We start from the raw sequence: 57,671 nt of genomic DNA, 5'->3' as shown, positions 1-57,671 counted from the left end.
GTTGCCCAAGAAATTAAGTTTTTCTCGATCGCTTTTTGTTTAACTGTTTCAGGATCGATACCCGCACCATCATCTTTAACGGTAATTACTGTCTGATTCCCCTGAATGAAAGCGCGAATATGAATATTTCCCACTTCGGACTTGCCTTTTTGCCGTCTTTCTTCTGGTTTTTCAATCCCGTGAGAAATAGCATTATTAACTAAGTGTGTCATCGGGTTGTACAGATGCTCGACAATCATTTTGTCAATTAAGACATCTTTACCTTCGATGTGCAGCTTAGTCTGTTTTTTCTGCTTGCGCGAAATATCGCGAATGGCTCTGGGTAAGCGGTCTGCTGTTTGCCCAAATGCTACCATCCGCGAAGAGTTCATTCCATCTTGCAGTTGGCTGGTCACCTGACGGAAAGTTTGAGCAACTTTATCAGTTTCGTCAACTACGAACTGAATATCCGATGCTGCTTCTCTAACCCGAACAATTAACTCGATAATTTCTTGAGATAGTAAATGGAAGCCGTTGAAACGATCCATTTCTAGTGCATCGAGACTTTCTTCTGGAAGTTGATTACCATTAGCCAAACTAGACCTCCCCGCAGCTACTGCTGAATTAATGCGGGATTGGCGACTAGCCATTAAAGCTCCTTCCAAAAGTGATCGCTCATACATATCGTGCATTTTCGCTCCTGCTTCTCCTAGAGACTGGACATGACCCAGCAGGTTATCTAAAAAGCGACGCAATCTTTCTTGGTCATCTTCTAATCGATTTCGCTTGACTACTAATTCTCCAATTAGGTTATTCAAGTCATCTAACTTACGTACCGAAACCCTCATGGTCTGGTCAAAAGCCTGGACTTTGCCAACTGGTGCTGAAGAGGCAGCATTAAAGGTTGGTTGTGGCGCCAAAATACTGGAGGTACTGATTTGAGTAGATGCAGCCTGAGGTTGATAATCAAATAATAAATCTAGCGAATCTATTTTAGAATCTAATGAGTCTTCCAAATCATCGAGTTCACTAAGTCCCAAGCCATCAAGTTCCAGATCCGATGAACTACCAAGAGTCAAAGCAGATTCATCTAGATCGTCTAAATTAAAATAATCTAATACTGCTTCACCAAAAGCATCTACCGCCTCCAAATTATCGAGTTCACTAAGTCCCAAGCCATCAAGCTCTAGGTCGGATGGACTATCAAGAGTTAAAGCAGGTTCATCTAGAGCGTCTAAAGCGATCTCAGCGACCAATTCATCATTTAAAGATTCTAATCTAACTAAATCATCGACTTCCAAGTCGGATGAACTATCTAAACTAATCTCTATTGCTGGTTCATCAGCTAATAATTCTAATTCTTGAGACTGCTTTGACTCTAACTCTGCTGCTGAAGCTATTGATTCGTATACAGAGTCTAATTCTAATTCTACATCTGACTCAAATGACTCAAATTCAGTTGAGTCTACTGCTGGCGGATTGCGAAAATCCCAATTATCTAAATCTAACTTAATGTTCTTCTGTTTCTTAGGCTTAGATTCGTGATTAGTAGAAGTAATTTCTGACAAAGCCTCAGCATCATTTTTGGTAGCAGTTTCTACTGAGATAAATTCTGTTAAAATCTCAGCATCTTCATCTTCTCCTGTCCATAAATCTACTAAGTTTTTATTTCCCTGCTTTGAGGCATTAGAAGTTTCCAATGATTCATCGAGATTATCATTTGCATCGATAGGCTTATCTTGACTGTTCATATTAGTTAGTAGTTTTAACCGAATATTGCTTTATTGCTTAACTTGAAAATAAAATTGAGGTAAATTTGATGCTTTCAATAAATAATTGCCAGGGAAGGTTCACTAAAAATGTTTGAGCTGAGGGTTGGTAAGTTTAAAAATATGAAATATATGGTTTAGACATAAGATGATTGTCAGTAAAACATATTGAAATATTGAATTAAATATATTTGTTTGAATTATTATAGTTGACGACACATTTTTAGTTTGCCCAAAATTGCCGTATCAAATTAAGTCTGGTACTAAAAAAATTTAGTTATCTCTTATAATCTGTTATCTTTTTCTCTACACCTAGATAAATATCATTTTAATAGTTGTTATAAAACGTTACTTATTAAGTATGTATGAATCAGTCTACTGCAACTTTATTAGTTTCTTGCCCCGATAGTCCTGGATTAGTTGCTAAGATAGCCAACTTTATCTATGCTAACGGCGGTAATATTATTCATGCCGATCAGCATACCGACTGCGCTACAAGTTTATTCCTGATTCGCATTGAATGGCAACTTGAAGGCTTTAACTTGCCCGGGAGGCGATCGCAACTGCCTTTGCTGCGATCGCCAAACCTGGAAAGGCAACCTGGCAGCTACACTTTTCCCACACTCTGTCCAAAATGGCGATCCAAATCGCCATTTTGGACCATTGTCTTGGGGATCTCTAGCAACATCAAGCTAGAGAATTACCAGGTACTATTGCTCTAATTATTAGCAATCATCCGCATTTGGAAGCGATCGCTAAGCAGTTTAAGCTTGATTTTTATCACTTGTCCATTACTAAAGAAGCTAAAGCAGAGCAAGAAGCAAAACAGCTAGAGCTTTTTCATCAATACGAGATAGATCTGCTGGTTTTGGCTAAATATATGCAAATTCTCAGCCTTGAGTTGTTTAACCAGTTTCCGAATATTATTAATATCCATCATTCATTTTTGCCTGCTTTCCCTGGAGCAAAACCTTATCATCGCGCACACGCTAGAGGAGTTAAAATTATTGGGGCGACGGCTCATTATGTTACTCAGGATCTAGATGAAGGTCCAATAATTGAGCAAGAAATGGTACGAGTTAATCATTAAGATACGGTAGCGGATCTAATTCGTAAGGGAAAAGATCTGGAAAAATTGGTACTATCACGTGCAGTAAGACTGCATCTGCAAAATCGCGTTTTAGTTTATGACAATAAAACCGTAGTTTTTAGTTAAAACTGTTGCTGAATTTTAATTTAGCAACGCCGAGAAAAAATAAACCGCCTAAGATATTAAGTCTTTAACTTACTGCTTTACTTCTTACTTTTTAAATGACATCTAGCAAAAAAACTAAAAAACCTGCCAGTTTTAGACCGCGTAAACAGTTTGGTCAACATTGGTTACGGGATGAAGATATTTTAGACCAAATTATTATTGCTGCGGAATTGACCCAAAGCGATCGCATTTTAGAAATTGGGCCAGGTACAGGAAATTTAACTGCTCGGTTACTAGCAAAAGTTTCGGCTTTAGTTTCCGTAGAAATCGATCGTGACTTATGCAAAAAACTGGTTCATAAATTTGGCGATCGCGAAAACTTTTTGTTAGCTCAAGATGATTTCTTAAAGTTAAATTTATCATCTCTGCTACAAAATTTTCCTAAGTTCGAAAATCCTAACAAAGTGGTTGCTAATATTCCATACAACATTACAGGACCAATTATCGAAAAGCTCTTAGGAAAAATTGCTACTCCTGCACCACAGCAGTATGAATCAATTGTATTGCTAGTGCAAAAAGAAGTAGGAGAACGTTTAGTAGCTATACCTGGTAGCAAAGCCTTTGGTGCTTTATCAATTCGAGTTCAATATTTAGCTGATTGTGAATTAATTTGTCATGTTCGGGCCAGATCTTTTTATCCACCACCAAAAGTAGATTCAGTTATTATCAGGCTGCGCCCTAGAGTAGTCAACCAACCTGCTAATAATTCCCGACAATTAGAAATATTAGTTAAACTAGGCTTTGCCAGTCGCCGTAAAATGCTCAAGAATAATTTAAAAAGTTTAATTGCTCCTGATGATTTGAATCAGCTATTAGAAAAACTAAACTTTAATTCTCAATGTAGAGCCGAAGATCTAAGCTTAGAAAACTGGATTCTATTAAGTAACAGTATTAATCTTTAAAGTTAAATTATTAACTAATCATCAATAATCAATAGTATTCACAATCAGTAAATCTTTTTCAGAGATAAAAATTGATAGATGTCTCAATACAATCGCATTTATGAGATTGTCCGTAAAATCCCCCCAGGTAAAGTAGCAACCTACGGACAAATTGCTGATTTGGCAGGATTATATGGTAAAGCTCGTTTAGTAGGATATGCTCTTTTTCGAGTAGATATTGAAGATGATATTCCTTGGCAAAGAGTAATTAATGCTAAGGGCGAAATTTCCTATTCTTTTCAGCGTCAAGGCGATGATTATTTACAGAAAGTTTTATTGGCAGAAGAAGGAATTAAATTTCAAAGTAACGGCAAGGTTAACCTGAATAAATATCGCTGGCAATCTATAAAATCTAGTTGCACTGTAAACGAACATTTCGCAAGTAAATCAGGAGATTAAATAATATTTTTGCCAAGGGTTGCCTAAAAAATGTAAAATTTTCCAATTTTTGCTACTATACCTAAGCGGTTTCAGTTTTTAAATTTGCTCTCCAAAATTGGCTATTTAAACTCTTCATATTAATGTTCCTACCTCGATCCATCAACCCGCCAAATGTCGGTTTAAATACTATTAACTGATGTTTGCTTTAATCGATTAACTGTAGAATAAGATTGTCTAGAGATTCTTGCCAATCGCCAATGAATAATGACAAATAACCGTCTCAAGTAATCAATCTCCTTTCTGCCGACACAGCAAAACAAAATGACGCTACAAACGAAGAAGCAATCAAGTACCGATGAAGTTCTTTTGGGTAAATCTCTTGAGGAATTAACCGACTGGATACAACAGCAGGGGCAACCAGCCTATCGGGGTAAGCAATTATATCAATGGTTATATCAAAAAGAAGCGCGATCGCTTTTGGATATTTCTGTCTTTCCTAAAAAATGGCGCGAGGAAAGAGCAAACTATCCGGTTGGACGCTCTAGTATTCATTATCGCAGCGTTGCCCCCGATCGCACTCGTAAGTATTTACTGCGTTTAGCTGATGGTTTGATTATTGAGGCGGTTGGTATTCCTACTGCCAAACGTTTAACCGTATGCGTTTCTTCCCAAGTCGGTTGTCCGATGGACTGTGATTTCTGTGCCACAGGCAAAGGCGGCTTTACGCGTAATCTTAAGGCTCACGAAATTGTCGATCAGGTACTTACAGTACAAGAAGACTTTGAGCAAAGAGTTAGCAACGTGGTGTTTATGGGTATGGGAGAGCCAATGGCAAACCTCGATCAGGTTGTTGCTGCGGTTAAATCTCTCAATCAGGATGTTGGAATCGGTGCGCGATCGCTCACTATCTCAACAGTAGGTATTCCTGGTAAAATTCAACAGCTAGCCCAACATCAATTACAAATTGTCTTGGCGGTAAGTCTTCACGCTTCTAATCAAGCTTTGCGAGAGCAGTTGATTCCTAGTGCCAAACAATATATTTTAAATAATCTTTTAGATGAGTGCCGAGATTATGTCCAGGTTACGGGTAGAAGAGTAACTTTTGAGTATGTTCTTCTGGCAGGAATCAACGATTTACCCGAAAATGCGCTGGAATTGACTCAACTTCTCAAAGGTTTTCAAACTCATGTCAATTTAATCCCTTATAATCCTATTTCTGAGGTTGATTATCAAAGACCAAATAATTACCGAATTAGAGAATTTGCCAACATTTTAGAATCAGCCAAAATAGCCGTTAGCGTGCGCTATTCTCGTGGCTTGGAAGCAAATGCAGCCTGTGGACAATTAAGAGCCTCAAAGGTTTAAACTGGTGTAGCATTAATCGCACAATAACTATTAATGCCTGGAGCATAAGCTTCAATTACTTTGCCAGTTTTAGCGCATTGTACCAGCAAATAGTCGCAACTTTCGCAGGAAGTGCGTTTGATTGAATTATCTATAATACTTCTGGTAGCGCGAGCGCCACAGTTAGGGCAGTATATTATCTGTGTTTTAATCATTTTGATTGATCCTAGAAAATATAGGGGCTTGTCTCGTCCCATAGATTCTGCTTAAGTTAAAGTGATTGATATTAAATATAACTTTCTCTAATCTTAATTTCTATTTATAAAAAAATAATCAATCTTTATATAGATTTCATCTACTTAAGGCTCGATCCCCAACCAGATAAGGTTGTTGTTTAGCATAATTGTAAACTGACAATAGTATTAATATATTTTTACATATAGTCTATAAAAAACAGCGATTTTTTTAGTTTATGGTTGATTTATAGGTAAATGTGCTACTACATTCCACTTAGCTGAGTAATTTAAAAATGGTTTGTATTAAGCTAAACAATTAGCATAATGTTTAAGCAATCAATTTTAATATTTGATACTAGGTAAAAACGGCATTATGGCAAAATGCAGTTCCAATATCTGTTTATAGTTAAGTGGAGATTCAATGATTTAATTTTATTAAACAATTACTTTGATTTTTGTAGCGATAAACTATGCAAGTTGAATGGCAAACGGCTAAAACTTACGAAGATATTCTTTACCAAAAATGGCATGGCATTGCCAAAATTACGATTAATCGTCCTCACAAACGTAACGCTTTTCGCCCCAAAACTGTATTTGAGATGTACGATGCTTTCGTTGACGCTCGTGAAGATAATACTGTTGGTGTAATTCTCTTAACTGGCGCGGGACCTCATACAGATGGTAAATACGCTTTTTGCGCTGGTGGAGATCAAAGCATTAGAGGGAAGGCAGGCTACATAGACGATCGCGGAACACCAAGACTCAATGTTTTAGATTTACAGCGTCTAATTCGTTCACTCCCTAAAGTTACGATTGCTTTAGTTGCGGGTTATGCAATTGGTGGGGGTCACGTACTTCATGTGTTATGCGATCTAACCATTGCAGCCGAAAATGCTGTTTTTGGGCAGACAGGCCCCAAGGTAGGTAGTTTTGATGGCGGATTTGGTTCTGGTTATCTGGCTCGAATTGTCGGGCAAAAAAAAGCTAGAGAGATTTGGTTTCTCTGTCGGCAATATAGCGCCACCGAAGCCAAAGAAATGGGTTTAGTCAACTGTGTTGTACCAGTGGAAGAATTAGAAGCGGAAGGAATTAAGTGGTCACAAGAAATCTTGTCCAAAAGTCCGATGGCGATTAGATGTCTCAAAGCTGCATTTAATGCTGACTGTGATGGCCAAGCTGGCATACAAGAACTAGCAGGTAATGCCACCATGCTCTATTACATGACAGAAGAGGGGGCAGAAGGAAAACAAGCTTTTCTAGAAAAACGCCCTCCAGATTTTCAGCAATATCCCTGGTTACCTTAAGCAATGGTCATACTCATTAAGTTAGAGTACAAATAAAAAGACTATAAAAAAGCGCTCTCAAAATTTTAAGAGCGCGTACCAAATTAAAAGTCGCTTACATTAAGTAAGCTGTTTGAATTGATGAACTAAGAAAAGAGATTCTAAATCATCTGGGCAAATTTTTTTTAGAGTAAATTACTCCGATTTTGGAGAAGCCATTTGAGGACAATTATCCTCAACTTTAATCTTAGATACGCTAGAAGCTAGTTGAGAGGATGTATTCAGCGGCATTGAAGTTTTCAACTGATAAATGTCTTCTAATTTTTTTAGCGTTGCTTTAAAGGGAGGAGAAGCAAAAGAGCAAGCTTTCCAACTACCCTCGACTGGCACGTCTAATATTTGACAACAACCGCCCCTGCGTCCCTGTGGTTCATAAAAACGACAGTAGCGACAGGCAGAAGTAGCAAAATTTATTTCTTTCATTATTTCATTCGGTTTTCTGACTCGGTTTTATTCCATTCCGCTATTTATATTTTGCTTTGTCTTCATAATCACAATTATCTAATTGAAATAATCATCTGGTAAGGCTTAGAGTGATCCCCAGCCACTCTTAACCTTTCATATTCTCTTTATAATTGATTAATGAACAGATACAATATCGTCAAAAGATAGTATTAAAAAATACTTTTAACTAAGTATTTTCAGGGATATATAGCCAGAAAAAGCAATGGGGATCATCAACAATCCAGCCAAACGTCTTTAGACTTTTTTATTTACGCTCTGGAAAATTTGGCGGTTGATATTTTTCCGACCATTTCTGAGCTATGCAGTGACAGCATAAATTCCAACGTTCTATTTCTCCCTTTGGCGTGGGACAATTACAGCCAGGACAAAGAAGCAAAGATAAAGAGTTGCGTTCAAGAGTTTTTAGCCAACGTTCAGCAGCATACTTAGCTTTAGCAGAATCAGCCGAAGATGCCGACATAGGCTCGTTTTGGCTATTTTCAGCATCTTGCTCCGTAACAATTGAGCTTAAAGCTATTTCAGATTTTTGTTGAGTAGTAACACTAAATAAACTTGGTTTAATTTCTGGTTGATAAGTTGTCTGATGCCACCCAGAAGATGAAAAACGAATATCTTTTAAATTAAAGGTTAGCTGCTTGTTGAGTCGTTTTAGCAGAGAATATCGTTGAAAAGAAAGTTCTTGCGCTCTTGCGGCACTAGAAGTAGCCACCCAAAGCACCTGTCGGGTGATGTGGAGTGGACGAGTATGTTCGCCGATCTGCTGATTGACAGTATTGTGCCAACATTTGAGTAATTGGCGGTATTCTCTAAATTTTTCCCAACCAGGCTGCTGCTCGAGTTGGGTTAAGATTTGTTCTACAGAGTTGAAGTGCAAGTTAAAGACTGAGAATCAAAGACTGGAGATCGAGAATTGAAGATCTGCCTAAAATATTCAGATCTTGGATATAAATGTATTTTATCTAAAGTTTATAGCTATTGAGAAACAATTCCTGACCACTGAACTTTTTTCTCGCCAGTGCGTCGATAAGAAAAGAAGCGATCGCTCTGTTGAAAAGTACAGTAAGGAGCGATCGCAATATGTTTTAAACTAATATCTAGCTGCTCTAGCTGAATTTGATTAACTCGCGGTACGTTTAAACGAGCTTTTCCAGACAGCGCATCATCGAGAATTGGCGTATTATTTAGCTGCTTTAACTCGGTTAATATTTCGGCATCAGTCTTGCTCTCGGCATCTAAAATAATGCTTTGTCCTACTTCAATCGCCACGCTTTCATCTACCTGATACACTGCCCCAGCGATCGCTGGACCAATGGCAATACGTAAATTTTTTTTCTGACTACCGCCGAACTTAATTAATCTAGCGATCGCCTGAGGGACGATTTTTTGCGCTGTTCCGCGCCAACCTGCATGAATGGCACACACCTGTCCTGTAACTACATCTCCAATTAAGATCGGAGTACAGTCGGCACTGGCTACCCAAACAGACTGGTGCGGGCGATCGCTAATAACGGCATCCGCTTCCGCCAAGGAATTATGGCAATTTTTTCGGTTACCTACATCGACTATTTCCTTTGGTGTTAAGACCACATTGCCGTGTACCTGCTTAACCCGATATGCGGTTGTATGAGGTTGCAGAATAGAGGTTAGGTCTTTTGGAGTGCGAGGATAAAACTCTTTAGTAAAAAAGCCATGTTGCCAAGCCGATAAAAGTTTACAGGTTAAATAGTAATAATCTTGGCAGGCTTGCCAGTGCCAGTGCTGATTAATCTGATTAGACACAAAAAAATTACGAATAAAGTGAATAAAAATTAAGTCTTAATACTTTTTCAAGTTACAAGATGATACAGATAACATAACCCAATAAAACTAAAAGGATTAGGGGAAGCGGAGAATAGTACCTGTAAAAATAGCCTATTTCTCCAACTCCAACCCTAATCCTGACTAAAAACTGAAAGTCTGACTATGCTCGAAATGATATTTGAGTAAATCGGATTGACAAATCACACTTAACAACAAGGAATTTTTAATTAGGAATGACAGCTACATAGAGCTTAGTATCCGATTCATATTTCCAAGCTATTCCTTCAGGATCTTTGCTCTGACTCCACTCTTCAAAATCTGGTTCAGATTTACGTCTACCAACCGTACTAGAATTTAAGTCGAGGCGTTTTGCTAGTTCAGCTTGAATCAATGATTGACCGGCATCAATAGAAGCGGCTCTTTCAATAGTTGAACTATCTGTCTCGGACTCAGGTTCAATTGCAGTTGACTGTGGAGATTCTGCTCTGGTAGCCAGTGCGACAGAAGATGATGCGGAATTTGTAACTGTATCGTGAACTTCTTGTTCTTGCTTTGCCAATTGAGCAATGCCTCTAACAGATAATTTATTAGAGTCTTTAGCTGCTAATTGATAAGAGTTTACTGCTGCTTCTGGTTCACTATCATCTAAGATACTGCCTAAAGCGCTTGCAGTAGGAAAATAATATACGACCCCCTTTTCGGGGACTGTCTTTGGCTTAGTGCCATACTCATCACTTTTACGAGCGAGAAACACTTTGGCTGCTCTAGCGGTAAGGTTTGCTTTTATGGATAGGTCTACTGGAGTTAGATACCCTCTATTTTCCTTAATCAGTTGATTAAAGTAAGGATTAATTTCACCACACCATTTTTGCCACTGATAGTTCTGCCAAAGTTTGAAAGCTACAATTACCGCTGCTATTAATAGCAGAAAGGGCCATAGCATATACAAAACAACAAAACCAAATGCCAAAGGTAAGATGAGAACTAAAGCTCCAGTTGAACCATTATCTAGTACTTTTCCAGTCATAGTTGTGGTTGGAATTGCAAAATTTACGAGTTGCAAGATAGTCTTGCATAAATTGTCTTCTTGCAATATTAAGGCAAATTGTTTGGCAACGCACGCAACTGAATGCAAAGATTAACAATCAGATGCTATATAGCAACAGCTAGTTTCGACAAACCCAGGCGTTGCAACATTGCCTTACGCCCTGCAATAGCTAAAGAGTCATCTATAGGAGTCAGTGCAATTTCTATCTGATATTTTCGTTGCAAGGCTTTTTCGATCAGCCAGTCGGCAATAAAATAATTTTTGGGTAGTAAAGGACCATGAGCATATGTCGCGATCGCATTCTGATAAAAAGCTCCTGCGGTTCGATCTTCGCCATTGTTGCCATATCCTTTAATGACTCTGCCCAAAGGCTGTACATCTTGCAAATAGGTTCTGCCTCCGTGATTCTCAAAGCCGATAACGACAGGTTTTTCACCTAACATTGCTTCTAGCTCAGAGGCTATCGGAGTAGCCGTAATTTCAAACACCAGGTTACCAATACAGCGTTGTGCTTCAATACCTGGGTGTTGGCTAACCATATCTAGTAAGCCTAAGCCATTAATTCTTTTACCTAGTGCTGGCTCATAGTAGTGTCCTAGTAGTTGGGGCGCACCACAGGTAAATACTCCTGGAGTGCCTTGAGCTAATTTTTGTTGTAAAGCCTCTGCTTTTGCACCGTGTAAATCGCGCATGACAATTTCTTGCTGACGATCTTGCGCTCCTCCGCCAACAATTAGATCTACTCGATCAAATTCGGCAACCTCGGTTTCTCGCTTGAGGGGAACAATCTCAACCTCTATTCCTCGCCACTGACATCGCCGTTGCAAACAGATAACGTTTCCGCGATCGCCATAGGTACTCATTAGCGTTGGATATAGCCAGCCGATTGCAATTTTCATCTATTTAAGAGTTAAAAGTTCAAGAATAACAAATTCAAAATTGATCGCCATAATTAAATTAGAGTGATGATCGAACAAGTCAACCAAAGAAAACTATTCTGGTCGGTAAATTTTGAAGAAATTGTTCAAAATAGCTAAACTGTTTATGAGCAAAGATGAACTAACGTCCCTAGTAGATTTGTTTGATATCTACAAACCCCCTTTTATTTAGTTGAGTTATTAGGATTTATTGGCATGAGTGTTACCCCCACCGTAACTAAAGAAAAAGCTGGTCAGACAATCAAGCAACATTACCCCAACTATAAAATAATTGTTTTGAATGATGACCACAACACCTTCCCTCACGTTATCGAGTGTTTAATGAAGTATATTCCAGGGATGAACGGCGATCGCGCCAGAGAATTAACCGATCAAATACATTTTGAAGGCCAAGCTTTGGTTTGGGTAGGGCCTCAAGAACAAGCCGAACTATACCATCAACAGTTAAAACGCGCTGGATTAACTATGGCACCTTTAGAAAAAGCCTAATTTATTGAGCATCGAACATTGAGCGTTTAGTATTAAATAAAAAGTTTAGAGATAATTTAAACACAATTTTGAGATCTCGCTCAATCGTAAATGCTATGAGGAAAATGAGTATGTCTTCTGATGGTCGGTTAGTCTGGAATCACTCAACTCATCTTCCTGGCTTGATTCCGATCCTGGAAAAATTAATTAAGTGCGAAGGAGTTACTACCGTTACTCCTGGCAGAATTAAAAAGACTAGAAGTCACATACCGAAGATGAAGCTGCGAATTTCTGTACCGATCCGAGGCGGTTATAAAGTTATTGCGCGCCAAGGAAAGACAGTACAGGAAGTCTTTATTCTTAGTACCTTAGAGCAGGGACAGTTAGAACAAGCGATTGCCGATTTATTATAAATAAAAATTATCTATTGGCGATCGCAAAGTAGTAAATAGCGAGTTGAACAATTGTAGGTTGGGTTAACGGCAGTCTAACCCAAAAAAACTAATAGCTACGAATAAAATCGCCATCGGCTTATGACATTAAATAAACAACGACTTAAACTTGAGCCATATTTTTAAAGCTAATTTTTAGGTAATCATCATCCATTGTTGCTCCTGATGGTTGGAGTGCTGCCAAAGCTTGAGGCAAAACTAAGTTGCGACGATGATTACCAATGCGGACGTTTAGCTCATCGCCAGTTTTGTTGAGCTGAATTTGTTCTTTAGGGATTCCTGGCAAATACAGCTCAAGGCTATAGTTGCCTTGTTCTTGAATTATCTTGATCGTGCTTTCTTTGTAATAAACTTGAGTGGGGTCTTCGTCCTGATACAAAATTTCTTTGAGCTTTTCTAAAGCTTCCATGCCACACATTTCGGTAGGAAATAGAGGAGCTTCTTTTACTGGTAAAGGGTGAAAATTATCGTATATTTCACGCTTGTATACGTCTTGATTTGCTTTCCAGCGTTCAAAGAAAGGATCGCTAACTTCATTAGGAATCACTCGATTAGCAATTACTAAATCTGTGGCAACATTATACAAACTTAGATAAGCATGAGCGCGCAGAGATTCTTTGATAACCATCTTTTCGGGATTCATCACCAAACGTACCGAAGTTTTGGTATTATCAGTCAAAACTTTTTCTAAAGCTTCAATCTGCTCGTAAAACTCATAAGGCGCATCCATTACTTCTTTATCGGGCAGCGAAAAACCAGCAATCGGTTTAAAGAAAGGCTCAACTAGAGGACGTAAGGCTGCGGACATCCCTTGTAATGGTTTATAAAAGCGTCTCATATACCAACCACCAACTTCTGGCAAACTTAATAACCTTAACGCTGTTCCAGTAGGTGCAGAGTCGATAATTAAAATATCAAAATCACCCTCATCATAGTGGCGTTTCATTCTCACCAAGCCAAAGATTTCGTCCATTCCAGGAAGAATGGCTAATTCTTCAGCCTGAACCCCATCTAAACCTCTAGCCTGCAAGACTTGAGTAATGTAACGTTTGACTGAACCCCAGTTGCCTTCTAATTCCCGCAAGGCATCAAGCTCTGCACCCCAAAGATTAGGACGAATCTCTTGCGGATCGTGTCCTAGCTCAAGATCGAAACTATCTGCCAAAGAGTGAGCTGGATCGGTACTAAGTACCAAAGTTCTGTAGCCCAACTCCGCGCAGCGTAAACCTGTAGCAGCAGCAACGGAAGTTTTACCGACTCCACCCTTGCCAGTCATTAAAATTACACGCATCTAAATTTAGATCCTAAATTAAATATATTTACATTACTTAACTTTATTGTGACGCTTTTTTGCTTCAAAAGAAATTCTGACGTAAAACTTTCCAGCGGGAAATGTGCCAATAATCGATATGAGAACTAATCAAATTCTCATCGTTTACCTTCAATTCGCTCCAGCCAGGAATAGATAAGCGGGGTTTCCAAGGTAGCGGAGGAGTCATATTAAGCGTCCACTCAATCTTGATTATTTCTCCTTCTCGCTCTAAGTTATGAACTTCCATCTCAACGTTGTTAAAAAAGCTACCCAAAAAGCCAATCATTGCCTGATACTTTTTAATGCCATTAAATTCATTCAACGGGTCTTTAAAATAGACATTATCTGCATAGATCTCAAAGGTTTGATTATCGGGAAATCTTGCGTAATCTTCCCGTAAAATTTCAACCAGATCTTGCTGCTGATTATTAATAGTTGATGATTGATTGTTCATAATTTTTACTTTTCGTTGATCGCCAACAATATTTGAGCTTCGTCTTCAAAGACTAAAAGCTAATAGCTAAAAGCTAATAGCTAATGGCTAAAAGCTAGCTAAATTAAACCTCAACCTCAGACCATAAACGTTCTAACTGAGCTTTCCAAGCAGCTAAAAACTGTTCTCTTTGGTTAGGATCTTGATCGATACCGCCCATAACTCCTTCCTGATAGAAGCGGTCAATAGTTTGATAAGTAGACTCTAAGCTTTGTCCTTGAGCCTTTGCTGTTTTAACAATTTGGATAATTTGTTTTTCAATTAGCTGGTTAAAAGACGGAGATAAACCTTTTTCAACCAGAGAGGCTAGAGATGCGATCGCACTTTCTAAATCTTCTGAGGTCAAACTGACCAAACGATGATGAAATATACCCCACAGGACATTTTGATTGATAGCGTAGCGAACTTCTTGGGTAGTATCAAAGTTCTCTTCTAATAGTTGGGGTAATAAAGACTGAGCTTGATTAGCTGCTGCGATGGGAGATAATAATCTCAACCAAGTATGATCTTCTGAAAGAATAACTAATAAATGTATTTGAGAGTTTTTAATTTGCCAAGCTTCTTCGACATCGTGGTTAATATCCTCGCTATTGAAAAGACGCTCCAGGATGGATGATATTTCCGCTGTTTTCATTACTAATAATTAAAAAATAATCTTATCTGGTGGATGCTTTAACATTTAGTGTAATGTTTTTCCCTGATAGATCGATCTGCAATTGTATATATTCCCACTGATTTGATTAAATGACTAAAAAGTCGAGCTACAAAGTAGCAACAGATTCTCTGGCTCAATTAAGCTATGACTCATATCTGATTCATTGTCGCTGGATGAAATATGCCTTAAAGTTAGCTCAAACCGCTGGAAATACAGGCGAAGTACCTGTTGGGGCAGTAATTATCGATCGCCATGGCAATTTGATAGCCGAAGCAGCCAACCGCAAGTTCAGAGAGCAAGATCCAACTGCTCACGCCGAAATTTTAGCCATCCGTACCGCAACTAAAGCCTTCGAGAATTGCTATCTCCACAACTGTACCCTCTACGTCACTCTTGAACCTTGTCCGATGTGTGCGGGGGCTATTATTCATGCCCGTTTGGGTTTATTAGTTTATGGTGCTGACGATCCCAAAACTGGAGCAATACGAAGCGTTACCAATCTTCCTGACGGTAATTGTTCCAATCATTCTTTACAAGTCTTAGCAGGGATCGAAGAAACATCTTGTCGTCAACAGTTACAGACTTGGTTTAGTCGCCAGAGAAGCAAATAATTCATATTAAGCGTTACTTATTATTTATTACTTATTTCTGCGCCATTTTATACATTTTCTCAGTCATTGCCATGCTGCTTAAAGAGCGTAAGAGCAAGATAAACCAAAAGGTAGCAAAGCAAAAAAGCGCGATCGCCACACCTTTTAATTGTCCTACTAGCAGCACTGAACCCGATAGCAAGCTAAAACCTGATAAGCAAGTGTAAATTAAGCTTTTGATTCCTAACTGAATTTGTTTTAGAGAGCGTTCGCTTTCTGTGGATCTAACCTTGACCTGTAGTTCGCCTAAATCTAGACGAGATTCCAGGCGCATAATCGACATTTGAGTGCGGTTAGGCTGTTTCAATTTATATTGAATAAAGTCTTTTGTTTGTCGAGCTAAAATACCCAACATACTTCCTTGCTGTTGCTGGAAGGCTATTTGTTTTAAAAATGGTTGGGCTGCTGCTAATAGGTTGTACTGAGGATCTAAAGCGCGAGCAATGCCGTCGAGGGTAGTTAAAGACTTAACGATAAAAGTCATCTGAGGCGGGAGACGAAATGGCTGTTGCTCAAAGATCGCATAGACTTCATCGGTTATTTGTTCAAAAGCTCTAACGTCTACAGGTTTATCGCGAAATTCCTCAATCATAAAGGCGATCATCCGCTTAACGGGAGTCATATCGGCGACGGGTTCAATTAGACCCATATAGATTAAAGTTTCCACTACCTCATCCGTATCTTTCTTTAAAACCGCAAAAAACGTTTTAATCATCTGATCTTTGTCGATGGTTTTGACTTCTGCCATCGTGCCAAAATCATAAAAGATAATGTCTCCCCGTGGACTAACCGCCATGTTACCTGGATGGGGGTCTGATTGAAAAAAACCGTCTTCTAAAAGCTGTTTTAAATAACAGGTAATGCCGAGCTGAATAACTTCTTGAGTGTCAATTTGACTAGCTTCTAAAGCGGGGCGATTATCAATTTTGATACCTGGTAGATATTCTAAAGTTAAAATCTTTGAGGTGGTATATTGCCAATAAACTTGAGGCACAGACACCCGCTGATAGTTTTGAAAGTTCTCTCGAAAGCGATCGGCATTTTTGCCTTCATGAATATAGTCAATTTCTAAATACAGCAGTTCAAAAAATTCGCGATAAATTGATTCTAGATTAAATTTTCTCGCGCTTTTGAGCAAACGATTGAGCCATCTGACCAAACGATGTAAAATCTCAAAATCCAAGTTAAACAAACGGGCTAAACCAGGACGCTGCACCTTAATTACTACATCTTCCCCTGTATGTAGCCTAGCTTTGTGTACCTGACCCAAAGAAGCAGCAGCCAAAGGAGTAGGATTAAACTCGGCAAACAGCGTTGAGATTGGCTTACCCAATTCGGTTTCAATTACGGCGATCGCCATATCTGAACTAAAGGGTGGCACTCTATCCTGTAGCTGACCAAACTCTTGAATATATTCTATGGGAATTAAATCAGCACGAGTTGATAAAGCCTGTCCAATTTTAATAAAGGTTGGACCTAATTCCAGAATATTTCTAACCAACCATTTGGCAATACGATGTCTACGGCCAGAGGAATTGTTTCCTGTAACTTTGTCCCACCACAAAGCAAATATTAGCTTAATAGTAATGCCAAATATTTTAAGCTGACGAAAAAATGGCGAATAAGGATAGCTGCCTGGAAGCGATCGCGATAACTTTAGCTTATTGAGTTTGTGTTTATGCCATTTCATAGAAATATCAGAAAATCGATCGATGGGGAAATAAGATTAATTTAAAAGCGATCGACCGTGTTTATTACCTAACATTAAATAAATTACCATTAGCCTAACTAATAAATGGTTGAATTTGAGGTAATCTAAGTACAAAAGTAGTCAAAAATGATGCCATTTCATCGTCAAATGGTTCGCTGGTCACCTCAATTGTGCCATTCAAATGTTCAATTAAGTACTGCACTAAAGTTAAACCTAAACCAGTTCCAGGTACAGCACCATCTGTAACTCCTTTTCCGCGTCTAAATTTATCAAAGATATGAGGTAGTTCTTCTGGAGTGATTCCTGCACCAATATTGGCTACTGAAATTACGATATCTTTGTTATTTATGGTAGTATGGCTTTCTACTAATAGTTGAATTGTGGTATTGGGATCGCAATATTTACCAGCGTTGGACAACAGCTCGTTAAGAATATACTCCAGACTATCGGCATCAGTATAAATTTTTAAATTTGGTTCGGAAATAGTGCTGACTAAATTAATTTCTCGGTCTGATTGCCATTTAACAGTAAAAAATTGCGTCAGATTATTAATAGTTTGATTTAAATCTAGTTCTTGAGGACTGTAGTTTAGTTCTCCTGATTCTACCTGTTGCAGCGTCAGTAAATCCTTAATCAAGCTATATTCGCGATTCCATTCCTGTTCAAGAATATTTAAGTATTTTTCTCGCATTTCAGGTGATATTTGCCCTTGACGCAGCATTTTAATGGCGATTTTCATGCTGGTTAAAGGCGTTTTTAGTTCATGACTTATGCTGTTCATGAAGTCATCTTTCAACTGATTTAGCTTTTGTAGTTGTTCAATATGTTGGCGCATTTTAGCTGAAAGTTTTGCCTGCATATCAATGCTGGACTTAAGTTGAGCTGTTCTTTCATCAACAATTGACTGTACCCGATTTAGGGTTTGATGATGAATAATAGCCGTACTGATTTGAACTCCAACCCAATCGACCAAATCTAGTTCATCTTCTAACCAACGACGGGGAGCATTATGCTGTAAAACCAGAAAGCCTAGAACCATTGCTGTATCTGTTTCACTAGTTTTTTTACCCATCAAGGGCATCATTAACAATGCAGTTCCACAGGAATGAACCTGGTCATTATTGAGATCGGGAAAAGCTGCATCAGATTCAAAGTAGAGGCAGTTGGGCGCATTTTGCCAGGCTTTTTGACATAAAGCTGAGTTGTTAATACTAAAAGATGGTTCTGCATGAGAACCCGATCCCGGCTGAGAATTCCACTGATAGGCAATTTTAGCGGTGCCCTTAACAGAATGTTTGCCTCTACCTTTAGCTCTCAAAGGATTTTGATACTTCAGCATCAGGATCGTACCTCGGTCGACTGGAAGAGCGCTACAAATTTCAGCTAGGCAATTATCAAACAATCGCCGAGGCTGATAGCCCTGACTAATCTCTCGACTCAATTTTTTAAGGAGGTTTTGATATCTGGTTTTAGTACTAGCTTGCTGTTGAAGCTGCACTTGAGAAATTGCGATCGCCATTGAATCTAAAGTCTTGGTTAATAGTTCGCGTTCAGAATTAGTCCATGAAGACTGCTTGAGTAGTAAAACTAAGCCGTTGGTCTGATGCTGAAATCGAGTTGTCATTCCCAGCCAGCTTGCTGCGGGAGATATTGACTGAAGCAAAGGCTCAAGTAAATTAAACAGAGGAGATGGGCGCTCGATTGTGGAAAACTCAATACAATCATCACCTAGCGATAGATAAGACAATTGCTCAATAACTTGATGGGGAAGTACAGCAGAATTTTGTCGCCAGTAGCCTAGATCATTAACGCTGTGAGGATGAGCTGCAATGGAAACAACAATACAAACATCTGCTACCAACAAATCACCAATCTTACCTGCCAAATCTGACAGAATTGTCGGGCTGTTTGAACTTTCTAGAACAACTCGCAGAATTTTGTCGTCAATGTGATCGATTCCTAATGCGTGCTGCATAGTCTTAGACAATCGCTGCTCCATAGATCGGATTTGGAATTGAACAGGGCATTAAATTTAATCAACCGCGGTCGGGTCGATCGCAGTTTTAATGAGCTACTCGCTACAGCCAGAGAAAACGAATTGATTACATAGCTCTATGGTTTTCTCTGCCAAAATTAGCATTCCCATTTTTGACAAATTTATACCAGGATAACTATTTTTGCTGGAGTATTGAAAAATGACTGATTATTGATTCTCTTTTGCGGTCGTAAATTTGCCCTGAGGCTAATTAACCGTGCTTTGCACATCATGATTATCAACGAAAATTAGAAATGCTGAAATCCTTTATTTAGATTTAAGCTTTTAGCGGCCCAATTTTGCGGATTGACAATTTGAATCTTTCGATTGGCAGTAATTTCACCAATCACGGCTGCATTTTTGCCTAACTCTCTGACCAGGTTAGAGGCGAAATTTGGAGTCAGGCAGAGAACTAGCTCAAAGTCTTCACCACCGTAAAACATCCACTCCCAAGCTGTTGTATTTCCTGCTAACTTAACTAATCCAGGAAAAATAGTTATGCTGGATAGATTGATCGCTGCGCCAACTCCACTACACCAACAAATTTGTCTGACTGCATCTGCTAATCCATCGCTACTGTCCATACCAGCGATCGCAATTGTCTGGGGAATTTTTGCCAAATACGGCAGCACATCTAATCTGGGTTTTGGTCGTTGATGAGCTTCAATTAGCTGCGATCGCTCTGCTGGAGTTAAACTACTTCCTGTACTAGGATCGAGCAAGAGTTCCAATCCGCCCCGTGACAGTCCGTGTAAACCAGTAATTACAATTGCATCTCCTGGTCGCGCGCAGCTACGACGGATGGCTCTTTGAGGAATTACTTCGCCAAATGCGGTAATAGCTAGACTGGCTACAGCAGAACGACAAATATCACCGCCAACCAAAGATGTCTGATAAATCTTCAGACAGGCATCTATTCCTTGATAAACCGCCTCCACCCAACTGACTAGCTTTTCTCCTGGTAAAGACAAGCCGACGGTAATTCCGAGCGGAGTTGCCCCCATAGCTGCCAAATCCGATAAATTAGCAGCCGTAGCCCGCCAGCCAACATCAAAAGCGGTAGTAGTGCGATCGCTAAAATGAACTTCCTCTACCAAAACATCAGTAGTAACTACTAAAGAGCGATCGCAATGAGTGTTGATAATTGCTCCGTCATCACCAACCACACCAGGAGGACAAAAACGCTGCAACCTCTCTAACAAACCATGCTCACCCAAATCTTTGACTAAAAGCGGTTCATTACTCATTTTAGATCCTGGCTTGAAGTTGTTAGTTGAATACTCATGATAGCTATTAGCTTTTAGCTTTTTAATCCAGTTGTAAGGTGAGCTAAACGCCCACCCTACTTTACTCTTGACTGTTGGCTATTAACTACTAACTATTAGACCTCAACTATTGAGTGAATTTGGTTCTTTTAGGTTTTCAATTCCATCAATCACCTTGGCAGAGATAATCTTATCTCCTGCGGTCAATTCCTCTAAAACTTCTTTTCCTTTTGTGAGATAACCAAAGACCGAATAACGTCCATCCATCAAGTTATAACCAGGAGGCGTAATTTCTGTATCAAACTTAAAGAAGAAAAATTGAGAAGAACCGCCGTTGGGATCGTCAGCAGGGCGAGCCAGAGCCACTGCACCATAGGCATTGAAAGGAATTGCTGGGACATCTAGGTAGCGACCTAGTTCTTCAAGTGTTTCACCATATACAGGTAGTTCATCCCCTTCCACCAGTACTTCCATAGGGATGGCTCGATATTCATTGGTTGCGGGGTCAATAAAGCCATCTGCTTCACCTGGAGGATCGCCAGCTTGCAAAATATAGAAATCTTCAGCGCGATTGAAATCTAAGCCGTCATAAAAGCCTCGTTTAACTAAATCTACAAAATTGCCTCCATTAACAGGCGCACTATAGCCATCTACTACAATTTCCAAATCCCCTTTGTTTGTCTCTAATAAAACTGTAGCGCGACCTAAAAGTTGTGGCAGATTAGCATATTCTTCTGGCACTTCAAAAGGATATCCAACCACCATTAATTCTTCTAAGTCAGAGACCAAATCTAGTAGCTCTTTTCTTTTAAGAGAGGTTGCTTCGCGATCTTTGGTTTCCACAATTTCTTTAAGTTCTGTAGTTCCATCGACTAATTGAGCGATTAAAGATTCTGCTTCGGGTTTACGTTCATCAGAAACGGTTGCCAGCAGGCGATCGCGACGAGCAGATAGGACAAAATTAGCCTCCGTAAGATCGCGACCAATATTTTTCCAACGTTTTCCTCGCAGTTGATTAGAAATATCTTCGAGATTTTTTTGCAGTTTTCTAACCGAATCATTCTCTATTGGTAATGAATATCTCAAAATAGCTTGGGGATCTGTGACGGCATCTCCTTGAGCTAAGATAGCTGATGCCTGAGGCTGCCAGCCAAACAAGCCAGCACCCAAAATAGTGAGGCTAAGGACAAAGGACAAAACTCGATTGCTCAACCGAGGTTGAAACCAGGTAAAAAAAATCTTTTTTTGTGTGTTCATAAAATTCATTTTTGATTAGAATGCGGACATAAAGATTAAAGACAAACCAAAACTACTAATTACTAAGGTGTATGTTCTTAGTATTTGCTCTCCCTTGTCAACATTTCTTTACTTCCAGTGGTATTCAATTGCTCTTAATTCAGGGAGACTGAAAATAGGCGATTGGAGACTTAAGAACTTAAAAATAATTGATTAACTACTACTTTCTCATCCTTCATCCTTCATCTTCATCCTTTTAAAAGTCCTTCATCAGGTAAAATGAAATGTCGATCTCTAAGCAAGTATTTTTAGCTTCATGATTTCTAGTAATGACTTTCGTACAGGAGTTACTGTCGAGCTAGATGGCTCTGTTTGGCGAGTAGTAGAGTTTCTGCACGTCAAACCTGGTAAAGGTTCAGCTTTTGTCAGGACTAAGCTCAAAAACGTACAGACAGGAAATACAGTAGAAAAAACCTTTCGTGCGGGAGAAACTGTCCCTCAGGCAAATTTAGAAAAACGTACCATGCAGTATACCTATAAAGATGGAGAAGAATTTGTCTTTATGGATATGCAAACCTATGAAGAGACACGGATGAATAGCGAGAGTTTAGGCGATCGCATTAATTTTCTGAAAGAAGAAATGGAGGTTAATGTAATCTTCTGGGATGAAAAAGTACTAGAAATAGAGCTACCAACCTCAGTAGTGTTAGAAATTACTGATACCGATCCTGGGGTTAAGGGAGATACGGCTACAGGAGGGACAAAACCCGCTACGGTAGAAACAGGGGCGCAGGTTATGGTGCCATTGTTTATTTCTATTGGCGAAAAAATTAAAGTCGATACCCGCGATGGTTCTTATTTGGGTCGAGAAAATTAATCCCCGCTGAAGCATTAATCGGCAAGTTACTCAATCTCTTAGATCGGCAATACTACACAGCTATCTTGGAGAATGACAAAATTACTCTTAATAACGGTTGTATAGTTTGTGTCTATAAATTTCCAAGAACTCCGCGAATTGTTAGGGGCGATCTCTCAAACCGACATCACGGAGTTGATTCTCAAGAATAATGATTTTGAATTGACTGTACGTAAAGATAAAGGCGTAATTGCTGTTCCTCAAGCGGCAATATCTCCTCAAGCTATGAAACCGACTACAGATACCGCCGCCGTGAATCCTGTAACTGTTTCGGCTGTGACCGCCGAAGTAGCCCCTATAGCTACGGCAGATGACAAAAAGTGGGTAGACATTACCTCTCCTATGGTAGGAACATTTTATTCTGCCGCTGCTCCCGACGAAGATCCTTTTGTCTCGGTAGGCGATCGGGTTAATAAAGGTGATACAGTTTGTATTATTGAAGCAATGAAGCTCATGAATGAAATTGAAGGAGAAGTAACTGGGCAAATTATGGAAATATCTGTCCAAAATGGCGATCCCGTAGAGTTTGGACAGGTTCTAATGCGAGTTAATCCAGGATAAAGATGAGAGATAAGAATTAATTAAATAATCGTTATCTTGGTTTTAAACGTTTTATTGATTTGGTTAAACTCATTTCGGATTAAAAGTACGACCATAGCGACTAGCAACTGAGATTGAGCAATGTTAATCTCAGACAATGTTTAGTGTTTAACGATTAGTTTTGCCATGGAAATTCTGACGATTGTGCTGTCTGGATTACTCTCTTTAGTATCTGGTGGAGGTACAATTTTGGATTCGATCGCTGCTAGTCAAATTCGCTCGCAAATAATTAGCGTCGAGCAGCAGACGATTAGAGTAGATAATCGACCTAGTTATCAGATTGCTCAAGGAAAGCTTCATCAGGTCAGAATTGCTAGTAGAGGTGTTAAGGTTCAACCAGGTCTAAGAATTGCCGTCGTAGATCTAGCAACCGATCCCATAGCTCTGAGACTGTCAAACTTAAATTTCAACAGTATTAATGGATTGAGAGACTCTTTAGCCAAACCAGCCTCAGGAGCAATAAAACTGGTTTTTAGGCAAAGCGATCTTAACCAAGCCTTGCAGTCTCCTGAAATTTTGGCTCAACTCCAAAAAACCCTTAATCGTTTGATAACTAGCAAATCAGGTTCAACCAACATCAGCTATCAGCTATCAAATCTTCACCTGGAGTTACGCCCTGCAAATCGTATCGAGCTAAGATTTAAGCTAAGTAGACCCAGGCCTAATGTTAGTATTAATGACTCGACTTCTGGAACTAATACCATCAATAATCGTTCTAGAGAACTAAATATTACTTTAGAACTAGCTATCCAGGTTATAAATGGTAAAACACTCCGTTTAATCGAACCTCGAGGAACTGTCAACGATCGCCCTATGTCGTCCAGGTTGCTCAACGGCTTTGCTGAGGGTATTAGCGATCGCCTTAACTTAAATGTTCTAGAAGCCGACGGAATCTTAGCCCGTATTTTACAATTAGAGATTGATGAGGATAGATTAGAATTGGTTAGTTTTATTAGACTAGAAACTAAATCAACGTTATCTTCAGAAAAGATCAAACTATTTCCTCGTATCGGGAGCTTAATCCATGCAGGATCGTAATAAAAATCGTTTTTCTCTTCCAGTGGTGGCAGTTATCACAGGGGCTATTTTGGCTGCGGGAGGAGGCGCTGCTTGGTGGGCAAAATCCGCCCTAGAACAAAAAGCTCTAGTTACTCAGCCGAATCCTGCTCCCATAGTCGAATCAGAAGTCCCGGCAACACCAGAACCAATTACTGAGCAAAAAGTTGTCGAAATTTGCTGGCTTGACCCAACCGATAACAGTATTAAACTAGTTTCTAATACCATGACCTTTCAGAAGTCGATTAAATCTGAACAAATCTTGGAAACTGCTTTGGAAACTCTATTAGCTCGTCCTCCTCAAGATTCTGCCTACACTACGGCAATTCCTCAGGGAACTAAACTAATTAGTGTAAATAAAGATCAAAAGGGAATTCATCTTAATCTATCTCAAGAGTTTACCTCTGGCGGTGGTAGTGCCGCCATGACTAGCAGACTAGCCCAGGTTATATATACCACGACTAGTTCTGAGCCCAAAACCCCTGTTTGGATTAATGTCGAGGGTCAACCTTTGGAAACCCTGGGACAAGAAGGACTTATTGTCAACCAACCCATGACTAGACAAGATTTTAAAAATAACTTTACTTTATAAATTATATTTTTGGCTGTTTTTTGCTCTGACTTATGAGTTGACTATTTTTTATGATTAATTTTCTTAATTAGATTGTCAAAATACCAGTTTAATATGGGAGTAAGTAAACTATGAAATCGATTTAGAATAGTAAGTTCGGTTCCAGGAGCGATCGCAAAACTGCCCTTTTCTATTCCCTGAAGAATTTGCTCGGCTACGGCGGCGGCGCTCCAAGTTTTTGCCGTAGCCGTAATTTTCTGGGTTTCGGGAGGCTTAATTTTGTTTTCCGCTGCTAGCTGAGGAGTATCGGTATCAGGAGGATAGACAATTGTTATTTTAATACCTTTGGGCTTTAATTCTCCTCGTAAAGACTCTGCCAGACCTCTGAGGGCAAACTTAGAAGGACAATAAGCACTATAGCCGTAAATGCCGATTAATGCTGCACCAGAAGAAATCAAGACTATATTGCCCCTTTTGCTTGCTTCCATGGCTGGTAAGACTGCTCTGATGCTATATAAAGAACCAAAATAATTTACCGCCATTGTCTGTTCAAAAATTTCTAGAGGAATTTGGTTAAAATAACCAGGATGAGCTATTCCAGCAGAAGCGATCAATAGTTTTGGCGTTCCTAATGCAGCGATCGCTTGCTCGATTGCGATGCTGATTGCCTGCCGATTTGCTACGTCTGCGGTAGTAGTCAGGATTCTTTGGGTTGAATTAACGCTTGCTGCTGCTATTTCCCGTTGAGCATTCGCGAGCTTTTGGGAATCGCGGGCAATCAGCGACAGGTTTGCCCCTTGCTGCGCTAATAATTTAGCTACTGCTTTACCAATGCCACTAGAACCACCGGTGATAATTACGTGTTGATGGAGATATTTCATTCTAAAGTTATAAATTATTGCTTTAAAAAGCCATCTTAATCATGATTGACAACTGACGGGGCATACTGAATTTTAATCTGCTCAATAAATTTTTCGCTAAGATTACGAAATGTCAAAATTTATAGATTAAGACTAGTATAGAAAAGCAGCTTTCAGCTTCTAAAATTTTTATTATGCCTGCCAAGCAACATCCTTTGATACGCAGAAAAATTAGAAGATGGATAAGTAAATTTACGCTAATTACAATTGTTTTTTTTACCTGTTGTTATATTTACGGTTCAAAAATAGAGCCTAACTGGATTGAAGTTGTGTCAATTCAGTTAACAATTCCTAATCTGGCTCGGACATTCGACAATTTTAAAATCGTCCAGATTAGCGATCTTCATACCAGTAAATTTATGCCAGAACAGCGGTTAGCCAGAATTATTAGATTAGTTAATCAACAACAGCCAGATGCGATCGCCATTACGGGAGATTTAATTACTCAAAACAACAGGTTTGATGCCAACCGACTCAGGCAAACATTAAGTCAGCTAAAGTCTAAGTCAGGCATATTTTCCGTTTTAGGCAACCACGATCATTGGGGAGAAGCGATCGCTGTGCTGAAACAAGTCTTGATCGAGAGCAACATCACCAATTTAGACAATCAAGTTTACTCGATCGAGCATGGTGACGAAAAATTGGCTTTTGCTGGGCTTGACGATCCCTATTGGGGCAACCCAGACCTGGAGAAAACTATTGCTCAACTGCCAAAAGATACTGCTGCCATATTGCTAGTTCACGAACCAGACTATATTGAAAAAAGTGCGGCGACTCATCAATTCGCGCTTCAATTATCAGGTCATTCTCATGGAGGACAAATTAGAGTTCCTTTTCTTGGTCCTTTAGTATTGCCGCCTGGGGGAAGAAAATATTTCGCTGGATTGAATCAGGTTGAAAACACTATAACTTATACTAATCGGGGCTTAGGCATGACTAACCTACCTTTGCGCTTTGGTAGTCGCCCAGAAATTACCGTTTTTACCCTCCGCAGCGCAACCTAATTAATCTCAATCGATTAACGATTATGCTGAGTATTTAAACTCCTGTGGCAATTTGAATTACCTGCATCAAATTGTCAACGCTGCGATGTTCAGCTGGAAGCAGACATGGGTATACATTTAATCCTTCGATTTGGTTTGCTGCTTCTGTAGTTCTACCATCTAAAGTAATTAAAGGTAAAGCAGCTAAATATTCTGATTTTTGAAGCGATCGCAAAAATTGAGCGGGTTCAATAATTTGGTAGCCATCCAAAACAATTACGTCTAGTTGCCAGATCCGAGCTAAAGTATATGCCTGTTCTAAGCTGTCTGCTTCAATAATGCGGTGTTGACAATTAACTTGTTGTTCGCTGTTGTCTGACCAGCTTTTAAGATCGAAATGTGAGCCATTGCGATGATTAGCTTGAGGATCGATCGCTTCAAGTTCAGGATAGAGACAAAGAATAGTTAAATTACGATTAGGAGTTTTTGTTGGGTCTGCGGGATTGCTGATTGAATTACCAGATAATTGCTGATGCTGAGTATTATCTTTGGGCAATAGTAGGGTGAATTGACAGCGATTTGCTAAATAAAGACTAGTTACGCTGCCGTGGATAACTTCGGCTAAGTATTCAGCAATTACTAAATCCAAGCCCGAATCTGGCGCAGATGAGCTAGTTTCTGAAGATGATGACCAGTCGCCTAAGTCGCTACTGACTACAATTGCAGTCAGTCCCTGTAAACTCTTAACGTCAATCTTTAAATTGTCTGGAGATTGAGCAACTCGAATTGTCTCCAAAACTAAGTGAGAGAGTATACAAGATAAGACTAACTTATTGGCGATCGCTATTTCATTTCCTGATTCAATATTTAATGTTAGCCGTGAAGCTTCAACCTCAAACGAAGAGTCAAGCGATGCTGATTGAACAAGAGAATCGGCGGGGTTTGCAAGGGGCTGACCCTGGAGGAAACCTTCAGGGCTTGCTTGCCCTAAAGGACTAACTTCGTGTCGCACCGCATAGTTTGGTGTACGCCCCGCCCGCCATGACCGCCCTCGACAGTCGCTCTTTGTTGGAAACCAACAAGATCGCGCTGTCTCGCAATCGAGTTGTTGAACTTTATTTACAGCCTGTTGATACAGCTGCCGACAGAGAAATTCTAAATTGATTAACTCAGGCTCTAATAGCTGTTTATCAGCTAAGTTGGTAAGTCTTAAGAGGTCATCAACGATGTCCATCATTTTTTGTCCGCTGCTTTGGATCAGCTTCACGTATTGAGCTTGACGCTGATTCAGTTGACCTAATTTTTGTCCTTGAAGCAAGCTAGATAAACCAACAATTCCCGTCACAGGGGATTTAAGCTCATGACTAATGGTTGCCAGCAATCTATTGCTAACTGTTGCTAAAGTTTGCGACTCACTATTGCTTGATGGATTGAAGGGCTTTGTTGCAGCTATTTTAGTTGCGATAACCAAGCGATATGGAGAATCACTTATTCCTGATAACTTTTTAGCAACTAGAGGAATCTTAAGATAATTCCAATCTGAAACCTGTTCTATTGTTATACATTGGGAATTATCGAGACTAAGTTGTTCCTGAGATTCTTCGCTAGAGTTTGGCTTAAACAGTGTAAAATTGTCTCGATTGGGTATTTCTGGTGAGATGTCAGACACCAACAAGGTATGACAATTACTCTTAGCGCGATCGCCATTGGCTAAATCTGGTAATTTTGGGGATTTGCTTTGTTGTTCGCAATCCTGTTGTCCTGAGTTTAGCTGCTGTTCCATCCACCAAGTCGCGATCATAGCATCGGGTTCTTCTAGCGGCGGCTGTGAATCTTGGTTGCTAGTAATCAGTTCTTGCCAACACTTATTCAGATAAAGGTCTTTTCCTTCAACAGTTTCTATTATCTTTAAGGGTAAAGCAATAAAATCAATTAATTCGCTCAAGTAATTTAAGCTAGCTGGCAATTGAGGAGTATTAGTTGCAGATTTTTTAGCTAAATATTTAATTATTTTGTTTCGATCTAGCTTTCCCTGTAGCTCTCCCATAGCATTAACAACCAAGTATTCGTCTTGATTATCAAATAGAGATTCATAATGTAAATAATTTAAAAATTCATCAAGCTGGGTATCTGCCTGGCAAATCAGCGCGGGTTTAATTATCGAATCAAAGTCGGAAGTCTTTACATAAGGAATGCTGCGTTGGTAAGCTTCACTTCTAGGATGACTAACTAATGCCATTTTCTCCGCCAACCAAGTTTTAGCGATTAAGGAGAGTAAATCTTCAGAATTAATAATTCCCCAACCCCCAGAATTTTGAGGAATTGCCAACAATTTACACTTCAAATGTTGAAAAATTTTGAGGATGCTGCCTAAATCTGACTCTGGTTGACAGAGCGAAACTGGATGAACAAAATCTTTTAAATAAGCGGCATTATTAGTCAGCATAACTATTAACTTTTTGTCTTTTATAGCAAGCTTAGATTAGCTACAAACATGATTTTAAATATATTAAAGCAGGTTTTTATCTTTCAATAACTAACTACAATTTTTAATTTGAGATAAAATTTAGCTTCTAAAAATTCTTAGCTCAATGAGATAAACTCAACCTAATATTTTAAATTAATTTAAATTGGCAAACATCGCCTTAAATTTAACCTAAACCAAATTTTAAATTAGCGTTGCAATATTCAAATAATTATTGAGATTAATGTTTACATCTTGCTCGACTTTGAGCTAGTCAAACAGTTAATATTTGTTAAGTAAGGTTTTTAAATCACCAGCAACTTACCTTATCTTGGTTTTTAACAGACAAAATGATGTTGAACTAAATTTACAGCCTAACTTTTAAATACTTTGGCCTCGACCTAACTCTCTAGAGAGGTAATGAATTACCTTGTCAATAACTTTGATTTTATGCTTTATTTAACTAGAGTAGAAACTTCACTTCACGGTTGAACTAGCTTTAAGTTAAATAAGCATTATGAATAATCTTAATACGTTCTGCGCGCAAAATAGATTTGTTTTTAAGTTGCTTTTTATTACAATCCGCCAAGAGGCTCAATAAATGTTAACTTTTTATTAAATAGCAATGATGTCTCGATCAAGCTTCAATCATTCTTAATCTTTAGTGGATGAGTATTAGAGCCTCTAGATCAAAATCTGCTTCTGAAGCTGTTATCTTTATTAGAGTCTCAGTCTATATTTTGCAATCAATAACATTTGTAGCCATAACGTACAAATATACTCAGTAATGTCAGACCACCAAGATACATTTAGCTCTACTACAGAATTGGCCTCAGCTAAATTGCAGATCTGCTTGTTTTCTACTCAACAACAGTTATCTAATTCAGTAATAAAACTATTAGATAGCGATCGCTATGAGCTAAAATGCCTTAATCTAGTTCAAGATTTAACTGATTTTAGCTTGGAAAACCAAGAACAAATAGATTGTCTGGTTTTATTTAGAGATTCTCAGTTAGGCTCGGTCATTAATCAGCTATGGCAATCAGAAATTTTACTTCCTACGCTAATAGTCGAACTAGAGCAATTAGTTGATGCGCTGACTGAAGCACCAGTAGATTCTACGACTTCTTTACCTAATTTGACTACTATTAATCCTCTCTATCACCATGCGGAAATACGGCTTTATCCAACACAGCTAGCCGAAATAAATTCATACATTAATTTGGCCATTACCAAGTTTATCAGCTTTGCTCCAGGTTCAAAGATTAGTCATGATTCGCTTCAAGATGAACTAAAAAAAGAAGCAGTAAGAGAGTCTTTGATAGCGCAGCAACGACGACTAACTGAAAAGCTCAAGGAAAGGCTAGGTTATTCAGGAATATATTACAAACGCAATCCCAACTTTTTCTACCGTAATTTATCCTCGCCCAAGCAAAAAAAATTACATCATAAACTAAGCTCAAGCTATCGTCAGATTATAATTGAGTACTTTAACAGTAATTCCCCAATAAACAAGTTGATTGATGAATTTGTCGATCAAGCTTTTTTTGCTGATATTGCTACATCACAAATTTTAGAAATTCACATGGAGCTAATTGATGATTTTTCACATCAGCTAAAAATAGAAGGGAGAAATGAAGATATTTTACTCGATTGTCGCTTGCCATTGATTGATGTTATTTCTCATTTATGTGAAATGTATCGCCGTTCCATCCCCGGAGCAAATGCCTCTTTAGAACTGCTCTTTACAGTAGAATAAAAACTATAGTCAACCTGAAAATTATTGATGAGCGCTCGGTGCTTTTTAAGCAAAATTTTAGATTTATCACTTCAAACTAGTTGATAAGTTATTTGATATTATGGATCAATTTAAAAAAACTTATGTATTAAAGTTGTATGTAGCTGGAAACACACCAAATTCAGTCCGAGCGCTCAAAACTCTAAAAAATATTTTAGAAAAAGATTTTCAAGGAGTTTATGCTCTTAAGGTCATTGATGTTTTAAAAAATCCTCAGTTAGCTGAAGAAGATAAGATTCTGGCGACTCCAACTTTATCCAAAGTGTTACCTCTTCCTCTAAGAAAAATAATTGGTGATTTGAGCGATCGCGAAAAAGTATTAATTGGTTTAGATTTACTTTACGAAGAAATTCGCCAACAAAAATTGTCAAATCCTACGGACGGTTTACTCTAAAATATTATACTGTTGCTTAAAATCCAATCACTATTGTTTTAAGGTAAACGCTAAGTCCCGCCATTTCTGTTTTAGATGAACGAACCAAATCCCCTTAATCAACCACAGCAGCAAGAACTAATTATCCAAGGAGTTCGTAAAATCCGCACCATGATTGAAGGGTTTGATGAAATCACTCATGGCGGTTTACCGCTTGGCAGAACTACCTTAGTCAGTGGAACTTCAGGTACAGGAAAAACCCTTTTAGCGGTTCAGTTTCTTTATCGAGGAATTGAATTTTTTGATTGCCCAGGAATATTTGTTACTTTTGAAGAATCTCCTCAAGATATTATTGAAAATGCCTGTAGTTTTGGCTGGGATTTGCAAAACTTAATTGATCGCGGCAAGCTATTCATTTTGGATGCCTCTCCCGATCCTGAAGGGCAGGAAGTGGTGGGTAATTTCGATTTATCCGCTTTGATCGAGCGCATTCAGTATGCAATTCGTAAGTATAAAGCAAAGCTGGTTTCTATTGACTCAGTAACAGCAGTCTTTCAACAGTACGACGCTGCTTCAGTGGTTAGACGAGAAATTTTTCGTTTGGTGGCACGTCTCAAACAACTAGAAGTCACCTCAATTTTGACTACTGAACGAATTGAAGAATACGGTAAAATTGCCCGATTCGGAGTTGAAGAATTTGTTTCCGATAATGTAATTATTATTCGTAACGTTTTGGAAGGAGAGCGTCGTCGCCGTACCATAGAAATTCTCAAGCTTCGGGGAACGACTCACATGAAAGGGGAGTATCCCTTCACCATTACTAATGATGGTATCAATATATTTCCTTTGGGAGCGATGCGTCTTACGCAGCGTTCTTCCAATGTCCGTTGCTCTTCTGGAGTTAAAACCCTAGATCGACTATGTGGAGGAGGTTTTTTCAAAGATTCAATTATTTTGGCTACTGGAGCAACAGGAACAGGAAAAACTTTGCTAGTCAGTAAGTTCCTAGAAGAAGGCTGTCGTCAGGGAGAAAGAGCGGTGCTATTTGCCTATGAAGAATCTAGAGCGCAGCTATCTCGCAATGCTTCTTCTTGGGGCGTAGACTTTGAAGAAATGGAGCGTCAGGGTTTGCTCAAGCTGCTGTGTTGCTATCCCGAATCAGCAGGTTTAGAAGATCATTTACAAATGATTAAGTCAGAGATTACCGATTTTAAGCCTTCTCGAATTGCGATCGATTCTCTTTCTGCTTTAGCTAGAGGAGTTACCAACAATGCCTTCCGCCAATTTGTGATCGGAGTTACGGGTTATGCCAAACAAGAAGAAATCACGGGCTTCTTTACCAATACTACCGACCAATTTTTGGGAGCTAACTCAATTACTGAATCTCATATTTCTACCATTACTGACACCATTATTTTGCTACAGTATGTCGAAATTCGGGGTGAGATGTCTCGCGCCCTGAACGTCTTTAAAATGCGTGGTTCGTGGCACGATAAAGGAATCCGCGAGTATGTTATTAGCTCTGACGCATCAGAAATTCCCTTGATCAAAGAATCTTTCCGTAACTATGAAGGAATTATTAGCGGTTCTCCGTCTCGCGTTGCCCTCAACGAAAAAAGCGAGCTGTCCAGAATTGCGAGGAATGTTAAAGATCTTAGCGTCGATGGTGTTAAAGATGAAGGCTAGGCGATGAAAAGTGAGATTGAGCAAATTAAGTCTTTTTTACAAGATCAGATTGTTCCTTTAGCTAATAAAATAGATCGTCAGCCTGAAATTTTAAAGTTAGCCTTGCAGAAAATGGGCGATCGCTCTTGGTTGGCTTTAAAAGTTGCTCCAGAATTGGGCGGAACAGGCTTGAGCGAACCAAACTATCATCGTTTACAAATTACGATGGCAAGGGCTTCTGGTGCTTTAACTTTTTTGCAAACTCAACATCAAAGTGCTGTAGCTAAGCTCGCACAAAGCGAGAATCAGTCTTTACAGCCAGAATTTTTCCCTGACGTAGCCAAGGGTAAAACTCTAGTAGGAGTAGGGTTTTCTCATCTGCGCCGTTGCGGTGTGCCAATGATGCAGGCAAGCGAAACAGCAGGAGGATATCTTTTAACGGGGAAAGTTCCCTGGATCACTGGTTATGATTTTTTTGACCAGTTTATTATCGGGGCAACCTTACCCGACGGCAGAGAGCTTTATGGAATAATGCCTCTGCAAAATCAAGCATCAAAATTGGCAGGTGAAATCAAGCTCAGCAAACCAATGAAGCTAATTGCCATGGCTGCGAGCAATACCGTTAGTGCCACAATCAAGCAGTGGTTTTTACCGAGCGATCGCGTAGTAACTATTAACCCAGCAGGAGCAATTCACCACAGTAGTCGTCGCAATATCCTCAATCATGGTTTTTTTGCCTTGGGTTGCGCTTACGGGGGTCTAGATATTATTAAGGCTATAGCCGAGAAGAAACAATTACAGTTTTTACAAGAGTCTTGGCAATCTCTCGATCGGGAGGTAGTACAACAAGAAAATAAGGCGATCGCTTCCCTATTAAACAACCAGACTTATCCCCAGCGGTTACAGCTTCGTGCTGCGATGATTGATTTGGCTCAACGCTGTAGTCTAGCTGCAGTAATTGCCTCTGGTGGCGCAGCTAATTATCTTAACTCTAGTGCAGGACGAATTTATCGTGAAGCTTTACTATTTAGTGTTTCTGGGCAAACTACTGATGTTATGAAAGCCAGCTTAAACAACTTGTTGCGATCGAGCTTAAGCTAACTTGATGTTTAATAAAGGTTTAAAAGTCAAAAAGACCCTAGTTAGCTACATAACTATGGTCTTCAAAATTAGCGTTCAACTCAATGGCACTTAATCGTTTTAATCTTAGAAAGTAAAGGTAGTTCTTAGAACACCAATTAAAGCATCTTCATCATCTTCGTTGCCGTTAGGAGCAATTAGATAAACTACACCAGGGGTAATCGAGATGTTGTCATTAAACTGATATTTGTATAAACCTTCGAGATGAATCGGCAGATCGTCCTCGTTTCCATTATAAGGCTCTACGCCCCCAAAAATAGCAGCTAAGTTACCTTCTTTACCAAGATCTGGGAATGATAGTCCTGCACCATAAGACCAAATTTCTGCTTCTCCCACTCCAGAAGTAGGCTGTGCATCCATATACATGCCAAAAGCGTTTAAAGCAATTCTGTCATTAAGTTGAAAAGCTGCTTCTACGCCGTAAGAATTAGTTGCTGTTTTAGTATCATCGCCGAAAGGTACATTTGCATTAGCAGTACCTACCCCTAAGTCGAACACGCCATTTGTGCCAATAAATTCACCATCACCACCATCTATTAGAGTATTCCCAAATTGACCCAGAACATAAGTACCGGCTAATTGTAATTTATCATCTAATAGGCTGAGAGTAACTTGACCAAGTGCAGAGTATTCTTCATTGAATAAACCACCATCTTCCTCGGCAACAGGGTTGAAAGAATCACCGCCGAAGTAACCAGCACTAACGGTAATAAAGTCAGTAGGCTTAAAGTTAAAACCAACACCACCACCAGCAGCCAAACCTATTTTATAGATGGGACTAGATTCAGCAAAACTAGACAAAGATCCAGTAGCGCCAGTAAACGAGTCCAAATAGGGACTTAAAGATGGAACAAAGTCAACCCAGAGTGGGAAGGCTGCGGGCAAATAAACGTCAATTTTTTCACCGATAGGGAAGTAGTAAGCTAACCAGCCAATTTCTATATTATTACTATTATCCAAAGTTTGATAAGTTAACGTACCAGTGTCAAGCTCAACAGGATCTCCATTAGCGTCTTCTGTTTGAAAACCATAAGTAGCGTTAGAGGCATCAAGACGAGTATACAGAGAATCTTCCCCAAAGAAACTGGAAACAAAAGACAGACGCACCCTATCTTGGAAAACTACTTCGTTTAAATCAGAGTTGTTAAACTCGTTACTGATGCCAAAGACCGCTTCACCTTGTAATTTTGTAGTAGTAGAGAAAGCATTATCTTCTAGTGCTGCCGTACGGCTTTCAATTTCATCAACTCTGCCACCTAATGTAGCTAATTCTGCTTCAAATTCTTGGCTGAGACGAGTTATTGTCTCTAGATCTTCAGCACCGACAGAACCTTGTGAGGCGATTAAACGCTCAATTTGATTTAAACAAGAGTTTAAGCCCGCGGCAAATTCATAACGAGTTAGAGGCTGACTACCACGATAAGTTTGGTTAGGAAAACCAGCGATACAGCCATAACGGTCAACTAGGCTACGTAGTGCTTCATAAGCCCAATCTGTGGGAGAAACATCTCGCAGCTGATTGACGTTAGTTACTTGATTACTGGGGTTGGTTTTACCTTCTTGACTATAATTATCAATTTGGTTGAGTAGCTCGGTGTTGCTGTCTACGCCTAAAACTGACTGAGCAGAAGCTGACAATTGAGAACCCAACACCAAACCAATGATTGCTGGACAAGCCAGTAACAAGTTACGGATTAATTTAGACATTTTCCTCACACCTTAAAACAGAAATTCAATCGCACAATAAGTGCGATCGCGCCAATCTTAACTTTTGATTAACATTAAGCGCAATAACCAAATTAACAACGATATCGCATTTTTTATGTATTATAAGATACATTTTTTCCATACCGTCAGCAGTTACTAAAGTTGCTAATATTCAACTTATAGCTGTATTACAAGACTTCCAATACAGATATTAAATCTAATTACTTACCCAGTTAACCAGGGTTCTAACCGGAAAGCCAGTCGCTCCTTTGTTGTTAACTCCGCTAGAAGAATCTGTCCAAACTGGGCCAGCAACATCTAGGTGCATCCAAGGAGTTTCTTTGATAAACTGCTTCAAAAATAGTGCAGCTGTAATTGAACCACCAGCACGAGGACCAGTGTTTTTCATATCGGCAATTTGAGACTTCAAGCCTTCAAAATACTTCTCTTCGATCGGTAACTGCCAAAACTTTTCTCCTGCTAATTTAGCAGCGGTTTTCATCTCTTCTGTCAGAGCGTCATCAGTACTCCATAGCCCAGCAATATCATTACCCAGAGCTACAATACAAGCACCCGTCAAAGTGGCAAGATCGACGATCGCATCTACCTCTAGCTTTTCGGCATATACTAAGGCATCTGCCAAGGTTAGTCTACCCTCAGCATCAGTGTTGTTGACTTCAATCGTTTTACCGTTACAGGCTTTCAGCACGTCACCAGGGTGCATTGCCTTGCCGCTAATCATATTTTCAGTGGCTGCACAAATGAAGTGAACCTCAACGTCTGGCTTGAGCTGAGCGATCGCTTTGGCTGCGCCAAGAGTAGCTGCACCGCCGCCCATATCCATTTTCATGGTTTCAATACCGCTGCCGCTAGGCTTAAGATTCAGACCACCAGAGTCAAAGGTAACGCTTTTACCTACAATAGCCACCTTTCGCTTGGCTGTACCTTGAGGTTTGTAGATTAGGTGAATAAACTTCGGTGGAATCTCCGAAGCCTGACCTACACCGAGATAAGCACCCATGCCCTGCTCGAACTTAGCGCAGTCTTCTTGTTCTAAAATTTTAACTTCTAGACCGTATTCTTGAGCTAGCTGCTGTGCTGTTTCTGCCATGGTTACGGGAGTAACTTGATTAGCAGGGGCATTAACTAATTCTCTAGCAAAAATAACTCCAGAGGCTATTGTCTGAGCTTTGGCAATTGCTGATTCTTGTCCCGCTAAACCAATTAAATCAATAGTCTCTAGTTTTGGTTCTTTAGATTCTGGTTCAGACTTAAAGCGATTATCTTCGTGGAGAGCTAAAATAATTGCTTCCGTGATTGCTTGAGCTGCTTCTGAGGCAGGTTCTGAGCTTTCGGGCAAGCTAATACCCAAAGTTTTCTCTTTCTTTGCCAAACGAGCGATCGCTGCTGCGGCACTGCGCCAGCTATCTATAGTTAAATCGCTTGTCTTGCCCAAGCCAACTAAAGCAATTTTGCGTACGGGATTTTTGCCGCCAACACGACTAACTGCACTAGTACCAGATTTACCTTCAAATTCCTCATCGGCAATCAATTCAGAAATTGTTCCAGTTAATTTTTCATCTAATTTGGCCAAGTCTCCTGACAACTCAGTTTCGCCTTCTGAAATACCAACGGCAAGTAAGTCGCCTGTCCAATCTAATAATGCTGTATTGGTTGCTTTGATCTGCATCCTCTTTTAATCAATCCTTTGTGTGAAGTAACTATATTTCAGTTTATCTATATAGCGATAGACTCTACAACAAGATGTTGTATTGTCCAATTAAAATTCAACCCACAATATTAATCTGGAAAATTTTCAAATCAAGGTGTATTTACTGTTGCTTGGCTTTTTTACCTCAGACTACAATCTAAACACACGCCTTGTATTTAAGCAGCTTTGGTAGTGCGATCGCAATTATCTTAATACTCAAGCGACATTTTTAGGTAATAGTGAAACCCTCTTCAACCTATAATAATTCCCCAGCATCAAAACCTAGTGAGAAAAAGCCCCTCGGTCAGCTTTTAAACGAAGCTGGTTTAATTTCAGCCAAACAAATAGAAATTGCTTTACAAGAGCAAGTCGAAATTCCCCAGATGAAAATTGGTGAAATTTTGGTCTTGCGGGGTTGGCTTAAACAAAAAACTGCCGATTTTTTTGTGGAGCAATGGGAGCAACTTTTGCAGCAAGAGCAAAAGCATCTCTTGGTGTATTATTTTCGACAAGCTGCATTACTTAATGACAATCAAATTAAGCTTATTTTGGAGCAGCGTAATAATTCACAAACAGCTAGATTTCACCATATAGCTGTCCAAAAAGGCTTGATCGATCAACAAACCGTTGACTTCTTTATCAAAAATTTGCTCTCCCCTAGCAAGAGTCAAAAATCTTCAGATCTAGTTTCTTTTGCCACTGCCTACAAAATCTTGCAAAACTATATTCGAGGCGAAACTAATTTTCAAAGATCTGAGCTGAAAAAAATTAAGCTTAATCATGTTACTCTTAGAGTCAACCTTGATAGTTATAACTTAACTAGGGCAAAATTAAAGCAGGCCAATCTCAGCAATTCATCTCTAAGGCTGGTTAATTTAACGGGTGCTAATTTAGAAGGGTCTAACTTTAGAAAAGCCATTCTTAGAGAAGCTGACTTAAGACACGGCTATCTAGTTAATGTTTGTTTTGCAGACGTAGATTTACGTAGCATTAAATTACAGGGAGCGAATCTAACAGGTGCTTTTTATGATCGCTAGACTTGTTTCGATTCAGAATTCGAGCCGATTAAAATAGGAATGGAATTGATTTAAAATGGCTTGTTGTAAAAGAGGCTTCAAATTTTTTGGCAGTTAAATATGAAGCTGTTAATTTAGACTAGGCGTTGACTAGACATTTGAATGTCCAAGTCTGGGCGAAGTGACTGTGCCTGATGTAAATAACGATGGATCATTGCCGATTGCGGCAGCGAAGTATTAACCTGAATCAAAATTCTAATGCAGCGTGGTAAACTTCCCTTAACATCCATTTGCTGTAGATCGATCAGAGGAACATAATTCCAGCCAAGGCGTTTTCTGGCAGCAGCAGCGGGAAACACGGCATCAAGATCGGCAGTGACGGTAAAAATTACGCAAACTAGATCGTCAGGCTGGAATAAATTGTACGTCTCCAGTTCGTCTAATAGTTCCTTAACAGCGCTTGCCATAGCGACCTCCGTATTTTCAGTCACGGTCGTTGCTCCACGAATGCCTCTTACTTTCCACTCCACTGTTTCTTCTCCCTTAATTAAGTTTTTCTATCTTGTGATTCAACACCATATTATTATTAATAAACAATAAACAATTAATAATTGTTTTAACTTAAAATTGGCGAGTAAATTTTACCAGCCAATTTCCGACTCGCTAATTTTTAAGGACGATATAACCACAACGGCAAACCGCTAGTCGCCAGGTCAAACTGTACCGAATCAATTGCTAAACCGATACCAGTTTTACTTTGACTCCTACCAGGAATAAAGCGGTTGATGAATGGTTTTGGTTCTTCAATATTAAAATATTCGGCTTTATCAGGGTCTAATCCTGCTAATTCTGCTGCCCAACGACGAGCATCTTCCTCTGTGCCTAAGCGATCCACCAGACCTAATGCTAGAGCTTGTTCTCCAGTAAATACTCGACCATCAGCAAAGGTTCTAACCGTATCTTGATCTAGACTCCGACCCTTGGCAACGGTAGCGACAAATTGACCATAACTAACATCAATTAACTGCTGTAAGATACGCTCTTCTTCCTCTGTCAACTCACGGTCAAAGGCCAAAATATCCTTATAAGGTCCAGACTTGACTACTTTAAAAGAAACACCAACTTTTTCTAATAGTCGTTCTAAATTGTTCCCCCGCAAGATCACGCCAATACTGCCTGTAATCGTTCCAGGATTGGAAACAATGTGCTTGGCACCGACACCAATGTAAACACCACCCGAAGCTGAAATGTTACCAAAGCTAGCAACTACCTTCACATTTTTATCTGACTGTAGCCTTTGCAAAGCAGCAAAAATTTCTTGAGAATCTGCTACCGTACCCCCAGGGGAATCTATGCGCAACAGTAGAGCGGGAAACTTCTTTTCTTCAATAGTTTTAAACGCTTTTAAAACTTGTTTGCGAGTCTCTGAAGCGATCGCACCAGTAATTTCGATTCGCGCAATTTGTTTTTTAGTTTTGTTAAACGGCCAAATCATTAAATAATATCTGCTGTATATAGTCAGGAATAATTGCTAATTAGAGGTCTTACATTTGTCTCATTTGTATCAACTGTAACTTACCTCTCGTTGAATTTTAACCGATCGCGATCGGCATATTATTATAAACTGATTCGAGCAAAGTACTAAAAAAGTACTAAAACTGTATTTTATGGCTTAACTAAAAGTCCCTACTGAATAGGTTAATCGGTACGGACTTTTGCTATTTAAACTACTAATGTCTGTATTTGGCAATCTTGCTATCTAAGGATTTTGACCTGAACTATCTAGCTTGTAGTTGCTTGTCAGTTTCACTTCGGAATTTTCTTTGGCTGGCACACGACTATTATGGGAATCGTTTGTCTTGCCATTGTTTCCCGAACCGCCTGAGCCTTTATTCGTTAGGGATTGAAGGCTTTTAATCATGATGTAAAGAGAGGGAACTAGAAATAGAGAAAGAACTGTAGCAAACAGCATTCCCCCAAAAACCGCCGTTCCCAGTGACCAACGACTAGATGCACCTGCACCAGTAGCGACAACCAAGGGATAAAAACCAATCAAACTGGAGATGGCAGTCATTAAGATAGGACGAAAACGTTCTTGTCCTGCTTTAATTGCTGCCTTAACAGTATTTAGTCCCTGTTCTTTTAATTGGTTAGCATATTCCACAATCAGAATCGCGTTTTTGCTAGCCAATCCAATCAACATTACTAAGCCCACCTGAACGTAAACATCGTTGTTGATAATCGGCCAAATACTGCCAGCTTGAAAAATATTTGCCCGTACCCAAATAGCGGCGATCGCTCCTAACACCGCCAAAGGCACGGTGAGAATAATAATCAATGGATCTACATAGCTTTCGTATTGAGCAGCTAAAACTAGGAATGCCATTAATAAGCCCAGACCAAAGATCAACACTGACTGTCCACCAGCCGATTTTTCTTCCAAGGCTGTACCAGTCCATTCATAACCCATACTAGCCGGTAAGATTTCCGCTGCTACCTCTTCCATTACCTGAATTGCTTGTCCTGTACTAAAGCCAGGCGCGGGAGAACCTTGAATGTTAATTGAGCGGAAGAGATTGTAATGGGTAATGGTTTGAGGTCCAGTAAATTCTTGAAGCTCGACGAGAGTGCCTAATGATACTAGCTGACCGTTAGCAGAGCTGACATAGAGTTTATTGATATCCTGGGGATTAGCACGAAAATCGCTGTCTGCCTGAACATAAACCCGATATTGTCTTTGTTCGAGGACAAAATCATTAACGTATCTTGAGCCTAAATAAGATTGTAGAGTATCAAAAATATCGTCAACATTAATTCCCAAAGCTTTAGCGCGATCGCGATTTACTGCCACCTCGATTTGAGGAGTATTAGCAGCAAATTGGGTAAAAACGTTGGCAAGTTCTGGTCTTTGGGCAGCAGCAGCAATCACTTGGTTGGCATTCTCTACCAGCACTGAGATCGGTAAGCCACGACGATCCTGTAGTTGAAATTCAAAGCCACCAAAGCTACTTAAACCCCTTACAGGGGGAGCATTAACCGCTAACGCCCTTGCTCCTGTAATACTTTGAAAAGAAGCGTTAAGACGACCTAAAATTGAATACACTGATTGTTCCGTGCCCGATCTTTCCTCCCAGGGCTTAAGTTTAGTAAAAGCAAAACCACGATTACTGCCGTTACCGTCAAAACCAAAACCACTCAGGGCAAAATAACTTTCGATATCTTCTATCTCACTTAGTTTCCCCCCTATTTGTTCCATTATGTCCTGGGTATAGTTTAGGGATACACCCTCGGGTGCTTGGACAATGGTAAAGAAATAACCTTGGTCTTCTTCAGGAATAAAACCTGTCGGAATTAAGTTATACAAAAAGTAAGTAAACAAAATCAACGCAACAAAGGCAGCTAAAACAAAAGGACGAACAAATTTTTTGGTCAAGAAAGTAATTGCTTGGGTATATTTATCCGTAATCCAGCTAAATCCTTGATTGAATTTATTAAAAAACTTACCTAAGATATTTCTATTTCTGTTTGGGTTGGTCGGACGTAGTAAAAGACCTGCCATCGCAGGAGTAAAAGAGAGGGCGTTAAAAGTAGAAAGGGCGATCGCAAAAACAATTGTCAAGGAAAATTGTTGAAAAATTACTCCCGTTGAGCCTGGAAAGAAAGACACAGGGATAAACACCGCAGCCAAAACTAAAGATGTCGCAATTACTGCCCCTGTTAATTCGTTCATGGTGTCTATAGCAGCTAGACGAGGCTTCATTCCCCGTTCAACCTTAGTAGCGATCGCTTCTACAACCACAATGGCATCATCTACTACTACCCCTGTTGATAAGACCATCGCAAACAGAGTCAGAGTATTAATCTGAAACCCGAAGACATTTAGAAAAGCAAACGCCCCAATCAAAGACACGGGAATAGCGATCGCAGGTATCAGGGTAGTTCGCCAGTCTTGTAAAAAGATAAATAGAATTAAAACTACTAGCAAAACTGCCAGCATCAGAGTTTTTACCACTTCTTCTAAAGATACCTGTACGAATTCGGTAGCATCTAAAGCAATTTGGTAATTCATCCCTGGAGGAAATGTCTGAGATAGTTCCGCGATCGTTGTTTTAATTGCCGTACCAACCTCTAAAGCGTTACTTCCAGGTAGCTGAAACACCCCCATTCCCACAGCAGGTTTGCCTTTAAACTTGGCTGAGGTATCATAATTTTCTGCTCCTAATTCAGCACGACCAACATCTTTGAGTTTAATTAAATTACCACTTTCTCCTGTAGCAACTACCAGATTTTCAAATTCTTCGGCGCTAGCTAATCTACTAGCAGCACGGAGAGTAAACTCAAACCTTTGATCGTCAGCAGCAGGCTGTTGACCAATTTTACCTGCACCTACTTGAATATTTTGCTCTTCTAGGGAATCGACTACATCCTCTGCACCGAGATTACGGGCTGCCAAAGCGTCAGGATCGAGCCAGAGACGCATAGCATATTTTCGCTCACCAAAAATAACTGCTTGTCCTACCCCTTCAATTCTTTTAACCTGATCGAGTAAATAAAGATCGAGATAGTTACTCAAAAACAGGTCGTCATATTCTCCATTTTCAGCAAAAAAAGCAATCCCCATCAACAAGTCTGGGGAAGATTTTTGTACTGTTACACCAGTTTGTTGGACAGCCGATGGCAACTGAGGTTCAGATAGAGCAACTCGGTTTTGCACATTAACCTGAGCAATATCACGATCTGTCTCTGGAGGAAAAGAAACAGCAATATTGGTGACACCATCATTACTAGTATTGGAGGAGATATAACTCATATTCTCCACCCCATTAATTTCTCTTTCGATGACGCTAGTAACGTTCGTTTCCGCAGTTTCCGCATCTGCGCCAATATAAGCAGAGGTCACTTCTACCTGGATCGGTGCAATTTGTGGTAGCTGAGATATAGGCAACATGGGGATACTTATCGCCCCAACCAGCACTGTAATAGCAGCGCACACCGTCGTTAATACAGGTCTTTTAATAAAGGTATCGGCGATACTCAGAATCATAATTGGTTCAAGGATTAAAGTTTAGGAATTGATAATTGCTAATTACTGATCTGCCTAACAACATTTTTAGATGTTGACTATTAGTTGACTATTAACTGATTACTAAATTTCCTGACTAGTCACGGTTTCTGATTTAGGATTGATGGGTATATCGTCAGCTAGGTTAAGAATGCCAGAGGTAATTAAGCGATCGCCAGATTTTAAACCAGAAATAACTTGATAAGATTGACCTTGAATCGCACCTAATTCCACAGGTTTTTGTTTGGCAACTAAAGCAGTTTTACCGTTTTTTTGTTTGGTTTCTTCGGCTACAAAGACAAAGCTTTTACCGGCAATACGGGATACGGCTTCGGTAGGAATCAAAACCCCTGGCTGTTCTGACCAAATAATTCTAGCTCTAGCGAAGCTATCGTCTCTTAGTCTGCCGTTATTGTTAATCGCTGCTTTGACTAAAATTGCTTGGCTATTGCGATCTGCTCTGGGAGAAATAAAGCTAATGCTACCTTTCGAGAGTGCTTTTCCCTGAGTATCGATAATTTCAACGGGTAAACCTATTTTTAAATTAGAAGCCTGTTCTAAAGGTACGCTAATATTAAGCTCCAAAGCATCATCTTGGATAATGCTGGTTACTTCCTGCCCAATTTCCAGATAATCACCAATTTTGGGCTGAATATTGCCCACCACTCCATCTATAGGAGCAGTAAGACGATTGAAATCTAGGTTATCGGTAGCAATACCTACTCTGGCTTCCGATTGTTGTAGAGCCGCCTGTTCTCCAGCGATCGCCGATCTGGCTGAATTAACTCTTGCTTGACTAGCACTAAGAGTTTTTTGACTAGAATTTAAAGCTGCTTTCAGGGCATCTGTTTGTGCCTGGGCTGCGTTTAAATCTCTGGTGCTGTTGTCTAAATTTTGCTGTGATTGCGCTCCCTGCTTCACCAAAAATTTGACTCTTTCTAGATTAGTTTTGGCTAGTTGTAATTCTGCTTCTTGTTCTCTTAAATCTGCTTGACTTTGTTGTACTGTTGCTTGGGCGCTGGCTACTTCTGCCTCTACTGCCTTTGATTCTGCTTCGGCGTTGCTCACATTAGCTCGTTGAATATTAACTTCAGACTGGGCTGCATCTACTTCTCCCTGTTCTCTATTTAGCTGAAGTTCTAAAATTAAGTCGCCTTTTTTTACCGTGTCTCCCTCTTCTACAGCAATTTCTAAAACTCTGCCGTCAACTCTGGGGGCAAGAGCAACTCTTTGTTTTGCTTCTAAATTACCGACAAACTCAGAACTAGATTGGACACTGGTTCTATTTAAATCTGTAACTTCTACAGCAACCGCGGGAGGAGGAGCTTGGGCTTCTGGCTGCTTTCCACAACCAGCTAGAACCAAGAACAGTAAATATAAACTAATGGTTTTATTAGTAAGCAGACTATTACGCGTCATAACAATATTAATTAATAAATTAAGGTTCCGCCCTTGGCTTATAATATGGCGCAGATGGACTCTTTTTTACAAGTAGGCACTCTTTAGTATAATAGTTACCTTATGGTTCCCAAAAATGAACATGAACCCTTACTCAATAAGAACTGCCCGACACGTCAAGTAATCAACATTGTTGGTGATAAATGGACATTACCAGTCCTATATGTTTTGAAACAAGGTAGCAAACGGTATAGCGAACTACAGCGAGAAATTCCCGGGATTTCCAAAAAGATGCTGACTCAAACGTTGAGAAGGCTAGAGTCAGACAAAATATTAAAGCGTAAAGTTTATCCTGTCATCCCTCCCAAGACGGAGTACAATTTAACCGCTTTTGGTACTAAGTTAATTGAACCCCTGAAAGTTTTAGCAGATTGGGCGGAAGAACACCAACAAGAATTACAGCAAATATGCGATCGCCGCAATCAAAATTCGCTAACAAATACTTTAAAATCAAAAAGCTCTAAAAAATAGCAGAATTGAGCTTAGGCTACGGCTAAGTTTTTCCTCCCAACTATACTCATGAAAATTGCCGCCTTAAAACCACTAGATCGAAATAGTATCGGTTTGTCCGTGATGGATCTCTACATCATCAGGGAACTAATCCTGCCGTTTTTATTTGGTATGGGCATATTTACTTCTTTGGGCTTATCAATCGGTGCCGTATTTGAACTAATCCGTCAGGTGACAGATTCAGGATTATTCTGGGGTGTGGCTGCCAAAGTTTTGTTACTGAGAATGCCAGAGTTTATTGTATTTGCCTTTCCCATGTCAATTTTGTTGGCGACACTAATGGCCTATAGTCGCCTTTCTAGTGATAGTGAACTAATTGCCCTGCGGAGTATTGGGGTCAATATGTATCGTTTAATTATGCCAGCGATCGCCTTTAGCTTGTGTATTGTAGCAATTACTTTTTGGTTTAATAACTTTGTAGCTCCCGCAGCTAGCTATCAGGCTTCAGTAACCTTGAAAGAAGCATTAGGCACAACCAGACCCGATTTTGAAACCCAAAATATTCTGTTTCCTGAGTATGAAGATATAGAAACCGAAGATGGTAATACCAAAGAGGTGTTAACCCGCTTGTTTTATGCCGAGGAATTTGATGGTGAGCAAATGAAAAACCTGACAGTATTAGATCGTTCTCGGAGATCTGTTAGCCAAATTGTCGTAGCGCGATCGGCCCAGTGGAATGTTTTAGAGAACATTTGGGATTTTTACGACGGAACTATTTATTTAGTGGGAATCAATGGAAGCTACAACAACATAGTTCGCTTCCAGCATCAACAGTTAGCACTCCCGCAAACTGCTTTAGACCTTACCCAGAAAAATAAAAAAACTAATGAAATGAACATTTTTGAAGCGCGAAAATATCTTAACGTCATTAGACATAGCGCAGACGAACAAAGAATTCGTAAATGGCAGGTGCGGATTCAAGAGAAAATTGCGCTTCCATTTGCTTGTTTGGTATTTGCTCTAATTGGTGCGGTTTTGGGTGTTCAACCCCAAGACTCTGGTAAGGCAACTAGTTTTGGGATTTGTATTGGACTTATTTTTGGCTATTATCTTTTATCGTTTATCTCTCAATCTTTAGGCATTTCAGGAGTTGTTACTCCTTGGCTGGCTGCCTGGTTGCCAAATTTTATCGGTTTGGGCGCAGCGAGTGGACTATTAGCTAAGGCGACTAATTAATAGTTCGGTGCGAAGCAAATTGTTGAAAAGTCAAAAGCGATCGCATTTTTAATTCTTCAGTCGAATTTGGTGAGCATCAAGATCGTCTATCGTCTGAAGACTGAAACTGTTTAACTACGCACAACAACATCTTGGGTCTATAGCGATCTCTGGCGAAAAATAGCGTTATTTGCTGATTGTACTAATGAATTTCGGGGCAAATCGCCTAATCTTTAGCTAATCTCTACGGTGTTCTTATACAGACTCTCAAGGTGTTTAAATTCTTCTTTGGTAGAAAACTTGGGTAAAATTTCCTTACTAAATGCTTCTGCTGCTTTAGAGCAATAGCGATTTGGATTAACAATTACTGCTAAAGTTCTTCCTATATCAACCTCTTTAATTTTGGCGCGATGCAATATTCCCATCTCCAACTCTTTTTCGATCGCCGTGGTTGAGACAAAAGCAGCCCCTAAACCAGACTGCACTGCGTTTTTAATTGCCTCAATAGAATTTAGCTCCATTTCAATCTTTAATCGCTTGGGGTCAATTTCGTAGCGGCTCAAAACTTTATCAATTACCTTACGAATTGTAGATTGAGAGTCTAAGGTAATAAACTTTAGCTTATACAAATCTTCTTTTTGGATGACACTTTCCTGCGCCAACGTATGATTGGGAGGCAAGATTAAAGCTAGTTCATCATCAGCATAAGGAATAATGTTAAGTACATCCTGCAATTCTGTAGGAACTTCTCCCCCAATAATTGCTAGATCTACCTGTCCATTGGCTACCGCCCAAGAAGTACGACGTGTTGAGTGTACCTGAAGCTGTACCGATACATCAGAATACTTTTCGCGGAACAAACCAATCATCCGGGGAATTAAATATGTTCCTGTAGTTTGAGATGCGCCGACAATTAGAGTCCCACCCTGGAGATTCTGCAAATCTTCGATCGCCCGACAGGTTTCTTGACATAATGAGATTACTCTCTCACCATAGCTTAATAATAAATGCCCTGCTTCGGTTAACTGCGCTCTACGTCCACCACGGTCAAACAAAGGTACATTTAACTGCTTTTCCAAATTTTGTACTTGTAGGCTGACGGCGGGTTGAGACACATAGAGACTGTCCGCAGCCCGCTTAAAGCTTCCTTCTGTGGAAATTGCCTTAAGTATACGAAGTTGATCCAATGTAAAAGGAATATCAGACATAAAATTCCAGTAACGATTTTATCAAAAAAGTTAGTTATCAGAGTGTTATTTAAACGTATTATTAATAGTGCTTAATCTTTAATAATTTTCGTGTTCTTTATTTGCACAGTATCACGATTGGGGTACGCAATTAATTTTTAATTATTGTTATTATCATAAGTGATTAATAATACCTATATTTAAGATCTCGATGACAGAAGTTAGCTGGTTAACCAATAGCCACTGGATCATGGTGAGTTTATTGTTGGGATTTGCCATTGCTCATAGTGGTTTGGCTGCATTACGTTCGTGGGCAGAAGCTAAGATCGGAGCAAGATTATATCGAGTAATCTTTGCTTTAGTAAGCATTCCTTTTGCGACTATTTTAATTATCTACTTTTTTAATCACCGTTATGATGGGCTGCAATTATGGCAGGTGCAAGGAGTGCCAGGCGTTAAAACTACTGTCTGGGTGTTATCAGCTATTTCCTTTATCTTCCTTTATCCAGCAACCTTTAACCTATTAGAGATTGCTGCGGTGCAAAAACCTCAAGTATATCTATTTGAAACAGGGATTATTCGCATTACTCGTCATCCACAAATGGTAGGACAAGTGATTTGGTGTATTGCGCACACTCTCTGGCTGGGGACAACCTTTACCTTGGTTACATCACTCGGATTAATTGCCCATCATTTATTTGCCGTCTGGCATGGCGATCGCCGCTTAAGTCAAAGATATGGCGAAGCTTTCGAGAAAGTTAAGGCACGCACCTCAATTATTCCCTTTTTAGCGATCGCTGATGGTCGTCAAACAATTAAGTGGCAAGAATATTTACGCCCTGCTTATTTGGGAATAGCTGCTTTTGTCATGTTGTTTTGGTGGGCGCATCCTTGGCTAATGCAGATGACTTCAAGAGTATACTGGTGAAGTTTTGACGATATTGTTTAATATAGCCTTTTCAGATGATCCCGATTAGATGTAGCATAGCTCAAAGTATCTAAAGTAGATTAAAAGGCGTTTATATTTATATGATATCCGCAGTCAATGAAGCCAATTTTCAAATAGAGGTATTAGAAGCATCCCGCCCAGTATTGGTACATTTTTGGAGTCCCTGGTGTGGTTTATGTCGATTAATTAACCCTATGTTGGAAACACTTCAGTCAGATAACAATGAACCGATTAAATTGGTTTCAATCCATGCTGACGACAATTTTAAACTAACTAACTATTATTGTCTTAGAAATTTACCAACAATCATGCTATTTCATGATGGCAAACTGATTCAGAAACTAGATAACTTTAATAGTCGCGATCGCCTTCAACTTGCTTTAGAAAGACTGATGAGTAATACCCCAACTCTTTTTACTAGCTAGTTAATCAAATAATTCAAATACCTGACGACAAAACAGCTTTAATTGCTTTTCTGCGTCTTGCGCTGGTTGGCATTGACCAACACATTGCCAACTGTCTATGGTTGAAAATTTCCAAGCCTGACCTACATGACTAAAACCACAGGTTTCTACGCCGATGAATTTTTCCGCCTCTTCGGTAGGATCTTTGTAAAAACGAATTTGCACTAAAATACTGTTACTTTGGTAGCGTCTACTCCAGCCTGGAAAATGAAATCCAATATCAATCGAGTCGGGATCGACTAGCTCACGGGTATCAGGGTCGTTTTGCCATGGTTTAAGATCGGCTTTGGCATCAGGAAATTGTGTTTTAAACAAAGTAACGACAGAGGCGATTTTAGTGGCAATATCTAAACCTTTGGCTCTTTCCGATGCGTTCATGTGTCTCCTTTCGCTAATCTTTATTTAAACACTTTAAACATTGGCGTTGCTGATTTGAAGTATGAAACCTAACAGCGTGGTTAGATATGCTCTTAAGCTCAGAGCATCTCCCACGCTCAAAGTAATCTGTTCGTAGCTATCAGCTATCGGCTATCAGCTATTAGCTATTAGCTTTTTAATTAATTTGCTTAGTTGTAAGAATCATATAATCATCCCTTCATTTAGCAACGCCTAAACATTTAGTGCAAGAACAAATCAGCTTTACTGTATATATTGATCGAATTCATTCGATATATGTAAATATCTGACAGTATATTTTGAGAATAATTTTTCAGCCAAAAACTCATTTTATTAATTAAAAGTAATAAAAGATTTAGTAGTGGAGCGATCTGTCTGAGATCTTACTCTCGAAAAAGTCCCCTAAAGGATATGACCCGTGCATGATTAGCTCCTTACGTCCTAAAGGACGACGCGAAGCTAGTCTATCACGGATAAGCTTCGAGACCGAAGGGCGGAGTGCGGTTTATCCGTGAATCCGCGATTGGCAAATGCTTACTTCATACCGCTCCGAGACCGAAGAGAATCTTTTAGGGCTTTAGCATACCGCTTCGCGTCCTAAAGGATTAGAAGTTCGCGTCACACGTAGTTAGTGCTAAAGCATACCGCTCCGCATATCCTTTAGGGCATATCGCACAGATGAAGACGATATGAACACAGATGATTGATTTGCCTGCCAACCATGCCTCAATACTTCTCGGTTAACAATTGCGCTCGGTAAATCTCAGCAAAGCGTAATAAGTCCTAAAGGATAAGCTACGCAAATAATGAGTAATAATTACCTACTACCTACTAGCTACTACCTACTATCTTCGAGCCAATCACCTCAATTGTCTTAAGCTAATCTTGTACGGCTATATATACGCAACTATGGAAATCAAAATTTTAAAACTAAATCAATCTGCGATTATTCCTGACTACGCTCATTCAGAAGATGCAGGATTAGACTTGTTTGCTATTGAAGAGACAGAGATCCTACCAGGAGAAACTCAGCTAATTAATACTGGTATTGCGATCGCTCTTCCTCTTGGTATAGAAGCGCAAATACGTCCCCGTAGTGGACTGGCATTAAAACATTCAGTTACTGTTTTAAATTCGCCTGGCACAATTGATGCTGGATACCGTGGTGAAATTGGGATTATTTTAATTAATCATGGAAAAAAATCATTTCAAATTGTTCCAGGAATGAAAATTGCTCAAATGGTAGTGGCTTCGATTATTCAGGCTAAAATAACAGTAGTAGACAAATTAGATAGCACCTCAAGGAACAACAAGGGTTTTGGATCTACGGGAACAATGAAGTAGCAATTATCAGATGAATTTGATTTTATTTACTGTCAATGTATTTGTTTTTGACTTAAAAATAGCTTTATTTTAGGTAACAAATCTTTAAACAGCATTGTACTGCTTTATTATTATTATTAATCTCGATTTTTTAAAGCTGTAAATTTATTTATTTAAACTATTTTTCAAATTTGTTAATAAATATTAAAAAAGTATTAAATTATACGGTGCAATTGCGACTAGAGATTTATAACTGAGGAAAGATGCAGTACTAGAAACATTAGAATAAAATATTCACAGACAAATAAATCTTAGTCTTTGATAAGTAAAAAAAACAAAATCATGTTACCCAAAAGTAGAGGAAAAATTGCTTTAATTTCTGTTCATGGAGACCCTGCTATCGATATTGGCAAAGAAGAAGCAGGAGGGCAGAATGTCTACGTTAGACAGGTAGGAGAAGCTTTAGCTCGTCAGGGTTGGCAAGTAGATATGTTTACTCGTCGCAGTGACGCTAATCAGGAAAAGATTGTAGAACATAGTCCTAATTGTCGGACAATTCGCTTAACGGCAGGACCTCAAAGGTTTGTTGCCAGACAAAAAATTTTTAATTACTTGCCAGAGTTCGTTAAAGCCTTTTTTGACTATCAGCATCAACAGAAAACAATATATCCTCTAATTCATAGCAATTACTGGCTTTCTGGATGGGTTGGAATGGAAATCAAAAAACTTCAAACCGTTCAACATTTGCATACATACCACTCATTAGGAGCAGTTAAGTATCGTTCGATTAATACTATTCCTTTAATTGCCAAAACACGTTTACGGGTAGAAAAAGAATGTTTAGAAACCGCAGACACGATCATTGCAACTTCCCCTCAAGAACAAGAACATATGCGATCGCTAGTATCCAAAAAGGGTAACGTTACGGTTATTCCTTGCGGGACAGATATCGACTGTTTTGGTAGTGTCGATCGCGCCGCGGGGAGAGCAAAGATCGGCGTAAGTCCCGAAACCAAGCTAGTCATGTATGCAGGGCGTTTTGATGAGCGCAAAGGAATTGAAACTCTAGTTAGAGCGATCGCCAAAGATGAGGTCAAACGCCACGAAAACCTCAAATTAAAGATTGTGGGAGGCAGTACTCCAGGAGAAAGTGATGGTATTGAAAAGAATCGTATTGCTAGTATTGTTAAAGAACTAAATATTGAAAAAATAACCGAATTTGTAGGTCGAGTTCAACACGAAGATTTAGCCTACTATTACGCTGCTGCTGATGTCTGCGTTGTTCCCAGCCATTATGAACCTTTTGGCTTAGTAGCAATTGAGGCTATGGCTTCACGCACTCCCGTAATCGCTGCTAACGTGGGAGGTTTAAAATTCTCTGTCGCAGATGGTAAAACAGGGTTGCTTGTGCCTCCTCAAGATGAGATAGCTTTTGCCAAAGCAATCGACTCTATTTTGTCTGATGAACAGTGGCATAAAGAGTTGGCAACAAACGCTAGAAATAGAGTTGAAGCTAAGTTTAGTTGGGATGGCGTTGCCAACCAATTAGATCAACAGTATATGTTTGCGTTAAATCAGCTGTGGCAAAAACTAGGGTTGTTCAAACCTGCGGTATAGTGGATTTGTTACTTAATCGTATTTTTTTTTAATTATTTAGCTGGATGGAGAGGTATTTCAATTTTGCCTCTCTGTTTTTTTGGTATTTTAAATTATTGCCGTTACAGTAAAATTTTTATCTTACTCGATACAATTATTTTTAAGCCAAAATACTAACAATTAATTACATGGCAGGAGCAAACCATACTTTCATCATCGATCTTACTACTGTGTTGGGAGCATCTGCATTAAGTGGTTATATCGCTCATCGTTTGCGCCAGCCTGTTCTACTGGGCTATCTTGTTTGTGGTTTAGTAATTGGTCCTTTTGGATTAGCACAGATCGCTCAAATCGAAGACATTAAAGCTTTAGCAGAAATTGGCGTTGCTTTTTTGCTTTTCGCTTTGGGAGTTGAATTTTCTCTGGCTGAACTTAAACGAGTTAAAAATATTGCGATCGCCGGCAGCATTTTACAGATTGGTTTGACGATTGCTCTAGTTGCAGTTTTGACAATCCTCTGGGGTTGGGTGGCAACTCCCGTTGAAGGTATTTTCATCGGTGCAGTTTTATCTCTTTCTTCTACAGCAGTTGTGTTAAAGACTCTTACTGAAAGAGGAGAAGTTAATACCGTCCATGGTCAAGTAATGTTAGCAATCTTAATTGCTCAAGATTTGGCCTTGGGATTAATGTTGGCAGTATTACCAGCACTAAATCAGCCAGATAATTTAGTTTTTGCCTTAACTGTAGCAATAATGAAGGCGGTGTTCTTTTTTGCTGGCGCGATCGCGGGAGGATATTGGGTTGTTCCTTATGTGATGTCCACCGTAGCCAAAACAGAGAACAGTGAATTATTTTTATTGACGGTTATTGCTCTATGTTTAGGCGTAGCATTAATTACTGCTAAATTGGGCTTATCTATAGAAATGGGTGCTTTTGTCGCAGGATTAACTATATCCGAAATTGATTATGCCGATCACGCTTTGGCCAAAATGATTCCCTTACGTGATACGTTTGCCTGCTTGTTTTTTGCTTCAATTGGGATGCTCATAAATCCGACTACTCTCTGGCAAAACTTTGGCGTAATCATTGGTTTAGTTGCTTTGGTAATGATTGGGAAAGCAGCTATTGTTCTGCCAATTATTTGGCAGTTTGGCTATTCTTTTAAAACCTCAATCATTAGTAGTTTAGGACTGAATCAAATTGGCGAATTTTCTTTTGTTTTGGCTGTCTTAGGCGAACAATTAGGATTTATTAATCAAGATCAATACGATCTATTAATTGGGACTACGGCGATTACTCTAGTATTAACTCCTATTGGCATGAGATTTTCACCAGAAATAGCTCAAAGGCTGGCAGCAGTGCCATATATTGCCAACTATTTAAGACAGCGACAACAGAATAAAAGTATCGACGTTCCTGCAACTCTTTGTAATCATGTTGTGGTGGCGGGTTACGGTAGAGTAGGACGAATCGTCGTCAGAGTATTGCGCAATCATGACTATCCAGTCTTAGTCATCGAAAATAGCGAGGCTGCAATTAGAAGTTTGCGACGAGAGAAAATTCCCTATATTTATGGCGATGCTGATGCAGAATTAGTTCTGGAAAAAGCATACTTAAATAAAGCTAAAGCGATCGCGATTGCGCTTCCCGATCCTTCTAGTTCTCGTATTTTGCTTCAGCAAGCTAAAAATTTTGCCCCTGGTATAGATATAGTAGCTCGTTCCCATAGCGATCGCGAAATCGATCTGTTGACTAAATTGGGTGCAACAGAGGTAGTTCAGCCAGAATTTGAGGCAGCTTTAGAAATGGGCAGGCAAATTCTTGATACTTTAGGAGAAGATCGAGAAAGAGTAAATTCATCAATACAAGAAATTCGTACAGATCGTTATCTTGGCATTAGAGACTTCTCTAAGCAGATAAGTAATTAAAAGCGTCGGTAAACAAACAACGATGTTGCTCTAAATAATCTACTTTATCTTTTTGTAAAAAAATAGTTGTTATACAAAAAGATTGCATAAAGATCGTAAAACTACGTGGCTGTTGTTAAAGAGACAAGGTTATATTTGTGGACAATATAGTACAGCTGTTTAAATTATGTTTATTGAGACGGATATTAAAATAAATAAAACAAAATCACTATTAATAAATTTACTAAAAAATAGGATTTCTGCTGACAATCAAACCTGGCTAAATCAAAAAATAGCCGAGTTGGCTAACGGTGCTTCAGAAAAAACTTTATTTACTTCATTTAGTGCTGTACCGCGTTATCTTGGTCAGGAAAAATTAAATTTATCATTAGAGGAGTTGCAGACAGTAGCAAAACTCGTTAGGGGCTGGAATCCCGCTAACTGGACTTTAGATCAGTTTGGTCGAACACTACTAATATTATCTTTTCCCTCAGAAAATGCAGCTAAATATGTAGCAACCCTAGACAAAATTATAGCAGCAGCAGATGTAGGGGAAGCGATCGCTTTTTATCAAAGTTTACCTTTATTGCCCCATCCTGAAAAATTTCAACTACGTGCTGCTGAAGGTATTCGTAGTAATATGACTTCAGTGTTTAATGCGGTGACTTTAAACAATCCCTACCCTGCTAAATATTTGGAGGAATTAGCCTGGAATCAGATGGTTCTCAAAGCTTTATTTGTTGGTAGTCCTCTACATCTTATTTACGGTTTAGAATTTCGTAACAACCAGCAATTATCCCAAATGCTAATTGACTATGCTTGTGAAAGATTGGCAGCAAATAGAACGGTTAGTCCTGAACTTTGGGAGTTGGTCATGCCTTTTAAATCTGAAGCTGTCGCTGAACTTAAATTAGGCTCTCAATTGCCTTAATTAGTTTAATTTAGTTTAATTTTGAGCGCGAGCACGAAAATGAATTTATTCTTTTAGAGCTGAAATTTCAACTAATACGCATTGTGCAAATTGAGATCACTTACATCTGTAATTAGTTAATTTAAGGTAAGAAAAACATATATCTAGATAAAGTACAACCTAGGCTTCAGGGCAATTTTTAATTCAGATTAGACCTTCATTATAAAAAATAACTAAACCAATGCAAAACAATAATATGATGCTGATAGACCCTCATATCCACATGACTGCTAGAACTACTGATGACTATCAAGCCATGGCGAAGGCGGGAATAGTAGCGATAATTGAACCAGCTTTCTGGTTAGGACAACCCCGCACTAGCGTCGATACTTATCAAGATTATCTAAGTTCTTTGGTTGGTTGGGAAAGATTCCGCGCTAGTCAATTTGGCATTAAACACTACTGCACGATTGGTTTGAATTCCAAAGAAGCCAACAACGAAGCTTTAGCAGAAGCGGTAATGCAAATCTTGCCTTTGTATGCTTGCAAAGAAGGGGTGGTAGCCATTGGTGAAATTGGTTATGACGATATGACTCCAGCAGAAGACAAGTATTTCCGCCTTCAGTTAGAGTTAGCTAAAGAATTAAATTTACCCGTAATGATCCACACACCCCATCGGGATAAAAAAGCGGGTACATCTGTCAGTATGGATGTCTGTTTAGAACATGGTTTAGATCCTTCTCAAGTAATCGTCGATCACAATAACGAAGAAACTGCCAAAGAAGTACTAGACAGAGGCTTTTGGGCTGGATTTACTATTTATCCCAACACTAAAATGGGCAACGAAAGAATGGTAGAAGTAGTGCGGACTTATGGTTGCGATCGCATTATTGTTGATAGTAGTGCCGATTGGGGAGTAAGCGATCCTTTAGCTGTACCTAAAACGGCTCAATTAATGGCACTAAGAGGAATTCCTGAAAACCAGATCAAAGCTGTTTGCTATCAAAATGCTCTGACTGCTTATGGTCAAAGTGGTCAAATTAAAGAAAGCGATTGGCTAAACTCAACTCCTATCGATCAACGTGAACTATACAGCGGCAATTCGGTACTTAGAGGACAACAGCCTCTAGTTGAATCAAATCCAGAAAAATCCATGGTTATTGCTTAGTTGGGGATTTTGACAGCATCTGGTCAGCCCTACAGGTTCAACCGCAACTGTCTCACTATTCGCCTTTACCAATTACTTTTCACTTTTTACTTAGTCCAAAATGTCCATAACAACGATTCAATCAGCTAAGTCCCAGTCTATCTGGGCTTATTTACAGTTAATGCGTCCTGCCAACATTACTACTGCTTGGGCAGATATCCTTTTAGGCTACGCGGCTGCTGGGGTTACGGTGGGAAACAGTCTAAATTTTACTACTCTTGGCTGGCTGATTCTATCTACTACAGGGCTTTATGGCGGAGGAGTTGTCTTTAACGATGTCTGCGATGCCCAGTTAGATCTAGTAGAACGTCCCGAACGACCAATCCCTAGTGGTAGAGCCTCTTTATCAATAGCGATCGCTTTATCGACTGGATTATTAGTTTTGGGTATTGTCGCTGCTGCGATGGTGTCTGACTTAAGTGCAGCTTTAGCAATAACTGTAGCCTTAACTGCCCTTTTGTACGACAAATGGGGTAAACATCACACAATTCTTGGTCCGGTTAATATGGGAATGTGTCGCGGGGGTAACTTGTTACTAGGAGTCAGCGCGTTTCCTGATGTAGTTGGCGATCGTTGGTATTTAGCCTTAATTCCGCTCTTTTACATTGCTGCAATTACTGCTATTTCACAGGGAGAAGTTTATGGAGGAAATAAAACTACGGGGATTGTGGCGATCACTTTTTTTAGTGTAGTTATCGGTAGCATTTTCAGTTTAGGCGTACTGCCAGAATATACCCTTTCAATCACTCTGCCTTTTTTAGCTTTATTTATAGTTTTAGTATTGCCTGCCTTTATTAAGGCTGCCGTTAAGCCCAGTCCTGAATTAATTCAAACGGCGGTTAAAGCAGGAG

Annotated in this window: 53 protein-coding genes (1 of these 53 running past the window's edge); 29 read left to right on the top strand and 24 right to left on the bottom strand. The window is 39.4% G+C overall.

The window, feature by feature from the left end:
- Positions 1-1,730, bottom strand: partial view of a hybrid sensor histidine kinase/response regulator gene (locus V6C71_24790; protein HEY9771674.1) — the 5' portion only. It extends 1,570 nt beyond the left edge of the window; only the first 1,730 of its 3,300 coding nucleotides appear in the window; its start codon is at positions 1,728-1,730; its stop codon lies off the left edge, out of view.
- Between the two features lie 383 nt (positions 1,731-2,113).
- Here V6C71_24790 and V6C71_24785 point away from each other — a divergent pair, with 383 nt between their 5' ends.
- From V6C71_24785 to rlmN, 5 genes are all read left to right on the top strand, one after another.
- Positions 2,114-2,470, top strand: a complete 357-nt coding sequence (locus V6C71_24785; GenBank protein HEY9771673.1) for an ACT domain-containing protein — start codon at positions 2,114-2,116, stop codon at positions 2,468-2,470.
- 20 nt (positions 2,471-2,490) lie between these two features.
- Positions 2,491-2,838 carry a formyltransferase family protein gene (locus tag V6C71_24780; protein ID HEY9771672.1) on the top strand — a complete coding sequence of 116 codons (348 nt, stop codon included), beginning with the start codon at positions 2,491-2,493 and terminating at the stop codon, positions 2,836-2,838.
- A 221-nt stretch (positions 2,839-3,059) separates the two neighbouring features.
- Positions 3,060-3,905 carry a 16S rRNA (adenine(1518)-N(6)/adenine(1519)-N(6))-dimethyltransferase RsmA gene (rsmA, locus tag V6C71_24775; GenBank protein HEY9771671.1) on the top strand — a complete coding sequence of 282 codons (846 nt, stop codon included), beginning with the start codon at positions 3,060-3,062 and terminating at the stop codon, positions 3,903-3,905.
- A 78-nt stretch (positions 3,906-3,983) separates the two neighbouring features.
- Positions 3,984-4,343 carry an MGMT family protein gene (locus tag V6C71_24770; GenBank protein ID HEY9771670.1) on the top strand — a complete coding sequence of 120 codons (360 nt, stop codon included), beginning with the start codon at positions 3,984-3,986 and terminating at the stop codon, positions 4,341-4,343.
- Between the two features lie 303 nt (positions 4,344-4,646).
- Positions 4,647-5,690 (top strand): 23S rRNA (adenine(2503)-C(2))-methyltransferase RlmN, encoded by a 1,044-nt coding sequence (gene rlmN / locus V6C71_24765; GenBank protein HEY9771669.1) that lies wholly within the window; start codon positions 4,647-4,649, stop codon positions 5,688-5,690.
- On the opposite strand, the gene V6C71_24760 is transcribed toward rlmN, so the two are convergent.
- On the bottom strand, positions 5,687-5,884 hold the full coding sequence (locus tag V6C71_24760; protein ID HEY9771668.1) for a replication restart DNA helicase PriA: 198 nt from the start codon (positions 5,882-5,884) through the stop codon (positions 5,687-5,689). The two genes, rlmN and V6C71_24760, sit on opposite strands and share 4 nt — an antisense overlap.
- Positions 5,885-6,375: 491 nt before the next feature.
- On the opposite strand from V6C71_24760, the gene menB reads away from it, so the two are divergent.
- Positions 6,376-7,209: a 1,4-dihydroxy-2-naphthoyl-CoA synthase gene (gene menB / locus V6C71_24755; GenBank protein ID HEY9771667.1), complete on the top strand. Its 834-nt coding sequence runs from the start codon at positions 6,376-6,378 to the stop codon at positions 7,207-7,209.
- A gap of 174 nt (positions 7,210-7,383) precedes the next feature.
- Here menB and V6C71_24750 read toward each other — a convergent pair whose 3' ends face one another.
- The 5 genes from V6C71_24750 to V6C71_24730 form a co-directional block, all read right to left on the bottom strand.
- Positions 7,384-7,671, bottom strand: coding sequence for a hypothetical protein (locus V6C71_24750; protein HEY9771666.1), 288 nt, complete (start codon positions 7,669-7,671; stop codon positions 7,384-7,386).
- Positions 7,672-7,957: 286 nt separating this feature from the next.
- A complete protein-coding gene (locus V6C71_24745) occupies positions 7,958-8,587 on the bottom strand; it encodes a DciA family protein (GenBank protein ID HEY9771665.1) in 630 nt (209 codons plus the stop codon).
- A gap of 98 nt (positions 8,588-8,685) precedes the next feature.
- The gene (gene pgeF, locus V6C71_24740) at positions 8,686-9,492 is read right to left on the bottom strand and encodes a peptidoglycan editing factor PgeF (GenBank protein ID HEY9771664.1); all 807 of its coding nucleotides are present in this window, start codon (positions 9,490-9,492) and stop codon (positions 8,686-8,688) included.
- A gap of 244 nt (positions 9,493-9,736) precedes the next feature.
- Positions 9,737-10,540, bottom strand: a complete 804-nt coding sequence (locus V6C71_24735; protein HEY9771663.1) for a hypothetical protein — start codon at positions 10,538-10,540, stop codon at positions 9,737-9,739.
- 125 nt (positions 10,541-10,665) lie between these two features.
- Positions 10,666-11,460: a type 1 glutamine amidotransferase gene (locus V6C71_24730; GenBank protein HEY9771662.1), complete on the bottom strand. Its 795-nt coding sequence runs from the start codon at positions 11,458-11,460 to the stop codon at positions 10,666-10,668.
- Positions 11,461-11,694: 234 nt separating this feature from the next.
- On the opposite strand from V6C71_24730, the gene clpS reads away from it, so the two are divergent.
- Both clpS and V6C71_24720 read left to right on the top strand, forming a co-directional pair.
- Complete coding sequence (gene clpS / locus V6C71_24725) at positions 11,695-11,988, top strand: ATP-dependent Clp protease adapter ClpS (GenBank protein ID HEY9771661.1); 294 nt, start codon at positions 11,695-11,697, stop codon at positions 11,986-11,988.
- A 110-nt stretch (positions 11,989-12,098) separates the two neighbouring features.
- On the top strand, positions 12,099-12,380 hold the full coding sequence (locus V6C71_24720) for a DUF2103 domain-containing protein (protein ID HEY9771660.1): 282 nt from the start codon (positions 12,099-12,101) through the stop codon (positions 12,378-12,380).
- Between the two features lie 142 nt (positions 12,381-12,522).
- On the opposite strand, the gene V6C71_24715 is transcribed toward V6C71_24720, so the two are convergent.
- From V6C71_24715 to V6C71_24705, 3 genes are all read right to left on the bottom strand, one after another.
- The gene (locus V6C71_24715) at positions 12,523-13,710 is read right to left on the bottom strand and encodes a TRC40/GET3/ArsA family transport-energizing ATPase (protein HEY9771659.1); all 1,188 of its coding nucleotides are present in this window, start codon (positions 13,708-13,710) and stop codon (positions 12,523-12,525) included.
- 64 nt (positions 13,711-13,774) lie between these two features.
- Positions 13,775-14,185 (bottom strand): DUF2358 domain-containing protein, encoded by a 411-nt coding sequence (locus tag V6C71_24710; protein HEY9771658.1) that lies wholly within the window; start codon positions 14,183-14,185, stop codon positions 13,775-13,777.
- A 103-nt stretch (positions 14,186-14,288) separates the two neighbouring features.
- Positions 14,289-14,858 (bottom strand): hypothetical protein, encoded by a 570-nt coding sequence (locus V6C71_24705; GenBank protein HEY9771657.1) that lies wholly within the window; start codon positions 14,856-14,858, stop codon positions 14,289-14,291.
- A gap of 110 nt (positions 14,859-14,968) precedes the next feature.
- Here V6C71_24705 and tadA point away from each other — a divergent pair, with 110 nt between their 5' ends.
- Complete coding sequence (gene tadA, locus V6C71_24700) at positions 14,969-15,490, top strand: tRNA adenosine(34) deaminase TadA (GenBank protein ID HEY9771656.1); 522 nt, start codon at positions 14,969-14,971, stop codon at positions 15,488-15,490.
- A gap of 31 nt (positions 15,491-15,521) precedes the next feature.
- Here the strand turns inward: tadA and V6C71_24695 are convergent, their stop codons facing one another.
- The 4 genes from V6C71_24695 to V6C71_24680 all read right to left on the bottom strand — a co-directional run bounded on the left by V6C71_24695 (position 15,522) and on the right by V6C71_24680 (position 21,797).
- On the bottom strand, positions 15,522-17,219 hold the full coding sequence (locus V6C71_24695) for an AarF/ABC1/UbiB kinase family protein (GenBank protein HEY9771655.1): 1,698 nt from the start codon (positions 17,217-17,219) through the stop codon (positions 15,522-15,524).
- Between the two features lie 94 nt (positions 17,220-17,313).
- Positions 17,314-19,215, bottom strand: coding sequence for an ATP-binding protein (locus V6C71_24690; GenBank protein ID HEY9771654.1), 1,902 nt, complete (start codon positions 19,213-19,215; stop codon positions 17,314-17,316).
- Positions 19,216-19,523: 308 nt separating this feature from the next.
- Entirely contained in the window at positions 19,524-20,522 is a 999-nt protein-coding gene (thiL, locus tag V6C71_24685; GenBank protein ID HEY9771653.1) for a thiamine-phosphate kinase, read from the bottom strand.
- A 141-nt stretch (positions 20,523-20,663) separates the two neighbouring features.
- Entirely contained in the window at positions 20,664-21,797 is a 1,134-nt protein-coding gene (locus tag V6C71_24680; protein ID HEY9771652.1) for a peptidylprolyl isomerase, read from the bottom strand.
- A 295-nt stretch (positions 21,798-22,092) separates the two neighbouring features.
- Here V6C71_24680 and efp point away from each other — a divergent pair, with 295 nt between their 5' ends.
- The 4 genes from efp (at position 22,093) to V6C71_24660 (ending at position 24,940) form a co-directional block, all read left to right on the top strand.
- A complete protein-coding gene (gene efp / locus V6C71_24675) occupies positions 22,093-22,653 on the top strand; it encodes an elongation factor P (protein ID HEY9771651.1) in 561 nt (186 codons plus the stop codon).
- Between the two features lie 108 nt (positions 22,654-22,761).
- The gene (accB, locus tag V6C71_24670; protein ID HEY9771650.1) at positions 22,762-23,253 is read left to right on the top strand and encodes an acetyl-CoA carboxylase biotin carboxyl carrier protein; all 492 of its coding nucleotides are present in this window, start codon (positions 22,762-22,764) and stop codon (positions 23,251-23,253) included.
- Between the two features lie 165 nt (positions 23,254-23,418).
- Positions 23,419-24,330, top strand: a complete 912-nt coding sequence (locus V6C71_24665) for a DUF2993 domain-containing protein (protein ID HEY9771649.1) — start codon at positions 23,419-23,421, stop codon at positions 24,328-24,330.
- On the top strand, positions 24,317-24,940 hold the full coding sequence (locus V6C71_24660; protein ID HEY9771648.1) for a GerMN domain-containing protein: 624 nt from the start codon (positions 24,317-24,319) through the stop codon (positions 24,938-24,940). The genes V6C71_24665 and V6C71_24660 overlap by 14 nt, the downstream gene beginning before the upstream one ends.
- A gap of 41 nt (positions 24,941-24,981) precedes the next feature.
- Here the strand turns inward: V6C71_24660 and V6C71_24655 are convergent, their stop codons facing one another.
- Positions 24,982-25,800, bottom strand: a complete 819-nt coding sequence (locus V6C71_24655; protein ID HEY9771647.1) for an SDR family oxidoreductase — start codon at positions 25,798-25,800, stop codon at positions 24,982-24,984.
- A 173-nt stretch (positions 25,801-25,973) separates the two neighbouring features.
- Between V6C71_24655 and V6C71_24650 the strand changes: the two genes are divergently transcribed.
- Positions 25,974-26,843 carry a metallophosphoesterase gene (locus V6C71_24650; protein HEY9771646.1) on the top strand — a complete coding sequence of 290 codons (870 nt, stop codon included), beginning with the start codon at positions 25,974-25,976 and terminating at the stop codon, positions 26,841-26,843.
- A gap of 34 nt (positions 26,844-26,877) precedes the next feature.
- Here V6C71_24650 and V6C71_24645 read toward each other — a convergent pair whose 3' ends face one another.
- Complete coding sequence (locus tag V6C71_24645) at positions 26,878-29,268, bottom strand: histidine kinase dimerization/phospho-acceptor domain-containing protein (GenBank protein HEY9771645.1); 2,391 nt, start codon at positions 29,266-29,268, stop codon at positions 26,878-26,880.
- A gap of 805 nt (positions 29,269-30,073) precedes the next feature.
- Here V6C71_24645 and V6C71_24640 point away from each other — a divergent pair.
- The 4 genes from V6C71_24640 (at position 30,074) to V6C71_24625 (ending at position 34,223) form a co-directional block, all read left to right on the top strand.
- A complete protein-coding gene (locus V6C71_24640; protein HEY9771644.1) occupies positions 30,074-31,045 on the top strand; it encodes a circadian clock protein KaiA in 972 nt (323 codons plus the stop codon).
- Between the two features lie 100 nt (positions 31,046-31,145).
- Complete coding sequence (gene kaiB / locus V6C71_24635) at positions 31,146-31,478, top strand: circadian clock protein KaiB (GenBank protein ID HEY9771643.1); 333 nt, start codon at positions 31,146-31,148, stop codon at positions 31,476-31,478.
- 75 nt (positions 31,479-31,553) lie between these two features.
- Positions 31,554-33,143, top strand: coding sequence for a circadian clock protein KaiC (gene kaiC, locus V6C71_24630; GenBank protein ID HEY9771642.1), 1,590 nt, complete (start codon positions 31,554-31,556; stop codon positions 33,141-33,143).
- A 3-nt stretch (positions 33,144-33,146) separates the two neighbouring features.
- Positions 33,147-34,223 (top strand): acyl-CoA dehydrogenase family protein, encoded by a 1,077-nt coding sequence (locus V6C71_24625; GenBank protein ID HEY9771641.1) that lies wholly within the window; start codon positions 33,147-33,149, stop codon positions 34,221-34,223.
- Positions 34,224-34,328: 105 nt separating this feature from the next.
- Here the strand turns inward: V6C71_24625 and V6C71_24620 are convergent, their stop codons facing one another.
- Together V6C71_24620 and V6C71_24615 are read right to left on the bottom strand one after the other, a co-directional pair.
- The gene (locus V6C71_24620) at positions 34,329-35,969 is read right to left on the bottom strand and encodes an iron uptake porin (GenBank protein HEY9771640.1); all 1,641 of its coding nucleotides are present in this window, start codon (positions 35,967-35,969) and stop codon (positions 34,329-34,331) included.
- 217 nt (positions 35,970-36,186) lie between these two features.
- Positions 36,187-37,659: a leucyl aminopeptidase gene (locus V6C71_24615; protein ID HEY9771639.1), complete on the bottom strand. Its 1,473-nt coding sequence runs from the start codon at positions 37,657-37,659 to the stop codon at positions 36,187-36,189.
- 260 nt (positions 37,660-37,919) lie between these two features.
- On the opposite strand from V6C71_24615, the gene V6C71_24610 reads away from it, so the two are divergent.
- The gene (locus V6C71_24610) at positions 37,920-38,717 is read left to right on the top strand and encodes a pentapeptide repeat-containing protein (protein ID HEY9771638.1); all 798 of its coding nucleotides are present in this window, start codon (positions 37,920-37,922) and stop codon (positions 38,715-38,717) included.
- Positions 38,718-38,830: 113 nt separating this feature from the next.
- Here the strand turns inward: V6C71_24610 and aroH are convergent, their stop codons facing one another.
- From aroH to V6C71_24590, 4 genes are all read right to left on the bottom strand, one after another.
- A complete protein-coding gene (gene aroH, locus V6C71_24605; GenBank protein HEY9771637.1) occupies positions 38,831-39,226 on the bottom strand; it encodes a chorismate mutase in 396 nt (131 codons plus the stop codon).
- A gap of 140 nt (positions 39,227-39,366) precedes the next feature.
- Positions 39,367-40,191 carry a signal peptide peptidase SppA gene (gene sppA / locus V6C71_24600; protein HEY9771636.1) on the bottom strand — a complete coding sequence of 275 codons (825 nt, stop codon included), beginning with the start codon at positions 40,189-40,191 and terminating at the stop codon, positions 39,367-39,369.
- 264 nt (positions 40,192-40,455) lie between these two features.
- The gene (locus tag V6C71_24595) at positions 40,456-43,740 is read right to left on the bottom strand and encodes an efflux RND transporter permease subunit (protein HEY9771635.1); all 3,285 of its coding nucleotides are present in this window, start codon (positions 43,738-43,740) and stop codon (positions 40,456-40,458) included.
- Positions 43,741-43,842: 102 nt separating this feature from the next.
- Positions 43,843-45,177 carry an efflux RND transporter periplasmic adaptor subunit gene (locus V6C71_24590; protein ID HEY9771634.1) on the bottom strand — a complete coding sequence of 445 codons (1,335 nt, stop codon included), beginning with the start codon at positions 45,175-45,177 and terminating at the stop codon, positions 43,843-43,845.
- A gap of 102 nt (positions 45,178-45,279) precedes the next feature.
- On the opposite strand from V6C71_24590, the gene V6C71_24585 reads away from it, so the two are divergent.
- Positions 45,280-45,687 (top strand): helix-turn-helix domain-containing protein, encoded by a 408-nt coding sequence (locus tag V6C71_24585; protein HEY9771633.1) that lies wholly within the window; start codon positions 45,280-45,282, stop codon positions 45,685-45,687.
- Positions 45,688-45,735: 48 nt separating this feature from the next.
- Complete coding sequence (locus tag V6C71_24580; GenBank protein HEY9771632.1) at positions 45,736-46,902, top strand: LptF/LptG family permease; 1,167 nt, start codon at positions 45,736-45,738, stop codon at positions 46,900-46,902.
- A 212-nt stretch (positions 46,903-47,114) separates the two neighbouring features.
- Here V6C71_24580 and V6C71_24575 read toward each other — a convergent pair whose 3' ends face one another.
- Positions 47,115-48,089, bottom strand: coding sequence for a LysR family transcriptional regulator (locus V6C71_24575; protein HEY9771631.1), 975 nt, complete (start codon positions 48,087-48,089; stop codon positions 47,115-47,117).
- Between the two features lie 190 nt (positions 48,090-48,279).
- On the opposite strand from V6C71_24575, the gene V6C71_24570 reads away from it, so the two are divergent.
- On the top strand, positions 48,280-48,996 hold the full coding sequence (locus tag V6C71_24570; GenBank protein HEY9771630.1) for an NnrU family protein: 717 nt from the start codon (positions 48,280-48,282) through the stop codon (positions 48,994-48,996).
- A gap of 101 nt (positions 48,997-49,097) precedes the next feature.
- On the top strand, positions 49,098-49,442 hold the full coding sequence (locus tag V6C71_24565; GenBank protein HEY9771629.1) for a thioredoxin family protein: 345 nt from the start codon (positions 49,098-49,100) through the stop codon (positions 49,440-49,442).
- Here the strand turns inward: V6C71_24565 and V6C71_24560 are convergent, their stop codons facing one another.
- A complete protein-coding gene (locus V6C71_24560; GenBank protein HEY9771628.1) occupies positions 49,443-49,859 on the bottom strand; it encodes a hypothetical protein in 417 nt (138 codons plus the stop codon).
- Positions 49,860-50,786: 927 nt separating this feature from the next.
- Here V6C71_24560 and dut point away from each other — a divergent pair.
- The 6 genes from dut to eboC all read left to right on the top strand — a co-directional run.
- Complete coding sequence (gene dut / locus V6C71_24555) at positions 50,787-51,221, top strand: dUTP diphosphatase (GenBank protein ID HEY9771627.1); 435 nt, start codon at positions 50,787-50,789, stop codon at positions 51,219-51,221.
- Between the two features lie 321 nt (positions 51,222-51,542).
- On the top strand, positions 51,543-52,817 hold the full coding sequence (locus V6C71_24550) for a glycosyltransferase family 1 protein (GenBank protein HEY9771626.1): 1,275 nt from the start codon (positions 51,543-51,545) through the stop codon (positions 52,815-52,817).
- Between the two features lie 167 nt (positions 52,818-52,984).
- Positions 52,985-54,724, top strand: coding sequence for a cation:proton antiporter (locus V6C71_24545; protein ID HEY9771625.1), 1,740 nt, complete (start codon positions 52,985-52,987; stop codon positions 54,722-54,724).
- 166 nt (positions 54,725-54,890) lie between these two features.
- Complete coding sequence (locus tag V6C71_24540; protein HEY9771624.1) at positions 54,891-55,634, top strand: EboA family metabolite traffic protein; 744 nt, start codon at positions 54,891-54,893, stop codon at positions 55,632-55,634.
- A 220-nt stretch (positions 55,635-55,854) separates the two neighbouring features.
- A complete protein-coding gene (locus V6C71_24535; protein HEY9771623.1) occupies positions 55,855-56,781 on the top strand; it encodes a TatD family hydrolase in 927 nt (308 codons plus the stop codon).
- 100 nt (positions 56,782-56,881) lie between these two features.
- Positions 56,882-57,671 (top strand): UbiA-like protein EboC (eboC, locus tag V6C71_24530; protein HEY9771622.1); only part of this gene is annotated, 790 nt, incomplete at its 3' end.

It is taken from the genome of Coleofasciculaceae cyanobacterium (assembly GCA_036703275.1).
Lineage (GTDB): Bacteria > Cyanobacteriota > Cyanobacteriia > Cyanobacteriales > Xenococcaceae > Waterburya.
The sequence above is the reverse complement of the archived record's forward strand: the minus strand, read 5'-3'. Positions and strand labels throughout refer to the sequence as shown.

Excerpts from the sequence above, each read along its gene's own strand:
- V6C71_24785 (HEY9771673.1), top strand. The coding sequence starts at position 2,114 with ATGAATCAGTCTACTGCAACTTTATTAGTTTCTTGCCCCGATAGTCCT.
- rsmA (HEY9771671.1), top strand. The coding sequence starts at position 3,060 with ATGACATCTAGCAAAAAAACTAAAAAACCTGCCAGTTTTAGACCGCGT.
- V6C71_24770 (HEY9771670.1), top strand. The coding sequence starts at position 3,984 with ATGTCTCAATACAATCGCATTTATGAGATTGTCCGTAAAATCCCCCCA.
- rlmN (HEY9771669.1), top strand. The coding sequence starts at position 4,647 with ATGACGCTACAAACGAAGAAGCAATCAAGTACCGATGAAGTTCTTTTG.
- V6C71_24760 (HEY9771668.1), bottom strand. The coding sequence starts at position 5,884 with ATGATTAAAACACAGATAATATACTGCCCTAACTGTGGCGCTCGCGCT.
- menB (HEY9771667.1), top strand. The coding sequence starts at position 6,376 with ATGCAAGTTGAATGGCAAACGGCTAAAACTTACGAAGATATTCTTTAC.
- V6C71_24750 (HEY9771666.1), bottom strand. The coding sequence starts at position 7,671 with ATGAAAGAAATAAATTTTGCTACTTCTGCCTGTCGCTACTGTCGTTTT.
- V6C71_24735 (HEY9771663.1), bottom strand. The coding sequence starts at position 10,540 with ATGACTGGAAAAGTACTAGATAATGGTTCAACTGGAGCTTTAGTTCTC.
- V6C71_24730 (HEY9771662.1), bottom strand. The coding sequence starts at position 11,460 with ATGAAAATTGCAATCGGCTGGCTATATCCAACGCTAATGAGTACCTAT.
- clpS (HEY9771661.1), top strand. The coding sequence starts at position 11,695 with ATGAGTGTTACCCCCACCGTAACTAAAGAAAAAGCTGGTCAGACAATC.
- V6C71_24720 (HEY9771660.1), top strand. The coding sequence starts at position 12,099 with ATGTCTTCTGATGGTCGGTTAGTCTGGAATCACTCAACTCATCTTCCT.
- V6C71_24715 (HEY9771659.1), bottom strand. The coding sequence starts at position 13,710 with ATGCGTGTAATTTTAATGACTGGCAAGGGTGGAGTCGGTAAAACTTCC.
- V6C71_24710 (HEY9771658.1), bottom strand. The coding sequence starts at position 14,185 with ATGAACAATCAATCATCAACTATTAATAATCAGCAGCAAGATCTGGTT.
- V6C71_24705 (HEY9771657.1), bottom strand. The coding sequence starts at position 14,858 with ATGAAAACAGCGGAAATATCATCCATCCTGGAGCGTCTTTTCAATAGC.
- tadA (HEY9771656.1), top strand. The coding sequence starts at position 14,969 with ATGACTAAAAAGTCGAGCTACAAAGTAGCAACAGATTCTCTGGCTCAA.
- V6C71_24695 (HEY9771655.1), bottom strand. The coding sequence starts at position 17,219 with ATGAAATGGCATAAACACAAACTCAATAAGCTAAAGTTATCGCGATCG.
- V6C71_24690 (HEY9771654.1), bottom strand. The coding sequence starts at position 19,215 with ATGCAGCACGCATTAGGAATCGATCACATTGACGACAAAATTCTGCGA.
- thiL (HEY9771653.1), bottom strand. The coding sequence starts at position 20,522 with ATGAGTAATGAACCGCTTTTAGTCAAAGATTTGGGTGAGCATGGTTTG.
- V6C71_24680 (HEY9771652.1), bottom strand. The coding sequence starts at position 21,797 with ATGAACACACAAAAAAAGATTTTTTTTACCTGGTTTCAACCTCGGTTG.
- efp (HEY9771651.1), top strand. The coding sequence starts at position 22,093 with ATGATTTCTAGTAATGACTTTCGTACAGGAGTTACTGTCGAGCTAGAT.
- V6C71_24665 (HEY9771649.1), top strand. The coding sequence starts at position 23,419 with ATGGAAATTCTGACGATTGTGCTGTCTGGATTACTCTCTTTAGTATCT.
- V6C71_24660 (HEY9771648.1), top strand. The coding sequence starts at position 24,317 with ATGCAGGATCGTAATAAAAATCGTTTTTCTCTTCCAGTGGTGGCAGTT.
- V6C71_24655 (HEY9771647.1), bottom strand. The coding sequence starts at position 25,800 with ATGAAATATCTCCATCAACACGTAATTATCACCGGTGGTTCTAGTGGC.
- V6C71_24650 (HEY9771646.1), top strand. The coding sequence starts at position 25,974 with ATGCCTGCCAAGCAACATCCTTTGATACGCAGAAAAATTAGAAGATGG.
- V6C71_24645 (HEY9771645.1), bottom strand. The coding sequence starts at position 29,268 with ATGCTGACTAATAATGCCGCTTATTTAAAAGATTTTGTTCATCCAGTT.
- V6C71_24640 (HEY9771644.1), top strand. The coding sequence starts at position 30,074 with ATGTCAGACCACCAAGATACATTTAGCTCTACTACAGAATTGGCCTCA.
- kaiB (HEY9771643.1), top strand. The coding sequence starts at position 31,146 with ATGGATCAATTTAAAAAAACTTATGTATTAAAGTTGTATGTAGCTGGA.
- kaiC (HEY9771642.1), top strand. The coding sequence starts at position 31,554 with ATGAACGAACCAAATCCCCTTAATCAACCACAGCAGCAAGAACTAATT.
- V6C71_24625 (HEY9771641.1), top strand. The coding sequence starts at position 33,147 with ATGAAAAGTGAGATTGAGCAAATTAAGTCTTTTTTACAAGATCAGATT.
- V6C71_24620 (HEY9771640.1), bottom strand. The coding sequence starts at position 35,969 with ATGTCTAAATTAATCCGTAACTTGTTACTGGCTTGTCCAGCAATCATT.
- V6C71_24615 (HEY9771639.1), bottom strand. The coding sequence starts at position 37,659 with ATGCAGATCAAAGCAACCAATACAGCATTATTAGATTGGACAGGCGAC.
- sppA (HEY9771636.1), bottom strand. The coding sequence starts at position 40,191 with ATGATTTGGCCGTTTAACAAAACTAAAAAACAAATTGCGCGAATCGAA.
- V6C71_24595 (HEY9771635.1), bottom strand. The coding sequence starts at position 43,740 with ATGATTCTGAGTATCGCCGATACCTTTATTAAAAGACCTGTATTAACG.
- V6C71_24590 (HEY9771634.1), bottom strand. The coding sequence starts at position 45,177 with ATGACGCGTAATAGTCTGCTTACTAATAAAACCATTAGTTTATATTTA.
- V6C71_24585 (HEY9771633.1), top strand. The coding sequence starts at position 45,280 with ATGGTTCCCAAAAATGAACATGAACCCTTACTCAATAAGAACTGCCCG.
- V6C71_24580 (HEY9771632.1), top strand. The coding sequence starts at position 45,736 with ATGAAAATTGCCGCCTTAAAACCACTAGATCGAAATAGTATCGGTTTG.
- V6C71_24575 (HEY9771631.1), bottom strand. The coding sequence starts at position 48,089 with ATGTCTGATATTCCTTTTACATTGGATCAACTTCGTATACTTAAGGCA.
- V6C71_24570 (HEY9771630.1), top strand. The coding sequence starts at position 48,280 with ATGACAGAAGTTAGCTGGTTAACCAATAGCCACTGGATCATGGTGAGT.
- V6C71_24565 (HEY9771629.1), top strand. The coding sequence starts at position 49,098 with ATGATATCCGCAGTCAATGAAGCCAATTTTCAAATAGAGGTATTAGAA.
- V6C71_24560 (HEY9771628.1), bottom strand. The coding sequence starts at position 49,859 with ATGAACGCATCGGAAAGAGCCAAAGGTTTAGATATTGCCACTAAAATC.
- dut (HEY9771627.1), top strand. The coding sequence starts at position 50,787 with ATGGAAATCAAAATTTTAAAACTAAATCAATCTGCGATTATTCCTGAC.
- V6C71_24550 (HEY9771626.1), top strand. The coding sequence starts at position 51,543 with ATGTTACCCAAAAGTAGAGGAAAAATTGCTTTAATTTCTGTTCATGGA.
- V6C71_24545 (HEY9771625.1), top strand. The coding sequence starts at position 52,985 with ATGGCAGGAGCAAACCATACTTTCATCATCGATCTTACTACTGTGTTG.
- V6C71_24540 (HEY9771624.1), top strand. The coding sequence starts at position 54,891 with ATGTTTATTGAGACGGATATTAAAATAAATAAAACAAAATCACTATTA.
- V6C71_24535 (HEY9771623.1), top strand. The coding sequence starts at position 55,855 with ATGCAAAACAATAATATGATGCTGATAGACCCTCATATCCACATGACT.